This is a genomic window from Pseudomonas sp. MF06569 (assembly GCF_059862735.1).
This window is the reverse complement of record NZ_JCBCUZ010000018.1, coordinates 56,541-103,202: the sequence shown is the minus strand read 5'-3', so window position 1 is coordinate 103,202 and position 46,662 is coordinate 56,541. Positions and strand designations below refer to the sequence as shown.

The following is a 46,662-nucleotide window of genomic DNA, read 5'->3' as shown; positions in this document are numbered from 1 at the left end:
GAATACACGATCCAGCGTTCTGACGGCCAGGATGCCAAGGGCCCGGCGAACGCCAACTTATTGGCATCGGTCATTTGCACACCGATATTGCTCGCGCCGCTGCGGGTGGGGCTGACTTTGAAAGTGTCGCCCGCCGCGACCGCACCGTCCTTCGGGAGCTGAAGGGTAAAACCGTCAATCACCTGCTTGTCACCGAGCTTGAACGGGCCCTTGGCATCCTGGCCGTCAGAACGCTGGATCGTGTATTCGGTAGCACTGGTGAACGTCACCTTGTAGTCGTAAGCCGTCAGCTGGCTGCTGTCGCTGATGCTCACGTTCAGGTTGCTTGAGCCGACGCTGTTGCCCGTCGCCGCCAGGCTGCGCTGGGTGAAGGCCTTTTCGCTATTGATGTTAGTGAACAGCGACGAACCAAACTCGCCGTTGGCATCCAGGCCCTGGCCCAACTGTTGGTTGATGGCATCGGCCACCACTATTGCCGTGCGCCCCAAATCGTTGATCGCCGGTGCAAGCACATCGTCGCGATAGCGCAGCAGGCCGCCGATCTTGCCGCCGCTGAGCACCGAGGTCACATCGGAACTGGACTGCTGGTAATTGATCTGGATGCTGTACTGGCTTTTATCGACCTGGCCCGGCACCGCCGAAAGGGTATTGGAGGTGGAGCCTTGCACCAGCGCCTGCCCGGTGCCCAGGGTAATGTCGTAAACGTTGTCGTGTTCCTGAACTGTAACGCCCACCAGCTCGTTGAGCGTGCGCACCGCTTCGTTGCGCGCATCCAGCAGGTTGTTCGGCGTATTGCCACCGGTGGTGGCCTGGGCGATCTGCTTGTTCAGCGAAGCAATGGTTGCCGTGTGCTGGTTGACCATCGAGGTCAGGGTATCCAGCTGGCTGTTGATGCCTTCGTTCTGCTGATTGAGCTGGGACGAAATCGAGTTAAAACGGTTGCTCAGGGTTTGCGCGCTGGTCAGCAGCAACTGGCGCGCGGACACATCACCAGGGGCCGCGGCGGAGGTCTGCAGCGAACTGAAAAAGCTGCTGAGTGCGGCCGAAACCCCGGTGTTTTTATCCGACAGCAGCTTGTCGACCGTGCCGATCTGATCCAGATACGCCTGGGCATCGCCATTGAGCGAGGTGGTGGTTTGCAACTGGGCGTCGAGGTAGGCGTTGTAGACGCGGCGCACGTCGGCCAGGGTGGTGCCGGTGCCGATAAACACCCCGCCCACCTGTTGCGAGGCGCCACTGCCCTGGACAATTTGCTGACGCGAATAGCCCGAGGTATTGGCGTTGGCAATGTTGTTGCCCACGGTGGCCAATGCGCCCTGGCTGGCGTTCAGCCCCGACATCCCGATGTTGATCAAACTCGCCATGGTTCAAACCTTATAAATTCGTGAGAGAACCCGTCGAGGCGTAGCTCTGGTAGGTTTTCATTTGCTTGGCTATCTGAGAAATCTTGCTCGCGTATTCAGGGTCGGTTGCGTAACCGGCCTTCTGCAACTCACGTACAAACTGCTCCGGTTTATCGGCCGCATTGAGCACTTCTTTATAACGATTGTTGCTCTGCAACAGCGTGACCAGATCGTGGAAGCTGTCCTGATAGGAATCGTAGGAGCGGAAGTCCGCCGTCTCCTTGACCATCTGCCCGCCCTTGAACTCACTGGTGATGGCCCGCGCTTGCGCACCCTGCCAGTTGCCGGTGGCCTTGATGCCGAACAGGTTATGGCTGCTGCTGCCGTCCTGCTGGCGCATCACCGACTTGCCCCAGCCGGTTTCCAGTGCCGCTTGCGCCACCAGATACAGCGGATCGACACCAATGCGGTCGGCAGCCTGCTGCGCCATCGGCAACATCGTCGCGACGAACGCATCGGGGGAGCTGAACACCTGCTTGGCCGGGGCCAGTGGCGGCTGCGCCACGGCACGACCGTAAATCTGCATCCGCCCTTGCGCGCCACTGGCGCTGAGCATCGGTTGGCGACCGCCCTTGAGCACCGCGTCCAGCCCCGGCGAGGTGCGGCCCGGCACGGCGCCCGTATTGAGCGTTGAGCGCGCCGGGTCGGCCGAAGGTACGATCCCGGCCAACAAGCGGTCGGTCAGCTTGGTGGGCAACGCCAGGCGCCGCTGATTGAGCATGGCCATGTCATTTTTGTGCCCGCCGGCCGCCGCATCCGGCGCGAGGGTGACCCGCGAAGCCCACAACGGACGCTGGCCACTGCTACGAACAAACGGGCTGTCGCCGGTGGCGGTGGCCGTCGGGGTTTTGACTTCGGCGGTCAGTGCCGTGGTCGCCGCAGCCTCCCCCGGCACGGCGGATTTGTTTTTCGACATCTGGCGCATCAACACGTCAGCCAGACCGATACCGCCGCCCTGGCGGGACAAGGTCACCGACAGTTGCTGGTCGTACATTTCCTGATACTGCTTGGCCGCGGGGGTATTGAGGGGGTTGTCCTTGCCCAGCACTTCATTGGCCGAGCGCATGGACTTGAGCATTTCATTCAGGAACAGCGACTCGAATTCCTGCGCCACCTTGCGCATGTTGGCATCGCTTTCACGGTCGCCGACCTTCAGGTTGTTCAGCCGATTAAGGTCGGTAAACGCTCCCGAATCGCTGCCACTGACCACCCCGCTCTTACGCATGTCCATGATGTCGGCCTCAGATCACGATCAGGTCGGCTTGCAAGGCGCCGGCCTGTTTCAGTGCTTCGAGAATCGCCATCAAGTCCCCTGGCGCCGCGCCGACCTGGTTCACCGCCCGTACGATCTCGTCCAGGGTGGTGCCCGGGCCGAACTTGAACATCGGCTTGGCTTCCTGCTGGGCATTGAGGCGCGAGCGCGGCACCACAGCGGTTTCGCCGTTGGACAGCGGCCCGGGCTGGCTGACAATTGGGTCTTCGGTAATGGTGACGGTCAGGCTGCCATGGGTCACGGCGGCAGGCGATACCTTGACGTTCTGGCCGATCACGATAGTGCCAGTGCGCGAGTTGATGATGACCTTGGCCACCGCCTGCCCCGGATCGACTTCGAGGTTTTCCAGGATCGACAGGTAATCAACCCGCTGGCTTGGGTCCAGCGGCGCGGTCACACGGATCGAGCCGCCATCAATCGCCTGCGCCACACCCGGGCCGAGCAGGTCGTTGATCTTGTCCACTACGCGCTTGGCCGTGGTGAAGTCCGAACGGTTGAGGTTCAGGGTCAGGCTGTTGCCCTGGTTGAAGCCACTGGGCACCGCACGCTCCACCGAGGCCCCGCCCGGAATGCGCCCGGCCGACGGAACGTTGACGGTGATCTTCGAGCCGTCGCGGCCTTCTGCATCAAAACCGCCCACCACCAGGTTGCCCTGGGCGACCGCATACACGTTGCCATCGATCCCCTTGAGCGGCGTCAGCAACAGCGTACCGCCGCGCAGGCTTTTGGAGTTGCCGATGGATGAAACGGTGATGTCGATCACCTGCCCCGGCTTGGCAAATGCTGGCAAGTCGGCACTGATGGACACCGCTGCAACGTTTTTCAGCTGCACATTGCCCGAGCCTGGCGGCACCTTGATGCCGAACTGGGACAGCATGTTGTTGAAGGTTTGCAGTGTAAACGGGGTTTGCGTGGTCTGGTCGCCCGTGCCATTCAACCCGACCACCAGGCCGTAACCAATCAATTGGTTGGAGCGCACGCCAGAAATGCTGGCGATGTCTTTCAACCGCTCGGCGTGTACGCCCAGGGAGGTCGACAACAGCAACACGGCTGCCAGCAGATGCTTGAGGTTGGGCATGGTGAAGTTCATCACTAAAAGGGAAACAGCGGGCTAAGGAAGAATCGGTCAAACCAGCCTGGCTGACTCGCATCGGCAAACGAGCCGGTCCCCGAATAGGTAATGCGCGCATCGGCCACGCGGGTCGAAGACACGGTGTTGTCGGTGGAGATGTCATCGGCGCGCACCAGGCCAGCAATGCGCACCAGTTCGTCACCCGTGTTCAGGGTCATCCACTTCTCGCCGCGCACGGCGATGATGCCGTTGGGCAATACGTCGGCCACGGTCACAGTGACGGAGCCGGTGAGGCTGTTGCCCTGCCCGGCCTTGCTGTCGCCCTTGGTGGCTCGGCTGCCGCTGTAACCGGCATTGAGGCTCAGATCACCACTGCCCAGGGGGTTGTTGGTGGTCAGGCCGCTGCCAAACAACGAAGTCAGGCCAATACTGGTGTTGCTGTTTTTGCCGATGGCCGAGTTGGCGTTTTTGCTCGCCTGCGTCCGCTCGTTCAGGGTGATGGTAATGATGTCGCCAATGCGGAACGCCTTGCGGTCGCTGTACAGGTTCTGCTCGAAGCCAGCCTGGTAAATCGAACCGTTATTGGCCGCAGCCGGCAGCGGCGTGCGCGGCAGGACCGGCGCGTAGTACGGATCGTTGGCCCGCGGCGGCGGACTGACGCAACCGGCCACAAAGGTAATGGCGCCCAGTGCCAGAACAGAAAACAAGCGCTTCATGAGCTCTCCCGCTATTTCACGTAATTACAGGTTTTGCGTGACGAACGACAACATCTGGTCAGCCGTGGAGATCACTTTCGAGTTCATCTCGTAGGCGCGCTGGGTGGTGATCATGTTGACCATCTCTTCCACAGTGCTGACGTTCGAAGTCTCAAGCATGCTCTGCATGGTCAAACCGAAGCCGTTGAGGCCGGGGGTACCAATTTGCGGCGCGCCGCTGGACGCGGTTTCCAGGAACAGGTTACCGCCCTGGGACTGCAAACCGGCCGGGTTGATAAAGTCGGCGGTCTGCACGTTGCCGATCACCTGGGCGGCCGGGTTGCCGGCGATGGTCACCGACACGGTGCCGTCCTGGCCGACGGTGAAGGTCTGGGCATCGGCGGGCACCACAATCGCCGGTTCCAGGGCAAAGCCGCTGGCGGTGACGATCTGGCCGTTGGCGTCCAGGTGGAAAGTACCGTCACGGCTATAGGCCGTGGTCCCGTCGGGCTGCATGATCTGGAAGAAACCACGGCCATTGATTGCCATGTCCAGCGGCTGGTCGGTGGTCTGCAGGCTACCGGCGGAGAAGTTCTTCTGTGTGCCTACGATGCGCACCCCGGTCCCCACTTGCAGCCCCGACGGCAGTTCGCTGTCCTGGGTCGACTGGGCACCTGGCTGGCGCTTGATCTGGTAGAGCAAGTCCTGGAACTCGGCGCGATCACGTTTGAAACCGGTGGTCGAAACGTTGGCTAGGTTGTTGGAAATGGTGGTCAGGTTGGTGTCTTGTGCAGCCAAACCTGTTTTTGCAACCCACAGTGCCGGAAGCATGGTGCTCTCCTCGCGCGCCGGTTTTTCGGCGCTGCGTTCAAGTAATTAGCTGATGGACAAGACCCGAGTCATGGCCTGGTCGTCTTCTTTGGCGGTGTTCATCATCTTGATGTGCAGTTCGAACTGCTTGGACAGAGCCAGCACCGAGGTCATTTCATCGACGGCATTGACGTTGCTCGCCTCCAGAAACCCCGAGACCACCTGCACGTTGGCATCGGCTGGCGCCGGTTGGCCGTCGTTGGTGTGGATAAGGCCGTCCAGGCCCTTGCTCATGGTTTTCAGGTCTGGCTGGACCAGCTTGATGCGGTCCACTTGTGCCATCACCCGTGGGCCTTCGCCCTGGGCACGAATGCTGATGGTGCCGTCCTGGCCGACTTCGATCTGTTGCTGGGGCGGCACCGCGATCGGCCCGCCGTTGCCCATGATCGGCATCCCGTTGCCAGCACGCAGAATGCCCAGGGCATCCACATTCATGCTCGCGGTACGCACATAGGCTTCACTGCCGTCGGGTGCCTGCACGGCCAGCCAGCCATCGCCGGACACGGCCACATCCAGATCCCGCCCTGTTTCAACCAGAGCGCCGGGAGTGAAGTCGGTCGCGGGGCGTTCGCTCAAGGCAAAGGCACGCGCAGGAAAGCTGTCACCGAACACCGGCATCGAACGGGCCTGTTCCAGGTCACGCTGAAAACCGTTGGTCGAGATGTTCGCCAAATTGTTGGCATGGGCCTTTTGCGCCAGAGCGTTCTGACTGGCGCCGGTCATTGCCACATATAGGTACTTGTCCACAGTCTTTCCTCTGTCTGACGGACGCTTGCCGCCCACCGCTGTACTCCCGTGGTTAAAGCAATTTGCGCACCAACTATTTTTTGACGCCGTGCGGCGCGGGTTTGCGAGGAGATGGGGTGCGATGCCGGGCAAGATCAGCGGGATGAAAACGGCGGAGTTATGCCGGTTGCGGCAATGCATGGCCAGAAACGTGTCGCTGACGACGCAAAACCCGCAAAGCCTTGCGCATCCCTTGCCCCCAACCTGCCTCTGACAACCCTGGCGCCGACAATTCACGCAAACGCTCGGTATTAACCAGTGCGCAAGAAGTTGCACACTTATTACAAGAACAAACTGGCGAACAGTTATCTGCCGACTAGAACACAAGAACCCGAACAGTACTGCGCAACTTCTTGCGCACTTTCATAAGTTTCGTTTATTTGTTTAAACACTTCAGCCCCCTTGCATTGGCAAACTTATATCAACAACCCAAAGAGCATTGATTTTATCGACATCAGACTTGATAGTTACAAGACGCCCGAACTTCAGCTGCGCTCGCGGGCATCTTAATAATCTCACTGATACTTCAAAGACACTTCGCAAACACCCATTGGCATTGCACTGGGCGCTGTTCTTTCAATAAGCCTGACAAGAGACAAGACCCACTCATGAACCGCTTGCATCTTTTGATATCAATCAGCGCCCTCTCGCTACAGGGCTGTGCCGACGTCTTGCCTGACCGACTCGGCGCGCCAATCGAGGGCTATAGCCATACCTCGGCGGCGATCAACCGGTTTTCGGTCAATGGCAATGGCGGACCCAATCTGGCGCCCTACGGATACGGCGGCGGCCAAATGTGCTGCGCCACGCTTCCCGTGAAATGGCACCCCGGCTTGACCGTGGTAGTCGAGTGGGAGAAAGACCCTGATCCGTATGCCTACGGAAGATGGCCTGAGCCGATGTTTTCTGATGGGTGGCGAAAACGTATGGATGAGCACGAAACCCACTACACCCGCCATCGCGCCGTTGTGGCTGTTGCGCCGTATGAAGAACTGGGGGCAATAGATGTGCATTTTCTGCCCTGTAATCAGGTGGCTGTATCAGCAGTTGCAGCTCTCCCCGGCCAGCCGGGTTACCCATTTAACTTCCCTCAAAAAATGCAGGAGCCTGCCACATGCCCGAAACCATGAAACCGCGCCCCAAAAGATCCACTGGCGAATTTCTCAGCCTGACCCCCGACTTCAAAATGGGCGGGCTTCTCCCGCAAACAGCGGGAGATGTGCTTTTCAATTATCGAAAGCAACAGCAAGCCTTCGACCCGTTCGAACAACAGGCGATGGACGCTGCTCATGCAGCCGGATGGGCTTACGCGGGCCGGCCCTGTATGCAGATTGTGACGATCACCCTTTGCTTTGACGGCACCAACAACCATGAACCGACGGACAGCCTGGCTTTACCTTCGACCACTACCAATGTGGCACGTCTGTTTCATGCGAGCTTGGGGGGCTCTGAACATGAAGCCGAGCAGAGAGAGGGTTTTTATCGTTATTACATGCAAGGCGTCGGCACCGAGTTCAAGGAAATAGGCGAATACAAACCTGATAGCCAAGGTTTGACGATGTCGACAGGCGGAGAGAACCGGATCAACTGGGGGCTGACCCGATTGATTGATGCGCTGAAAAGAGCCACTGACCAACCACGCCTTAAAAACTCTGATGCCTACGCCCTGGTACAAAAAATGGGCACCAGTCTCACCGAAGATATGCTCGCAGCATCGGTTTTCAAAAGCAGCTATACCCGCCGCAAGGAAGTGCTGGCCCAGCCCCTGGCCGAACTCAAAGCCCAGATCGACGCCGCCCATGCCGGCAAGACCATCCCGACCATCAAGGCCATACGCCTGTTCGTGTATGGCTTTTCGCGGGGCGCCGCCCAGGCGCGGGCATTTGCCAACTGGCTGGAAGCCCTGACCAAGGTTGAAGTGGAAGGCACCACTTGCTACCTGTTTGCCGGACTGCCGATCAAGATTGTGTTCATGGGGCTGTTCGACACTGTGGCCTCAGTGGGTATCCCCTATCTGGCGCCATTTGCCGCAGGCCATATGGGCTGGGCCGATGGCAGCCTGCGCCTGTCCGACTCCGAAGAATTTCTGGAGCGCTGCGTGCATATGGTTGCAGCCCACGAGCAGCGCAGTTGCTTCCCCCTGGACTCGATCCGGCGCCAGGCCAACCCCGACGATCCGGACTGCCTGTCCACCTATCGCAACGGCACCAAGGAATATATCTACCCCGGCATGCACTCCGACGTTGGCGGAGGTTACCCGCCCGGCGATCAGGGCAAAGCTGCAGCAGGTGGCCATGAGGTGTTATCGCAAATTGCCCTGCATCATATGTACAGCGAAGCGTACAAGGTTGGGGCACCATTGCAGGCCCCGCAGTCGGCACTAGGCGCTGAGTTGGAAGCACGATGGCCGTGGTTAGTTATGGCCGGTTCAACAGCCAGAGAATACGACGTCGACCCCACCCTGATCGAACGTTTCAACACCTGGCTCGACAATATGGACAACGGCCCGCTGGAAGAGGTCATGGCCCGCGAGGCCGGGGTGATTACCGGTTGGCGCATCAGCCGTTACGCCATGAACTGGATCAAGTGGACGAGTCTCAATCGGCGGGTGCTGCAAAACGGCCCCGCGAGCGATATGAACGGTGACGAAGTCGACGCGTTCGAGGCCCTGCACGCCATGCAGCTCGAAGAAGATGCCGCCATGCGCGCCGGCTCTAAAGCGCCGGTCTGGTCCGACGCCGAACTGGCGTCGCAAAAAAAACATCAAGCCACAAAAGAGGCTTATGAAAAGCGCACCGGCACCCAACCTGCCGCCTCGTTCAACACCAGCAAAGTGTTCGAGCCCAACCTGGATTACCGGCAGTTGAGCAACGCCATGGCCGATTTTCGGCGCGACTACGTGCCGGAGTGGAACCTGACCTTGAGCGAGATGATCAGCTTTGGCACCCTCGCCAACACCTTGGTGGGCGGGCTGGTGTATATGACCAACGGCCAGGATGAGGCCGAGCACTATGCCAAGCTGCGCCAGGCCGGTGAAGAAAATTACGCCCTGCTGTTTGGCGCCAACGGCAAGCCGGTGAACGACAAAGCCTGGGCGATCGTGGGCCTGTTTGACGAGCATGTGCATGATTCCCGCGCCTGGTTCATGAACGCGGCCTTGAACGAGCGGGAGGTGTTCAGCGACTACTTTCGGTACCGCGGGATCTTCTTCGACACTCAATCCAACAACGAACTGTCGCTGCTGGTGAACGTTGGGCGCGTGGTGGGCGTGGCCCTGGCGGTGGCCAGTGTCGGCCTGACGATCAGGCGCCAGAACCCGCGTTATCTGGTGGGGCTGATTCTGCCAAGCCTGGGTACCCCGGTGCTTCGCGGCAAGGTGGAGTTCCCGTTTATCAGTGCGTTTGACACCGTGACCCGCCTGTCACTGCCGATGATCGAAAACATAGAAACCGTATGCGCCTTTACCAAAAACACCGGCGACGCAGTGAAAGCGGCCCAGGCGCTGCCCATGCCACCTGCACTGACCGAAAAAACCGCCACTACGGATAATTTGATTTCGATCCTCAAGGCCGCGCAAGCACTTGAAGCCAACAACCTGCTGGAACAAGCGCTGCAAACACAAACGCCCCAGGCTGAGCCAACCAAGGGCTGGCTGGATCAGGCAAAGGGCGTGGCGGGAAGTTTCAAGGGCTAGTTACCGAGCACTCCCCAAGGCGACACCTCACACACTAGCCCGGCTTGATGATGTCGTACTCACGCAGCTTGTTGGCGATGGTGGTGTGGGAGACCCCCAGTCGCTTGCCCAGCAATCGGCTGCTGGGGTGCTCGGAATACAGTTGTTCCAGCACCGCCTTTTCGAAACGGCCGACAATATGGTCCAAACCGCCTTCCAGCGAGAACTCGCCCAGCGGCTGGCGCACGCCGTAGTCCGGTAGGCGAATATGCTCGGCCTTGACCACGCCGCCATCACACAGCGAAACCGCCTGGAACAGCACGTTCTCCAATTGACGCACATTGCCGGGCCAGTGGTAGTGGCTCAAGCGGTCCATTGCGGCAGGCGCCAGGCGCGGCAGCGAACAACCGATCTGCCGGCTGGCCTGATCCAGAAAGTGCTCGACCAGAGGCTCCAGCCCGTCAAGGCAATCGCGCAGCGGCGGAATATGCAGGGACAGCACGTTGAGCCGGTGGTAGAGGTCCTGGCGAAACTCCCCGCGGGCGCACAGCTCGGACAGGTCGACCTGGGTGGCGCACATGACCCGCACATCCAGATACACCTCTTCATCACTGCCCACACGTCGAAAGCAGCCATCCTGCAAAAAGCGCAGCAGCTTGACCTGCAAGCGCGGACTCATTTCGCCTACGCCATCAAGAAACAACGTACCGCCTGCTGTCAGCTCAAGCAGGCCGAGCTTGCCTTCGGCCCGTGCGCCTTCAAATGCCCCCGGCCCATACCCGAACAGCTCGGTTTCAGCCATCGACTCGGGCAGCCCGGCACAGTTGAGCGCCATCAGTGGCGACTGGCCACGGGGGCTGGCCAGGTGGCAGGCGCGCGCCAGCAGTTCTTTGCCGGTGCCGGTTTCGCCTTCTATTAATAGAGGCGCGTCCAGTGGTGCCATGCGCCGGGCTTCACGCACCACGGCAGCCATGACTTTGGAGCTTTGGAAAATACTGTCGAAGCCTCGCAACTCCTGTTTGCGCACGTTGTAGATTTGCTCGCCCACGCGGTCGGCACGGTGCAGGGTCAAGACGGCACCGGCCATCGCTTCGCTTTCATCGTGCTCCAGTTGCAAGGGAGCAATGTCAGCCAGGTACACAAGTCCCTTGATCTTGACCCGCAAGCCGTTGATCCGCGACTTGTTGACCCGCACCAGCTCGGGCAGGTCGAAGTCTTCAGCATAACGGGACAGGGAAATGCCCGGCACCTCGTCGACCCGCACCCCCAGCAACTGCGCAGCCGCACGGTTGGCGGCGACGATGCAGCCTCCCATGTCAATGGACAGCACCGGAAACTCCAGGGCCCCGAGCAAGGCATTGAGCTCCATATGCCTGCGCTCACTGGGCATCAAACCTACGCGCTTGACTCCGAACACTCCGGCGATGGTTTCAAACTTCGGACGCAGGGCCTGGAACTGCAGGTTGATCAGATTGGGGCAGTACAGATAAATCGCGTTGCCCTGATCGCCCCCGACCTCCCCCCGCTTCACGTTGATGCCGTAGGCGACCAACAGGTTAAGGATGTCGCGAAGGATGCCAATCCGGTTTTGGCAGTGGACTTTGATACGCATGGGGATGGCTCGGCAGTTCCTGAAAATGAAGATCAAAGGTGGGAGCGGGCTTGCTCGCGATTCAGGCACCGCGATCTGGCTGGCACACCCCATCGCTGCAATCGCGAGCAAGCCCGCTCCCACATTGGGGGATATTTAATGCGTTGGCAGGCATTTCATCGTCACGATTTTGTGACAGTTATGCTGCTTAAAACTGAGCAATGACAGCCAAACCCTCACATCGTAACGAATACTTTACGAATAATCGCCATCATCCCAGCATTACTGGCTTTAGGCTAGCTGCACGGAGCAATCACTTGGGGTATCACTAAGGCATCGCAACAACACCGAATAATAAAAACGATTTCCTTGCGGAGAGCCCCATGAAGCAAACGAAATACGTCGCCCGTGAGCCGGATGCCAATGGCTTTATCGACTACACACCTGCCGAACACGCGGTGTGGAATACGCTGATCACCCGTCAGCTCAAACTGCTGGAAGGCCGCGCCTGCCCAGAGTACATGCAAGGCATCGAAAAGCTGGGCCTGCCCCACGATCGCATCCCGCAACTGAGCGAAATCAATCAGGTACTGGGTGCCACCACTGGCTGGCAAGTTGCCCGCGTTCCCGCACTGATCCCCTTCCAGACCTTCTTTGAATTGCTGGCCAATAAGCAGTTCCCGGTAGCGACCTTCATTCGCACCCCTGAAGAGCTGGATTACCTGCAAGAACCGGACATTTTCCACGAGATCTTCGGCCACTGCCCGCTGCTCACCAACCCGTGGTTTGCCGAATTCACCCACACCTACGGCAAGCTGGGGCTGCAAGCGAGCAAGGAACAACGGGTGTATCTGGCCCGCCTGTACTGGATGACCATCGAGTTTGGCCTGGTGGACACCCCGGAAGGCAAACGCATTTATGGCGGCGGGATTCTTTCGTCGCCCAAAGAAACGGTTTACAGCCTGTCGTCAGAACCGGAACATCAGGCCTTCGATCCGCTGGAAGCCATGCGCACGCCGTATCGCATCGATATTTTGCAGCCGCTGTATTTTGTCCTGCCGGACTTGAAGCGTCTGTTTGATCTGGCCCATGAAGACATCATGGGGATGGTCGAAAAAGGCATGACAATGGGCCTGCATGCGCCCAAGTTTGCGCCTAAACCGAAAGCGGCATAACACGTCTATTTACATATCAATAAAAACTGAATTCAGGAATCCACCATGAACGCACTGAACCAAGCCCACTGCGAAGCCTGCCGCGCCGATGCTCCACAGGTCAGCGACGAAGAACTGCCGGTACTGATCAAGCAAATTCCGGATTGGAACATCGAAGTTCGCGACGGCATCATGCAGCTGGAAAAGGTCTTTCTGTTCAAGAACTTCAAGTTCGCACTGGCCTTCACCAATGCCGTGGGCGAAATCGCAGAAGCCGAAGGCCATCACCCTGGCCTGCTGACCGAGTGGGGCTCAGTGACCGTGACCTGGTGGAGCCACTCGATCAAGGGCCTGCACCGCAACGATTTCATCATGGCCGCACGCACTGACGAAGTCGCCAAAACCGCTGAAGGCCGAAAATAATGCACTTCGACGCCATAGGTCGGGTACCGGGCGACCCGATTCTCGGTTTGATGGACGCCTATCAGCAAGACAGCAACCCGGACAAGTTCGACCTGGGCGTGGGCGTCTACAAGGACGCCAATGGCCTGACGCCGATCTTGCAGTCGGTCAAGAAAGCCGAACAGCGCCTGGTCGACCAGCAACTGACCAAAACCTATATCGGCGGTCATGGCGACAGCCGTTTTGGGCAACTGATCAGCGAACTGGTACTGGGCGAGGGTTCGCCGCTGCTGGCGGGCAAACGTGCGGGAGCCACCCAAACCCCGGGCGGCACCGGTGCGCTGCGCCTGAGCGCCGACTTTATCGCGCAATGCCTGCCGGGCCGGGGCATCTGGCTGAGCGATCCGACATGGCCGATCCATGAAACCATCTTTGCCGCTGCCGGGCTGAAGATCAGCCACTACCCGTATGTGGGCCGCGACAACAAGCTCAACGTCGCGGCGATGCTTCAGGCACTGGAACACGCGCCAAAAGGCGATGTGGTTCTGCTTCACGCCTGCTGCCACAACCCGACCGGTTTCGACCTGTCCCAGGCTGACTGGCTGCAGGTGCTGGAGGTGGTACGCCGTCGCGAACTGCTGCCGCTGATCGACTTCGCTTACCAGGGCTTCGGTGACGGCCTGCAGGAAGATGCCTGGTCAACTCGCCTGTTCGTCAGCGAATTGCCGGAAGTGCTGATCACCAGCTCATGCTCGAAGAACTTCGGCCTTTACCGCGAGCGGGTTGGCGCCTTGATCGTGTGTGCCAATGATGCCGAAAAGCTGACGGATATCCGCAGCCAGCTGGCCTACCTGGCGCGCAACCTGTGGTCCAACCCGCCGGATCATGGTGCGGCGGTGGTCGCGACCATCCTCGGCGATGCAGCGCTTAAAAACCTGTGGATCGACGAAGTGGAAGCCATGCGCAGCCGCATCGCGCACTTGCGCAGCGGGCTTGTGGAAGCACTGGGGCCATTCGGGCTGGCCGAACACTTCGCTCACATCACTGAGCAACGCGGGATGTTTTCCTACACCGGCCTGACTCAGGAACAAGTCCAGTTGTTGCGCGAGAAGCACAGCGTCTACATGGTCGGTTCTGGCCGCGCCAACATGGCCGGCGTCGACGGCACCCGCCTGAGCTTGCTGGCCAAGGCGATTGCGCAGGTTTGTACCCGTTGATTCTGTACTGATCCTGTACCTGTAGTCGCTGCCGAAGGCTGCGAAGGGTTGCGGAGCAACCCGTTGTCTCGAGCTCACCGCAGCCTTCACGCAGACCTCACGCAGCCTTCGGCAGCGACTACAGGGTTCTTACGCCGCCAGATGAAATTTCGATACAATTCCCCCCAGACGCAATAAAAAGACAAATTGTCACACTCTGTCCTGTATCCTTAGCAAGCTACTTAAAACACACCTTGCGAGGAGCGCGACGATGCACGAGATCCCAAACCTCCCCTTCCCAAGCCTGCACGAAACCGAGCAGCCAGTCCCGCAACACACCAGTGGCGAAATAAGCGCTCTGGATGAGGCCTCAGAAAGCCTCCAGGCCGACAGCGAAGACTGACGGCTCACAATCAGACGGTGCGAAAAGCATCTTGTTTTTCATACCGTCTGACACAATCGCTCCACCCCCCCTATTCCGGATTCAAGCGTGACTGACACTTTCAGCGAAACCCAAGCCAGCGTCCTGATCGGCACCGCCGAAAAAATGATCGACCTCTGGGAGCGTCTCAGCCCCGAGAAGCAAGCAACCTTGCTCAAGCGTTTCGGCACCCAGGAAAACGCCTTGGCCGCTTTAATCGCGACACAATTGGTTGCACCATTGTAATCTGCGTCAACCGCACCCCGCAGGACCCCTACCCCATGCCCGAAACACAGCGTCCTATGGCGATCACCCTGCAAGTGGTCTCCATCGTTCTGTTCACCTTTATTGGCTATTTGAATATCGGCATTCCGCTGGCCGTGTTGCCCGGATACGTACACAACCACCTGGGCTATGGCACCGTCATCGCCGGGCTGGTGATCAGTGTGCAATATCTGGCCACGTTGCTGAGCCGCCCCTACGCCAGCCGCATCATCGATAACCTGGGCAGCAAGCGCGCCGTGATGTACGGCCTGGCGGGCTGCGGCCTGAGCGGCGTCTTCATGTTGGCTTCCAGCTGGCTGACCGCGATGCCGGCGCTTAGCCTTGCCAGCCTGCTGGTCGGACGCCTGGTATTGGGCAGCGCCGAAAGCCTGGTGGGCTCAGGCTCCATCGGCTGGGGCATTGGCCGGGTCGGCGCGGCCAACACTGCCAAGGTGATTTCCTGGAACGGCATCGCCAGTTACGGCGCCATTGCCATTGGTGCGCCATTAGGCGTGGTGATGGTCGGGCACTTGGGCATGTGGAGCATGGGCGTAAGCATTATATTGCTGGCGCTGGTGGGCTTGCTGCTGGCATGGCCCAAGCGGGCAGCACCCATCGTCAGCGGTGTGCGACTGCCGTTCCTGCATGTCCTGGGGCGCGTGTTCCCCCACGGGGCCGGGCTGGCATTGGGCTCGATCGGCTTTGGCACCATTGCGACCTTCATCACCCTTTACTATGCAACCAACAACTGGGAAAACGCAGTGCTGTGCCTGAGCCTGTTCGGTGCCAGCTTTATCGGTGCACGCTTGGTGTTCGGCAATTTTATCAACAGGATCGGCGGTTTTCGGGTGGCGATTGCCTGCCTGAGCGTCGAGACCCTGGGCCTGCTGTTGCTGTGGCTGGCACCGAACCCGCAACTGGCACTGGCGGGCGCGGCCCTGAGCGGTTTCGGCTTCTCGCTGGTGTTCCCGGCGCTGGGGGTTGAAGCCGTCAACCTGGTCCCCGCCTCCAGCCGCGGTGCGGCCGTGGGCGCGTACTCGCTGTTCATCGATCTGTCACTGGGCATTACCGGCCCGCTGGTGGGCGCCGTGGCGGCAGGATTTGGCTTTGCTTCGATCTTCTTGTTCGCGGCACTGGCAGCGTTCAGTGGGTTGCTGCTGAGTGTTTATCTGTATCGCCAGGCTCAGAGAGCCCGAGCCTGACCCCTTCAGAAATCTACTTTGCCCCGCCCTGCCTTGATGCTGCCACGCTTGGTCTTTGATTCCAGGCGACGCTTCTTCGAACCCAGGGTGGGCTTGGTCGGACGGCGCTTTTTCTCCACCTTGGTCGCACTGACGATCAACTCCACCAGACGCTCCAGCGCATCCGCCCGGTTTTGCTCCTGGGTGCGGTATTGCTGAGCCTTGATGATCAGCACGCCATCACTGGTGATCCGACTGTCGCGCAGCGCCAGCAGCCGCTCCTTGTAAAACGGCGGCAACGACGAGTTGGGTATATCGAAGCGCAAATGCATGGCGCTCGACACCTTGTTGACGTTCTGCCCGCCCGCACCCTGGGCGCGAATTGCCGTCAGCTCGATCTCGGCATCGGGGATGTGCACGTTATTGGAAATCACCAGCATCAAAAATGGGTCCGTCTTCGGGGCGTGCAGGATACCCCACAAACAACAAACCCGGCGCAATGGCCGGGTTTGTCGGATTAACCGCTCAGCTTATTTGGCAGAGCTGTAAGCCGCAGCCGATGCCTGCACCGCGCGCTTGTTCTTGATCAGGTAGCACACCCACATAAAGACCACCCACACCGGAATCGCATACACCGACACGCGAATCCCCGGGATCAACAACATGATCACCAGAATGAACGCTACAAATGCCAGGCAGATGTAGTTGCCGTAGGGATACCACAAGGCCTTGAACAGCGGGACTTGCGCCGTTTTGTCCATGTGCTGGCGGAACTTGACGTGGGAGAAGCTGATCATCGCCCAGTTGATTACCAAGGTGGCCACTACCAGGGACATCAGCAGTTCCAGCGCATCGTGTGGCATCAGGTAGTTGAGCAGGACCGCAATCACCGTGACCGCAGCCGAAGCCAGGATCGAGTTGACCGGCACACCGCGCTTGTCGATTTTGGCCAGCACTTTGGGTGCGTCACCCTGCTGCGCCATGCCCAACAGCATGCGGCTGTTGCAGTAGGTGCCGCTGTTGTACACCGACAACGCTGCAGTCAGGACCACAAAGTTGAGGATATGGGCCGCCGTGTTGCTGCCCAGCATCGAGAACACTTGCACGAACGGGCTGCTGCTGTAGCTGTCGCCACCGGCGTTGAGGGTTTCAAGCAACGAGTCCCACGGGGTCAACGACAGCAGAACCACCAGGGCACCGATGTAGAAAATCAGGATGCGGTAGATCACCTGATTGATCGCCTTGGGGATCACGGTGCGCGGCTTGTCGGCTTCTGCTGCGGTGAAACCGAGCATTTCCAGACCGCCGAAAGAGAACATGATAAAGGCCATGGCCATGATCAGACCGGTCGTCCCGTTCGGGAAGAAGCCACCGTGTTCCCACAAGTTGCTGACCGATGCCTGAGGACCGCCGCTGCCGCTCACCAGCAGGTAGCTGCCCAGGGCGATCATGCCGACGATCGCCACGACCTTGATGATCGCGAACCAGAACTCGGCCTCGCCGAACACTTTGACGTTGGTCAGGTTGATGAGGTTGATCAGGACGAAGAAGGCTGCTGCCGAGGCCCAGGTCGGGATTTCCGGCCACCAGTAGTGCACGTACTTGCCGACGGCAGTCAGTTCCGACATGCCCACCAGAATGTAGAGCACCCAGCAGTTCCAGCCCGACATGAAGCCGGCAAAACCACCCCAGTACTTATGGGCAAAGTGACTGAAAGAACCGGCGACCGGTTCTTCGACGATCATTTCGCCGAGCTGGCGCATGATCATGAAGGCAATAAAGCCGCAGATCGCATAGCCCAGAATCATCGATGGACCGGCTGACTTCAGCACCCCGGCCGAACCGAGGAACAGGCCAGTACCAATCGCGCCACCGAGGGCGATCAGCTGAATATGACGATTTTTCAGGCCGCGTTTAAGCTCGCCCGAATGCGAGGTATTTCCACTCATTGAAAAGGTCCCACACAAGGTTTGATGTGATTCAGTGCGTTGTAGCTTGAGCACCAGAGGCAGTGATCGAAGGGTCTACAACACAAATCAAACCCCAGCGCAGGCGCCAGGAATCCAAGGTTGTTTCACGAGTCATGCGTCACCTGTTTGTTTTTATCTGTGACGGAATCGAACCCGCAACGCTTGTGGCATTGCGGAATTTTCAAGGCGTGCAGCCTTGGCAAAATGCGCGGGTACGCAATTGAGTCACAGTTAAAACGCGGCGCATTGTACACCCGCACGTAGGCAAGATCCCATCACACAGCCGATAGCAAGACGAAACAAGCCGCAATCTATGTAGGAAGTGTCCTAAATCTATAAAACTCGGCAAATTTTCATTACAGCGAGGTGATTTCAGCGGTTTAAGGGCGGTAAGTGGCTGAATTCGTATGGATTTGTTGACGAGCTGTAACGATTATTTTCCACCTAATTTATTGCCTGCTGCACCTGCCGAAGGCGTTTTTCAGGCATAAAAAAACGCCAACCCCGAGGGGCTGGCGTTTTTTGTACAGCGCTTAACGCTTACTGCGGCTTGCGACGGCCAAAGCCTGGACGCTGGCCGGAACCGGTCGGAGCGCCACGACGCTTGCCCGACGGTGCATCGTCAACCAACTTGGGGCCTGAACGGCTTGGCTTGGTTGGACGCTTGTTGACTTCGCTCGGACGCTCGGCAACCGGTGCACCACGACCCGCAGGTACGCGGTCAGTGCGACCTGCCGGCTTGCGTGCCGGACGAGCAGCCTCATCGCGGGCAGGACGCGCCGGGCGCTCGCCTTCGATGTGTGGCTGACGGGCTGGACGCGGAGCCAACGGGGCACCTTCGGCCGGACGCAGAACGCGGGCAACACGATCACCACGAGCCACAGGGCGCGAGGATTTACGCTGCATACGCTCCAGCTTGTCTTTGCTCTTGGCGTTCATCTGCGGCATGGCAACCGGCGTGAGGCCAACTTCCGCACTGAGGATATCGACCTCAAACTGGCTCATTTCGCGCCAGCGACCCATCGGCAGGTCGGAGTTGAGGAACACAGGACCGAAACGCACGCGCTTCAGGCGGCTGACCACCAGGCCCTGGGATTCCCACAGGCGACGTACTTCACGGTTACGGCCTTCCATCACTACGCAATGGTACCAATGGTTGAAACCTTCGCCGCCCGGAGCCTGCTTGATGTCGGTGAAACGCGCAGGGCCGTCTTCCAGCACAACGCCAGCCTTGAGGCGCTCGATCATCTCGTCATCCACTTCGCCACGTACACGTACCGCGTATTCACGGTCCATTTCGTAGGAAGGGTGCATCAGGCGGTTGGCCAGCTCACCGTCGGTGGTGAACATCAGCAAGCCGGTGGTGTTGATGTCCAGACGGCCGATGTTGATCCAGCGGCCTTCTTTTGGACGCGGCAGTTTGTCAAACACGGTCGGACGGCCTTCAGGGTCGTCACGGGTGCAGATTTCGCCGTCGGGTTTGTTGTACATGATCACGCGGCGAACCGATTCGGCTGCCTCTTCACGCTTGATCACCTTGCCATCGATGGAGATGGCGTCGTGCAGGTCTACGCGCAGACCCAGGGTTGCATCCTTGCCATTGACCTTGATACGGCCCTGGCTGATCCAACTCTCTACGTCGCGACGCGAGCCAACGCCAATACGGGCGAGGACTTTTTGCAGTTTTTCGCCTGCTGGGCCAATTTCCTGGCTGTCTTTAGGGTCTAGATCACTCATCTGGGCACCTCCCGGTGTGTCAATTCAGGCGAACGCCTGAAGTGTTAAAAATGGGCCTTGGGGCTCTATCGAGCGCCAAAGGGTCGCGAATCATACGCTGATGTTGGCCATTGCGCATCAAAGGCTAGTCACGAAGTGGCTGACTTACTTCTTTTTCCGCCGACCGGTGGCCTCGAACGCCAGCAAACGCAGCGCCGACTCCGCCAGCACTGCACGCTTTTCGTCTTTGCCGAGTTTCTTCCAGGCCTTGATTTCACGCTTGGTGCGCCCGCAACCGATGCAGATGTCATCGGTAAATTTGCAGACGCCGATGCAGGGGTCTTTGGGTGAAGTCATGGTTAAACCTCAAGTACTTTTTGTGGGAGCGGGCTTGCTCGCGATTGCATCGCCGCGGTGGCACCGCTACACCGCGCCGCCCGAATCGCGAGCAAGCCCGCTCCCACAGGGGTTATGCGTCAATCTTGCTGCTCGCGGCGCTCCTGCTCGATGGCTTCAGCCAGTGCCTGGGCCTCAAGTTCTTCATCGATCAAGGCCGATCGCTGCTCAAGGGCCGCAACGGCAGCGCGCAATCGCTCGCGGGCCAGCTCGGCCGCAGAGGGTTGCGGCGGTTGTGGTTGCAGCTCTACCTCGACCTCTACTGCTACCTCTACCGCCACCTCTACCTCTACTTCCGGCTCCGGAACATCGACGGGCACAGCGTCGCGCAGCAAGTCGTCAAAGTCGGTCTTGAGACCTTCTTCCATCGAGTCCAGTTCCGTCAGCAGGGTACGGAAGCTGGTTTCATCCTTGGGCTCTTCCGGCTCGGCGCTTTCGTCGGCCAGGGCCTGAAGGTGCGCAGGCACCGGAGCGTCGTCGAAATCGAGGATCGGATCAGGCTCAAGCTCGCGCAACTCGGCCAGCGGCGGCAGTTCGTCGAGGCTCTTGAGGTTGAAGTGATCGAGAAAACCCTTGGTGGTTGCGAACATCGCAGGCTTGCCCGGCACGTCGCGATAGCCCACTACGCGGATCCACTCTCGCTCAAGCAGGGTTTTGACGATGTGGCTGTTGACCGCCACACCCCGCACGTCTTCAATCTCGCCCCGCGTGATGGGCTGGCGATAGGCAATCAGCGCCATGGTTTCAAGCATGGCTCGCGAGTAGCGCTGCGGGCGCTCTTCCCACAAACGCCCGACCCACGGCGAGTACTTTTCGCGAATCTGCAGGCGATAGCCCGAGGCAACTTCCTTGAGTTCAAACGCACGGCCATCGCAGGATTTGCGCAGCAGTTCCAGGGCCTTCCTGAATACAGGCGGTTCCGGACGCTCACCTTCTTCAAACAGTTCAAACAGGCGCTCAAGGCTTTGTGGCTTTCCCGAGGCCAACAGAAAGGCCTCAAGCAAGGAGGCAAGCTCGCGGGGTTCAGTCAAATTCATGGTTTCAGCTCTTTATTCGGCTCTTGCCCGCACATGGATCGGCGCGAAGGGTTCATTTTGCACCAGCTCGACCAGCGACTCCTTGACCAGTTCAAGCACGGCCATAAACGTCACGACCACGCCCAACTTGCCCTCTTCGGCAGTAAACAGCTCGACAAAAGGCACAAAGCCACCGCCCTTGAGGCGTTCGAGCACGTCGCTCATGCGTTCGCGGGTCGACAGGGCCTCACGGCTGACCTGATGGCTTTCAAACATGTCGGTTCGGCGCAACACTTCAGCCATGGACATCAGCAACTCTTCCAGCGCCACATCCGGCACCAGCTTGCGTGCCCGGGCTTCAGGGGCATCGAGTTTGGGCACAAACACCTCGCGCCCTACCCGGCTCAACCCTTCAATCCCTTCAGCGGCAGCCTTGAAACGCTCGTATTGCTGCAAACGGCGAATCAGTTCGGCACGGGGGTCGCCCTCGTCCTCTTCGATTTCGACCGAGCGAGGCAACAGCATGCGGGACTTGATCTCGGCCAGCATGGCGGCCATCACCAGGTACTCGGCGGCCAACTCCAGGCGTACGGTTTTCATCAGCTCGACATAACCCATGTACTGGCGGGTGATTTCTGCCACCGGAATGTCGAGGATGTCGATGTTTTGCTTGCGGATCAGGTACAGCAGCAGGTCGAGCGGGCCTTCAAAGGCATCGAGGAACACCTCCAGCGCATCCGGAGGGATGTACAGGTCTTGCGGCATTTCGATGACCGCCTGGCCATAGACCATAGCGAGCGACAGTTCTTGCTGGACACCGGCCTGGGCCTCTACCGCCTCAGGAGCTTGAACGTCAGACATCAGGCCTCGACCATAAACGGTTCAGGATCGCCGCAACCCACACGGACAATCTCGGGATCACCGCTGTCGACCAGGCTGATCACGGTCGAGGCCTTGTTGCCGCCAAAACCGCCATCGATAATCAGGTCGACCTGTTTTTCCAGGGCATTGCGAATCTCGTACGGATCTTCCATCGGCTCACTTTCGCCCGGCAAAATCAGCGTCACGCTCATCAGCGGCTCGCCCAGCTCTTCAAGCAGCGCCAGCGCAATCGGGTGGCTCGGTACGCGCAGGCCGATAGTACGGCGCTTGGGATGCAGCAGCAGGCGCGGCACTTCGCGGGTGGCGTTGAGAATGAAGGTGTAAGGCCCCGGCGTGTGGGCCTTGAGCAAACGGAACGTGCCGGTATCGACCTTGGCGAACAGCCCCAGCTGGGAAAGATCGCAGCACATCAGGGTGAAGTTGTGCTTGTCGTCCAGGTTACGCAGGCGCTTGATCCGCTCGATCGCACCCTTGTCGCCCATCTGGCAACCCACGGCATAGGACGAATCGGTGGGATAAATCACCACCCCACCCTTTTTGATGATCTCGACGGCCTGCTTGATCAGGCGCGCTTGAGGGTTTTCCGGATGAATCTGGAAAAATTGACTCACAGTGTTTACCTGTTCAGACGTTAGCAGTGGGCTGTTCATATTTGAATCGACACCACAATGGCGGCAGATCTTCCGGGACCGGGCGGTACTCGCCAATCTCGGACCAACCTCCCGGACCATGAAAATCACTGCCGGCACTGACCAGCAGACCGAACTCACGCGCAAGGATCGCCAGGCTGCCTACCTGATCGGCTGGCTGATACCCGTTGACCACTTCAATAGCGTGACCCCCAGCTTGAATATAGTCGCCAATCAGACGTCGGCGCTTGCTGCGGGTGAAATCGTAGTGCGACGGGTGCGCCAGGCTTACCCAGGCCCCGGCTGCACGCAGGGTGGCGACCGTGTCTTCAAGGGTCGGCCAATGCAGTTTGACGTCGCCCAGCTTGCCCGCCCCCAGCCACTTGCGAAAGGCTTCGGCGCGATCCTTGACGTACCCGGCCTCGACCAGAAAATCGGCAAAGTGCGGACGGGCCGGGGCATTACCGCTGTCACCCAGCCCTTGCTGGATGGCCCGCGCGCCTTCAAGCGCGCCGGGCATGCCCTTGAGCGCCAGTTTGCGACTGATCTCCTCGGCCCGCAGCCAGCGGCCCTCATGCAGTTTGGCAATGGCCTCGACCAACGCTGGGGCATTGACATCAAAACCGTAGCCGAGCACATGAATCGTGGCCCCGCCCCAGGTACACGACAATTCGACGCCGTTGATCAAGGTCATGTTCAGCGCCTGCGCCGCTGTGCGGGCTTCGTCCAGACCTTCAAGTGTGTCGTGATCGGTCAGGGCCAGGACTCGCACACCTTTCTCGAACGCACGCGCGACCAGTACCGCAGGCGCCAGGGCGCCATCGGAAGCTGTGCTATGGCAATGCAAGTCAATTTCCACGGGGATTTAATAACCTCTAGCTGACACTTTCGCTGTCATTGATGTTTGTTATTATGCCGCCACATCCTGCTTCTGGCTGCCACTGTGAAACAATTCATCGACTTCATCCCGCTGCTACTGTTTTTCATCGTTTACAAAACCGACCCACGCGTCATCGAAATCGGCGGGCACAGCCTGTCGGTCGGGGGTATCTACAGCGCTACGGCGATGCTGATTGCCAGTTCGCTGGTGGTGTACGGCATTCTGTTTTTTAAACAGCGCAAACTCGAAAAAAGCCAATGGCTGACCCTGATAGCCTGCCTGGTGTTCGGCAGCCTGACCCTCGCCTTCCACAGCGAAACCTTCCTCAAGTGGAAAGCGCCGGTGGTGAACTGGCTGTTTGCACTGGTGTTTGCCGGTAGCCATTTTATCGGCGACAAACTGCTGATCAAACGCATGATGGGTCATGTACTGACCCTGCCCGACGCGGTATGGACACGCCTGAACCTGGCCTGGATCGCATTCTTCCTGTTTTGCGGCGCGGCCAACCTCTACGTTGCGTTCACCTATCAAAGCTTCTGGGTCGACTTTAAAGTGTTCGGCAGCCTGGGCATGACCGTGCTGTTCCTGATCGGCCAAGGCATTTACCTGTCGCGCCATCTGCATGACACCGATCCAACCACCCCCAAGACCAAGGACTGACATGCTCTACGCCATCATTGCAACAGACGTCGCCAACTCGCTTGAAGCTCGCCTGGCTGCCCGCCCTGCGCACCTTGAGCGCTTGCAACAGCTTAACGCGCAAGGTCGCATGGTGCTGGCCGGCCCTCATCCGGCCATCGACAGCAATGATCCGGGCGCTGCCGGCTTCAGCGGCAGCCTGATCGTGGCCGAGTTCGAATCCCTGACCATCGCCCAGGCCTGGGCCGAGGCTGATCCCTTCGTTGCTGCTGGCGTGTATGCCAGCGTTATCGTCAAGCCGTTCAAGCAAGTCCTGCCGTAACCCGCCTCCCTGGGGTATCTTTGCCGGTAGCCGACGTAGACAACGTCGGCACTGGTTAAATCGAGTAAGTCATGAGCGACCTGTTACTGATAGATGATGACGAGGAGCTGTGTGAGCTTCTCGTCAGTTGGCTGAGCCAGGAAGGCTTCCAGGTTCGCGCTTGCCATGACGGTTCAAGCGCCCGCAAGGCGTTGAACGAGTCCAGCCCCGATGCCGTGGTACTGGATGTCATGCTTCCAGATGGCAGTGGCCTTGAGCTGCTCAAGCAACTGCGCAACGATCATCCGGACTTGCCGGTGCTGATGCTGTCAGCCCGTGGCGAACCCCTGGACCGCATTCTGGGGCTCGAGCTGGGCGCCGATGACTACCTGGCCAAACCCTGCGACCCCCGGGAACTGACTGCCCGCCTGCGCGCCGTATTGCGCCGCAGCCACCCGGCAGCGGTATCCAGCCAGATGGAGCTGGGGGATTTGTGCTTCAGCCCCATGCGCGGCGTGGTCACGATCGACCAGCGCGACATCACGCTGACCGTGTCTGAAAGCCGGATTCTTGAAGCCTTGCTGCGTCAACCGGGCGAGCCGCTGGACAAGCAGGAACTGGCGCAGATTGCCCTGGGCCGCAAGCTGACCCTGTACGACCGCAGCCTGGACATGCACATCAGCAACCTTCGCAAGAAGATTGGCCCCCACCCCGACGGCAGCCCCCGTATTGTGGCGCTGCGCAGCCGTGGTTACTTTTACAGCGCATAACCCCTTTTTGCCGGGAGCGTGTGTAAATACCCCGCAAAACCGTCTTTACCAAAGCTTTACGCAGGGCTGACAGCGCTTGACCTTGATCTCCCTAAACTGGGCGCATCCGGATTCACCGGAACGTAATCGAAGGAGACACACCATGCGTAAGACTCTAATTGCTTTGATGTTTGCTGCAGCACTGCCAACCGTCGCAATGGCCATGCCTGGTGGCGACGGCTCAATGGGCCCACGTCACGGTGGCGAGCACCACGGTCGCGGCGAAGCCCCTTACAGCCAACTGGACCTGAGCCGCGAACAGCGCCAGCAGATTGGCAAGTTGATGGGCGAGCAAATGCATGACCGCAAGCAGTTGGTCGAGAAGTACCTGGAAAAACTTCCAGCCGCTGATCAAAAAGCACTGAAAGACGAGATCAAGGCCAAGCACGACAAGACCCAGAGCGATATCCGTGCCTTGCTCAAGCCTGATCAGCAAAAACGCTTCGACGAGATGCAACAGAAACGCGCCGAGCGTCAGGCTGAGTGGAAGCAGTTCAAGGAATGGAAAGCACAACAAGCTCCTAAAGCGCAATAATCCACGCGCACATGAAGCCCAACGGCCTTTGGCCGTTGGGCTTTACTCGTTTTAATCCATTACCCGCGAGGAATTACCGTGCGATCACTGTTTTGGCGCATTCTTGCCAGCTTTTGGCTGGCGATTGCCTTGGTCGCAGGGCTTTCGATCCTGATGGGGCACATGCTCAATCAGGACGCGTGGATTCTTTCCCGCCATCCAGGGATCGCCAACCTGGCGCAACAATGGACTGAGCGCTACGAAACCCAAGGCGCCGACGCCGCCCAAGACTTCCTCGAAAAGCGCAAACGTCGCTATCACATCGACGTGCAGGTACTTAACGAAAGTGGCGACCCCGTGGTTCGCGGCACGTTCCCTCGCCGGGCAGCGGCCTGGGAAGCTCGCCAGCATCCGGGCGAAGAGCAGTTGCCCTGGCGCCGCCTGACGGTCGAATACACCAGCCCAAAAACCGCCGAAACCTACCTGCTGATTTATCGCATTCCACACCCGGAACTGGATGCCTGGCATCGCCAGAGCCTGATCTGGCCGCTGAGTGCCCTGGGGATTGCCCTGGTGGTACTGACCCTGTTCAGCCTGATGGTCACCCTCTCCATCACCCGGCCGCTGAGCCGCCTGCGGGTTGCAGTGCATGATCTGGGGCAAACCACCTATCAACAGAACAGCCTGGCGCGACTGGCCTCGCGCCGCGATGAATTTGGCGTACTGGCCACCGATTTCAACCGCATGGGCGCCCGCCTGCAGAGTTTGATCGGCAGTCAGCGCCAGTTGCTGCGCGACGTGTCCCACGAGCTGCGCTCGCCACTGGCCCGCCTTAAAATCGCCCTGGCACTGGCTGAGCGCGCCGGACCTGAGGAGCGGGAAAAACTGTGGCCACGGCTGACCCGCGAATGCGATCGGCTCGAATCGTTGATCAGTGAAATTCTCACCCTGGCCCGGGTTGATGCCGACCAGGCCAGCGCAGAGCACGTGGAGCTCAATGCCCTGCTCGGCGCGGTGCAAAAGGATGCGTCGATGGCGGCCCCCGAGCAAGCGGTGCAATTGCTTGCCGAGCCGGATTTGAGCCTCAATGGCTGGCCAACCATGATCGAGCGGGCGGTGGATAACCTGCTGCGCAATGCGCAACGTTTCAACCCGCCCGGTCAGCCGATCGAGTTGAGTGCGGCGCGCGAGGGCGAGCACATCACTATCAAGGTACGCGACCACGGGCCCGGGGTCGCCGAGGAGCACTTGGCACAACTGGGCGAACCGTTCTTCCGCGCGCCTGGCCAGACGGCCGCCGGGCACGGGCTGGGACTGGCCATTGCACGCCGTGCTGCGGAACGTCATGGCGGGCGCCTGGTGCTGGGCAATCATCCGGATGGCGGGTTTATTGCCACGCTGGAGTTGCCGCTGGAGCCCAACGGCAATCTGTAAATCTGATGCGGCGTTTGCGCTGCTGTTGTGGGAGCGGGCTTGCTCGCGATTCCGGCGCCGCGGTGGCACCGCTACACCGCGCCGCCCGAATCGCGAGCAAGCCCGCTCCCACAGGTTTATAGATCCGGGATTACTTGACCGACCACGCCTTCACGAACTCGGCGCTATCCACTTTCGGCGCGGTACGCAGTTCGTTCTGCGCGGTCCCCAGATACAAGAACGCTACCACTTCCTCGCCCTCGCCCAGCCCCAGTCCCTTGGCCACATGTGGCGCATAGGACAATTCACCGGTACGCCATACCGCACCAATGCCCTGGGCATAAGCTGCCAGTTCAATGGCATGGGCTGCACAGCCTGCCGTAATCAGTTGCTCGGATTTCGGTACTTTGAAGTGATCCTGCAAACGGGCAATCACCACAACGACCAACGGTGCGCGCAAAGGCATGGCGCGGGCCTTGTCCAATGCCGCTTGTGTCACCTCGCCGCCCTGGGCCTGCACGGCCTCGGCAAGTATTTCACCCAGCTGGTTGCGCGCTTCGCCTTCAACCGTCAAAAAACGGTAAGGACGCAACTGCCCGTGGTCCGGCGCACGCAAGGCGGCCGCAAACAGTACTTCACGTTGCTCGGCCGTCGGCGCCGGATCAAGCAAGCGCGGGGCAGAAACACGGTTGAGCAAAGCGTCGAGAGCCTCCATTGGCCACCTCCTGAAGAAAATGTGCGGCTATTCTAACGGTATCTCCCGAGGGCCTGGCAGTTTACATAGCCCAGACCACAGGTAGAATGGCGCCCCTCTTTCATCCCCGAGCTGACTTCATGGCGTTGCCGACCTTACGCATCATCGGTTTTATTATCGGCATCTTCCTGATTACGCTCGCGATCAGCATGGCTGTGCCCATGTTGACCCTGGTGATTTACGACCACCTGGGCGACTTGCCATCTTTCCTGTGGGCCAGCCTGATTACCTTTATTGCAGGTTTGGCGCTGGTGATACCCGGGCGCCCCGAGCAGGTTCACCTGCGTCCACGGGACATGTACCTGCTGACGGTGTCCAGCTGGGTCATCGTGTGCATCTTCGCCGCACTGCCATTTTTGCTGACGCAGCACATCAGCTACACCGACTCATTTTTCGAAAGCATGTCCGGCATTACCGCCACCGGCTCCACGGTCCTGAGCGGGCTGGACACCATGTCCCCCGGCATTCTGATGTGGCGCTCAATGCTGCACTGGCTGGGTGGCATTGGCTTTATCGGCATGGCGGTAGCGATTTTGCCCCTGCTGCGAATCGGTGGCATGCGCCTGTTCCAGACCGAATCGTCTGACCGATCCGAAAAGGTCATGCCCCGCTCGCACATGGTGGCGCGACTGATTGTGGCCGCTTATGTCGGCATCACCATCATCGGCAGCCTGGCGTTCTGGTGGGCAGGCATGAGTGTGTTTGACGCGATCAACCACGCCATGTCGGCCATTTCCACCGGCGGGTTCTCGACCTCCGACCAGTCGCTGGCCAAGTGGTCACAACCGGCAGTGCACTGGGTGGCCATCGCCGTGATGATCATGGGCAGCTTGCCGTTTACCCTGTATGTCGCCACCTTGCGCGGCCATCGCAAGGCGCTGATCAAGGACCAGCAGGTTCAAGGCTTGCTGGGCCTGCTGCTGGTGACCTGGATCGTACTCAGCGCCTGGCTGTGGTGGACCACCAACATGCCTTACTGGGACGCCTTCCGCCATGTGGCGCTCAACGTGACGTCGGTTGTTACAACCACAGGTTTCGCTCTGGGCGACTACAGCCTGTGGGGCAATTTCTCGCTTATGCTGTTCTTCTATCTGGGCTTTATTGGCGGATGTTCGGGCTCGACTGCTGGCGGAATCAAGATTTTCCGTTTTCAAGTCGCCTACATCCTGCTCAAGGCCAACCTTAATCAGCTGATCCACCCTCGTGCAGTGATCAAGCAAAAGTACAACGGCCACCGCCTCGACGAAGAAATCGTACGCTCGATTTTGACCTTTTCGTTCTTCTTTGCCATCACCATTTGCGTGATCGCCCTGGCCCTTTCGCTGCTGGGGCTGGACTGGATGACCGCCCTCACCGGCGCCGCCAGTACAGTGTCCGGCGTTGGACCGGGACTGGGCGAAACCATTGGCCCCTCCGGCAACTTCGCCAGCCTGCCGGATGCAGCCAAGTGGATTCTGTCCCTGGGCATGTTGCTAGGTCGCCTGGAGATCATTACCGTGTTCGTACTGTGCATTCCGGCATTCTGGCGGCACTGATCCACACATGAGGTCGCCATGGACCAAATCCTGTCACTGCGTCATTACCGCCAAGAGGTGATTGCTCACAGCCATGAGCACGCGCAGGTGGTGATCAGTCTGTCCGGCAAACTCGATTTCGAAGTGGACGGACGCGCCAGCCTGTTACGTCAGCAGCATCTGATCATTATTCCCGCAGGCGCTCACCACACCTGCGGCAGCCCGCAAGGCAGCCACTGCCTGGTGCTCGACGTTCCGGGGCAAAACTGGCTCGGGCAAACCCTGGGCGAGCACGCCGATGCCAGCCGTCGCTTGCTCGACACGACCGGTCACCTGGTCCTGGACCCCAGGCAACACCAATTGGTGAGCTGGCTGGCCAGCAGTCCTGTGAGTGATCCGCTGATTGCCCGCCAAGGTGCAATTCTGCTGCTGGCCAGCTTGAACCCGCTCGCGCCTGAGCAGGCACAAGCCCGCCGCCTGCCTTATGCCGCGATGGATGCCTACATCGCACAAAACGCCGCCTACCCGCTTCAGGTTGCAGATCTGGCGCAGATTGCCGGTCTTTCCTGCGCCCGTTTGCACAGTCGCTTTGTCAGCGAGAGCGGGCAAACGCCCATGGACTACATTCGCCAACGCCGCCTGTACAGCGGCTTGACGCTGTTACGCCACAGCACCCTGCCCATTGGCGAAGTCGCCAGCCGCGTCGGTTACAGTTCACAAAGCGCTTTTGCAGCCGCCATGCTCCGGGAATTCGGAGCCTCGCCTTCGGTGCTGCGCCGCGAGTCTGGCGACAACTGACGCCAGTCTCACGACAGACAGCCCGCCGCCCCGCCCCTTAAACTGAACGCCTTGCCCGTATTGATTTAAGGATTGCAATGACTCCGCGTACCGCTTTGGGTGCCCTGCATATCGGTGCCTTGCTGTTTGGCCTGACGGGCGTATTCGGCAAGCTGGCGGCCGCTTCGGCTGCAATCATCGTCTTTGGCCGCGCCGCCTTTGCGGTTCTGGCCCTTGTCTGCTTCGCCGGTCTGGCCAAACGCAGCTGGTACACGCTGACCCTGCGCGATGCCCGCAACCTGCTGTTGAGCGGCTTACTGCTGGCCGGGCACTGGGTGAGTTTTTTTATCTCGGTCAAGATCGCCGGGGTGGCGATTGCCACCCTGGGCTTTGCCAGTTTTCCGGCATTCACGGTGATTCTCGAAGGGCTGATTTTTCGCGAACGCATTCGGCTCAACGAAATCATTCTGGTGGTACTGGTCAGCGTCGGACTGATCCTCGTCACCCCGAGCTTCGACCTGGCCAGCCAGGCGACCGAAGGGCTGCTGTGGTCGATCGCCTCGGGCCTGCTGTTCTCCCTGCTGTCACTGAACAACAGGGCCAACTCGGGCCGGGTGCCCGCCGTGCAGGCGGCGATGTGGCAAAACGCGGTGGTCGCCTTGTGCCTGCTGCCATTTGCCGCCCCGCAGCTAAGCGATGTCCGCCCGCTGGACTGGCTGTGGATCTGCCTGCTGGGCGTGCTGTGCACGGGCGTGGCTCACAGCCTGTTCGTCGCCAGCCTCGCCGTGATCAAGGCGCGCACTGCCGCCGTGGTCTTTGCCCTGGAGCCGGTCTATGGCATCACCCTGGCCTGGCTGTTGTTCCACGAAACACCTTCGCTGCGCATGCTACTGGGCGGGCTGCTGATTATTGTCGCGATCGTGGTGTCGAGCCGCATGGCCGGCGGCCCTGCTCCAGGCAAGCCCGCGCTGGATGCCGCTGCTCACTGAGCCCGGTCGTTGTGCCCAAGGTCGCGCTGCGGGTCGATCTGGTCGCGAACCCGCTGCTTGAGCACCTTAGCCTCGGGAAAACCGCCATCGGCCTTGCGCTCCCAGATTTGCACGCCGTCACAGGTGATGCGAAACACCCCGCCAGTGCCAGGCTCCAGCGCGACCCGTCCAAGGTCTTCGGCAAACGTACTGAGCAACTCTTGGGCCAGCCAGGCAGCACGCAGCAGCCACTGGCATTGGGTGCAGTAGGTGATGACAATTTCGGGTTTGTTCGACGGCATGATTTCAAAGGCTCTTGTAGGAAAGGCGCCGCTATAATAGCCGCCTTTGTCGCTTGCCCAGAGATTCATGATGCGCCGCCTGCTGAGCTGTTTACTCCTGTGTTTATGTCCCCTGGTGCTGTTTGCCGCCGAAGCGGGCAAGCCCAAAATCGGCCTGGTGCTGTCCGGAGGGGCGGCCCGCGGTCTGGCCCACGTCGGCGTACTCAAGGCCCTTGAAGAGCAAGGCATCCAGATCGATGCCATCGCGGGGACCAGCATGGGAGCTGTGATCGGCGGCCTGTATGCCTCGGGCTACAAGATCGATGAGCTGGAAAAGCTCGCGCTGGGTATCGACTGGCAAGAAGCCCTGTCAGATGCCCCGGCCCGCGAAGACGTACCGTTCCGGCGCAAGCAGGACGACCGTGACTTTCTGGTCAAACAGCAACTCAGTTTCCGTGATGATGGCAGTCTGGGTCTGCCATTGGGCGTGATTCAGGGCCAGAACCTGGCGTTACTGCTCGAAAGCCTGCTGGCCCACAGCAGCGACATCCGTGATTTCGACAAGCTGCCGATCCCGTTCCGCGCCGTCGCCACTGATATCGTCAATGGTGAAAAGGTGGTGTTTCGCAAAGGCCATCTACCCCAGGTGATCCGCGCCAGCATGTCGATACCGGCGGTGTTCGCCCCGGTAGAGATCAACGGTCAACTGCTGGTTGACGGTGGCATGGTCGACAATATTCCCGTGGATGTGGCCCGCGAGATGGGCGTGGACATGGTCATCGTGGTGGATATCGGCACCCCGCTTCGCGGGCGCAAACAACTCAATACCGTGTTCGACATCCTCAATCAGTCCATCACCCTGATGACCCGCAGCAACTCCGAGATACAGCTTGCGTCACTCAAGCCCGATGACATCCTGATCCAGCCCGCACTGGCCAGTTATGGCGCCACTGATTTTGGTCGCTCGCAAGACATCATCAACGCCGGCTACCGCGCCACGCAGATTCTCGAAAAACGCCTGGCCAGCTTGCGCCATGACTCCAGCACGCAGTTGGCCGAGGCCCGTTCAGCCGAAGAGCGCACCCCGGTCATTACCGCGATCAAGATCGAAAACGACTCTAAAATCGGCGACTCGGTGATCCGCTATTACATTCGCCAGCCCATTGGCGAACCGCTGGACCTGGGCCGCCTGCAACGGGACATGGGCACGCTGTACGGGCTGGACTACTTCGATCAGGTGCAATACCGCGTGGTGCACAAGGGCAAGGATCGCACCTTGGTGATCAGCGCCCGCGGCAAACGCAGCGGTACCGACTATCTGCGCCTGGGACTGAACCTGTCTGACGATATGCGCGGCGACAGCGCATTCAATATCGGCGCCAGTTACCGCATCAACGGCATCAATACCCTGGGCGCAGAGTGGCTGACGCGGGTGCAGATTGGCGACAAGCAAGAGCTGTACAGCGAGTTTTACCAGCCGCTGGATGCGGGATCGCGCTACTTCGTTGCGCCCTACATCAACGCCCAGTCACAAAACGTGGAAGCCATCCTCGACAACGACCCCATTGCCGAATACCGACTTGAGCGTTACGGCTTTGGCCTCAATTTTGGTCGTCAAATCGGCAACAGCGGCGAGATCCGTCTGGGAGTGGGCGAGGCATGGGGCAAGGCCGACGTGCGAATTGGGGAACGTGACTTGCCAAGTACCAGCTTCAACGAAGGCTTCTACGACCTGAAGTACTCCTTCGACTCTCTGGATAACGTGTACTTCCCCCACTCGGGTGAAGACATCAGCCTGAGCGTGCGCCAATTCGAACCGGGGCTTGGCTCGGATGAGCGTTATCGTCAGTGGGAGTTCAATCTGGACAAGGCCCTGAGTTCAGGGCCCGACACCTGGATTCTGGGCGGGCGCTACGGGCGCACGCTGGACAAGGCCAATGTGGTGACCTCCAGCTTCCTGCTGGGCGGAGCACGGCAATTGTCCGGGTTCAGGGAGGACGGGATCTCGGGGCAGAACATCAGCCTGATGCGGGCCGTGTACTATCGTCGCCTCACACCGCGCTCGTATTTGCCGTTTGATTTCCCGCTGTATGCCGGTGCCTCGCTGGAGCGTGGGCGCGCCTGGAACAACGACAACGAGTTCGACAGCGGCTATATCAATGCGGCGAGTATTTTTATCGGCTTCGACACACCGCTGGGCCCGCTGAACTTCAGCTATGGCTTTAACGATGATGACCAAAAGGCGTTGTATCTAAACCTGGGGCAGACGTTCTGAAAGCCCGCCCACAGTGAGCTGTAAACAGCACAGAACTTGCGGGAACCGGGCTTGCCCGCGATTGCATCGCGAGCAAGCCCGCTCCCACCGGTCTACATCAGTTCTTCTCGAGGTTATCCAGAATGCGCTTGTGGACGCGCAGGCAAATGCGCTGCTCTTCTTCATCGATGCCCACAAACAGCTCCTGGCGCAACGCCGTGGCGATGGCTTCGATCTGCTCGATCAACGGACGGGCGGAATCACTCAGGACGATTTTCTTGGCGCGACGGTCTTCAACCACCGAGTGACGCTGAACCAGGCCCTGGGCTTCAAGGCTGTCGAGCAAACGAGCAAGGGTCGGACCTTCAACGCCAACGCTTTGGGCCAGTTCGCGCTGAGTCGGCGCTTCGTCAAAGCGGGCCAGATGCAAGAGCACCAGCCAACGCGCCTGGGACAACCCCAGACCGGCAAGACGACGATCCAGCTCGGCACGCCAGCCACGAGACATTTGGGCCAGTTGCATACCAAAACGGTGCTGATCGGTTAACGGCATAAAAAACTCGATGATTAGACTGAAAATAGAGTGAAGCTAATTATTAGTCAGCTAAGCATGCCGCTTGCTCATAGGCAAGAGGTGCAAGTCAATCATTCGTTACAAAATCAGCAACATGGTCACATTTCAAACTCAGATTGCAGCGCCGCACGTACGCAATACAGCACACCTTCCGGTACACGGCCCTTGAACTGCTCGGCGATGCTGGCCACGCTCGGCAATTCACCTTCACCATCCAGGAAGGCATCCTGCACTTCTTCCATCAGGTCTTCAGGCAAGTCCAGCGCCTGTTCCAGCGAAAGCTCCTGACGACCAATGGCCTCGGCCAGCATTGTGTAAACATTCTTTTCAGAACACTGCAATTGCCCGCTGATCTGCAACGGAGTCATGCCGGCCCGGGCCAGGCTGATCAGCTCGTGACGGATATCGGCCACCACTTTTGGCGTTTCGGCCTGCCCGCCCAGCACTTCGAGGAACGCCTCGCCGTAACGCTCCAGCTTGCGCGCGCCCACACCGCTGACCGTTGCCATCTCGGACAAGGAAGTCGGCTGGCTGCGCAACATTTCGAGCAGGGTTGAGTCGGGGAAGATGACGTAAGGCGGCACGCCGTGTTCTTCCGCCAACTTGCGCCGCAACGCACGCAGGGCTTCCCACTGCTCGCGCTCTTCGCCGCGCACCAATTGACTGGCAGGGCTGGCAGAACTGCTCTTGACCGAAGTTTGCGGCTTGAGCTCGCGACGCAGTTCCAGGGTCACTTCGCCACGCAGCAACGGGCGACAGGTGTCGCTCAACCGCAAGCCGCCATAGCCTTCGATATCAATGTCGGCCAGGCCACGGGCTACCAGCTGGCGGAACAGCGTGCGCCATTCGCCTTCGCTGCGGTCTTTGCCAACACCGAATACGGACAGGTGTTGATGACCCATGCTGCGGGTTTTTTCGTTTTCTCGACCCAGCAACACGTCAATCAAATGCCCGGTGCCATAACGCTGGCCCGTACGATAAATCGTCGAAAGCGCCTGACGTGCAGGCTCGGTGGCATCCCAGGTTTGAACGCCATCCATGCAGTTATCGCAATGCCCGCAAGGCTGCGGCATGTCTTCATCAAAATACGCGAGCAGGGTCTGACGACGGCAGCGGGTTTCTTCGCACAACGACAGCATGGCATCGAGCTTGTGGTGCTCCAGACGCTTGTGTCGCTCATCGCCCTCGGAGTTTTGCAGCATTTGCTTGAGCATCACCACGTCTTGCAGACCGTAGGCCATCCAGGCGTCAGCCGGCAGGCCATCACGCCCTGCCCGACCGGTTTCCTGGTAATAAGCTTCAAGGGACTTGGGCAAATCGAGGTGCGCGACAAAACGTACGTTGGATTTATCGATCCCCATGCCAAACGCGATGGTCGCCACCATGATCAGCCCCTCCTCGTTGAGGAAGCGCTTCTGGTTGGCGGCCCGGGTATCACTCGGCAAACCGGCGTGATACGGCAAGGCCGGGAAGCCCTGCTCGCACAGAAACTTCGCCACTTCATCGACCTTTTTGCGCGACAGGCAATACACGATGCCCGCGTCGCTGCGTCGCTCCGAGAGGAACGCCAGCAACTGCTTGCGCGGCTGCTCTTTAGGCACGATGCGATAAAAAATGTTGGGCCGGTCAAAGCTCGACAGAAAGCGTTCGGCGTTCTGCAAATGCAGGCGGGTAACGATTTCTTCGCGGGTGCGTTTGTCTGCCGTGGCGGTCAGGGCGATACGCGGCACATTGGGGAACACTTCGGCCAACTGGCCCAGTTGCAGGTATTCCGGACGGAAATCGTGGCCCCACTGCGATACGCAGTGGGCTTCGTCGATGGCAAACAGGGCAATGTCCAGGCTCTGCAAAAACGCCATCATGCGCGGCTGTACCAGACGCTCGGGCGCCAGGTAGAGCATTTTGACCTCACCGCGCTTGATGCGGTTGGCCAGATCACGCTGCTGTTCGGCGCTGAGGGTCGAGTTCAGGGCCGCAGCCGCCACCCCGAGTTCTTCAAGGGTTGCCACCTGATCGTCCATCAGGGCGATCAACGGCGAAACCACCACGGCCAGGCCATCACGCAACAATGCCGGTACCTGGAAGCACAGGGATTTGCCGCCGCCGGTAGGCATCAGCACCAAGGCGTCACCGCCACTGGCCACGCGCTCAATGATGTCACCCTGACGACCACGGAAACTGTCGTAGCCGAAGATGTCTTTGAGTACGCGTTGAGCCTGTTCGAGCATAGAAACTCCAGAAATCGCCGAAACACCCCTGCGCCAGCGCGATCCGGCACGGCCGCAAACCTTGAAAAGGTTCGGGCACTGGCCACCGGCGCGCTACATTTGACGCAGGGCATCACAAAACGCGGCAGTATACCCGAGCACTCCCCCGCTGCGGGTTGTGTAATTGCAACACCGATAACCGGGAACTGATGGCAAATGTGCCCTGCGACTGGCTTGGAAGCTCAAGAAAGCCTAGAATTCACTATCGTTTATTTACTAGGTAGCACTTAATGTCCTTCGCTGAGCAACTAACCCGCCTGCAAGCCTTCCTCGACGCCGACGAGCTGCATGACGAGGCGCTGGACTACGTGGCCACCCACGGCTATCTGACTGCCCTGTCCATTTGCTCCGAAGAAGTGCCTGAGCGTGAGTGGATCGACGCAATCTTCTCCGAAGCCCCACATTACAAAGACGACGCCCAGCGCGCCGAAATCGAAGGCACGCTGATCCAGCTCAAGGCTCACATCGCCCGCCAACTGGCGTCCGATGAAGAGTTCGAACTGCCATGCGACCTGGACCTGGGCGACGAGCCGGATGATTCCGACCTGCGCGGCTGGTGTGTAGGCTTCATGGAAGGCGTATTCATGCGCGAAGCCGCCTGGTTCGAAACCGCTGAAGAAGAAGTCAGCGAAATGCTGCTGCCAATCATGGTGGGTTCGGGCCTGTTCGATGATCAGCCTGAGTTCGAAGACATCGCCAAGGATGCCAACCTGATGGACGACATGATCGTCCAGATCCCGGAAGCGCTGACTGCCCTGTACCTGCTGTGCCAGGCGCCGGACGAAAAGCCTGCGATCCTCAAGCCACGTCACCACTGATTCAGTGACACCTCCCGATTTCGGCAACCGTTCGCGGTTGCTGCGCCACGTTCTGTTTGCCATCGGCTGGCTGAGCGTGGCGTTGGGAGTGATCGGCATCTTCCTCCCTGTCCTGCCCACAACGCCCTTTCTGCTACTGGCTGCCGCGTGCTTTGCCCGCAGCTCGCCGCGCTTTTATCACTGGCTGGTCGAACACCCTCGACTCGGGCCGTGGATCCGCGACTACCTGGATGGCAACGGCATCCCGCTCAAAGGCAAGGTCTACGCCATTGGCCTGATGTGGTTGAGTATCGGCGTGTCGTGTTATCTGGTGCCTTTACCCTGGGCACGTGGGTTCATGCTGACCAGCGCGGTGCTGGTGAGCATTTACATCCTGCGTCAAAAAACCCTCGAAAAACCCTGAAACCTTTGTAGCAGCGGGCTTGCTCGCGATCGCATCAACCCGGTTTCCCTGACATACCCCCCGCCTGCATCGCAAGCAAGCCCGCTCCCACACGTTACGACTTGTCCCCGTGATTTTTCAGATAGGTTTCAGCGCCCATTGCTTCGATCTGCCCTTCGATCAACGCCTCGAACGGGCGCAGCAACGACGCAAACGACGTGGGCGGCTCCAGGATTTCCAGCGCCTGCACGATGGCTTCCAGGGTCGACAAGGCGCCCGGCCCCGGCGCTTTGCGCAGTCGGTAGCGCGACACCGCACCTTCGGGCAGCGTGACCCGTGGCAACTGTGCCAGCAAAGGGTTGAGGTGCAACAACTTGCGGGCCTTGCGCCACGTTCCGTCCGGCACTACCAGCAGTAATGGCAGGCTTTCGCCTGGCGCAGTGCTCGCCTGGAGCAACTGTGCATCATCCCCCGGGAACAACAACCGCGCCTGATACCCCGGCGGATTGAGCAACCTGTCCAGATCCTCAAACACTTCGCCCACCAGCAACTCGGCATTGATCAAACCCAGCGCTGCCAGCCGTGCAGTGTTCAACGCATGATTGACCTCGCTCGGATGCTGTAACAGCAACACACGGGTGCGACTGTCCAGGCATGGAATCAAGTTGCACAAACAGTGCGATTGCGGGCGCAAGCAGCGAGGGCATTGGGCGCGTGACATGGGAATAAAGCTCTCGTTCAAGGTTGATTAAGCTGTGCTTTGAGCAAGTCGCGGAAGGTTTGAATCAGCGGCTCTCGGCTGCGACCACGGCGCACGATCATCGAAAACGGCGCCTGATAGCCAAAGGTCGCGGGGAGCAGCACCCGCAAGTCGCCCTTCTCTACCCAGGGCTCTGCGTAGTGCTCGGGCAAATAACCAATGTAAGCCCCCGAAAGCACCAGGATCAGCTGTGCTTCCATGCTGTCGACCGTCGCCGCGCTGTGCTTGAAGCCGTGACGCGCCAGTTCGGCCTGGCTCCAATAGCCGCGCCCCACCATCCTCTGCTGAGTAATCACCGGCTCGGGAATGCGCCGCTCGCTGAACAGGGGGTGCCGTGTGCTGCAGTACAGCCAGTGCTGCTCACGATAAAGGGGCTGGTAGACCAGCCCGCTCATGCGCGTAGAAAACGCACCGATGGCCAGATCAAGGCGGTTATCTTGCACGCCAAGCTGCAATTCGTAGGGGCTCATCACCGACAAATGCAGATGCACCGCCGGGTGCTCCTGGCTATAGGCGCCAATGGCCTCGGCAAAGGGCAAGGCCTTGTCGCTGACCGTGGAGTCGATAACCCCCAGGTTCAGAGTGCCGCGCAACTCACCCTTGAGTGCTGCGGCGTACTGTTCAAAACCTTCCAGTTCACCCAACAGGCGCAGAGTTTCCTGGTGAAACAGCTCGCCCTTGCTGGTAAGGCTGAACCCGCCGCGCCCGCGATGGCACAGCACAAGGCCCAGACTGGCTTCGAGTTGGCTCATATAGGTGCTGATGGCCGAGGTCGAGAGGTTTAGCGCCTGTTGCGCATTGGCAAACCCCTGGTGCCTGACCACGCTGGCAAATATTCGTAATAGTTTCAGATCGGGTAACGCGCTGGCCATCAATCACTCACTTGCCACGGCGGGAGCGGGCTTGCTCGCCATACAGGCGACATTGAGAGCCAGAGTCTACCGCCATTAGTTTAGAAAAACCTGAACTAAGTATTTGCCCACAGCGATTCTTCCCGCCTCCCGCCTTTCGCAGAATCGAACGCCATAACCACAACAAACGACGAGGCCTTACCCGTGGACAAAATTCTTCATCAACCACTGGGCGGCAATGAAATGCCGCGCTTCGCCGGCATCGCCACCATGCTGCGCCTGCCCCACCTGCCATCGGCCAAGGGCCTGGACGCGGCCTTTGTCGGCGTGCCCCTGGATATCGGCACCTCGCTGCGCCCCGGCACCCGTTTCGGCCCTCGGGAAATCCGCGCTGAATCGGTGATGATCCGCCCTTACAACATGGCCACCGGCGCCGCGCCGTTCGACTCGCTGTCCGTGGCCGATATTGGCGATGTGGCAATCAACACCTTCAATCTGCTTGATGCGGTGCGCATCATCGAAGCGTCTTACGACGAAATCCTTGAGCACGATGTCATCCCCCTGACCCTGGGTGGCGACCACACCATTAGCCTGCCGATTTTGCGGGCGATGCACAAAAAACACGGCAAGGTCGGGCTGGTGCATATCGATGCCCACGCCGATGTGAACGACCATATGTTCGGCGAGAAAATCGCCCACGGCACGACCTTCCGCCGCGCCGTTGAAGAAGGCCTGCTGGACTGTGACCGCGTGGTTCAGATCGGCCTGCGCGCCCAGGGCTATACCGCCGAAGACTTCAACTGGAGCCGCAACCAGGGCTTTCGCGTGGTGCAGGCCGAAGAGTGCTGGCACAAGTCCCTGGAGCCCCTGATGGCACAGGTACGCGAAAAAGTCGGCAACGGCCCGGTCTACCTCAGCTTTGATATCGACGGCATCGACCCGGCCTGGGCTCCCGGCACCGGCACTCCGGAAATCGGCGGCCTGACCACCATTCAGGCGATTGAAATCATCCGCGGCTGCCAAGGCCTCGACCTGGTCGGCTGCGACCTGGTAGAAGTCTCGCCACCCTACGACACCACCGGCAACACCTCGTTACTGGGCGCCAACCTGCTGTACGAAATGCTCTGCGTGCTGCCCGGCGTTGTACATCGATAAGGACATCCTTGCGGTGCCATCAAGCCTTGCGCTTTACGGCACCAAGCCACCGTGCCTGCTGCATCCATAAAAAAAATAATCGGAGATTCGCCATCATGGCTTTAGATCTACTGGTCGTCCTTATCTACGCTGCGGCAATGCTGGTGCTGGGTTACTACGGCATGCGCAAGGCCAAGACCCACGAAGACTATCTGGTCGCAGGCCGCAACCTGGGCCCGACCCTCTACATGGGCACCATGGCCGCGACGGTACTGGGCGGGGCTTCTACCGTCGGCACCGTGCGCCTGGGGTATGTGCACGGGATTTCAGGTTTCTGGCTGTGTGCCGCACTGGGTTGCGGGATCATCGCGCTGAACCTGTTCCTGGCCAAGCCGTTGCTCAAGCTGAAAATATTCACCGTGACCCAGGTACTGGAGAAGCGCTACAACCCGATGGCCCGCCAGGCCAGCGCGGTGATCATGCTGGCCTACGCGCTGATGATTGGCGTGACCTCGATTCTGGCCATTGGCACCGTACTGGAAGTCCTGTTCGATCTTCCTTTCTGGATTTCCGTACTGCTGGGCGGCGGCGTGGTGGTGATTTACTCGACCATTGGCGGCATGTGGTCGCTGACCCTGACAGATATCGTGCAATTTGCGATCAAGACCATCGGCCTGATGTTCGTGCTGCTGCCGATCTGCCTGTACCGCGTCGGCGGCTGGGACGAGCTGGTCAGCAAGCTACCCGCATCGAACTTCAGCTTCACCAGCATCGGCTGGGACACGATCATCACTTACTTCATGATCTACTTCTTCGGCATCCTGATCGGCCAGGACATCTGGCAGCGTGTGTTTACCGCCAAAACGGCCCGGGTGGCGAAGTACGCGGGGACATTCGCAGGCCTGTATTGCATCCTCTACGGCCTGACGTGCGCGCTGATCGGCATGGCCGCCCACGTGCTGCTACCGGACCTGGACAACGTCAACAACGCTTTCGCCGCCATCGTGAAAGTCTCGCTGCCAGACGGTATTCGCGGCCTGGTGATCGCTGCGGCCCTGGCGGCCATGATGTCGACCGCCAGCGCTGGCTTGCTGGCAGCCTCCACCGTACTGACCGAGGATCTGCTGCCAAGGCTGCGTGGCGGCAAGCAATCGAGCCTCAATATCAACCGCTTGTTTACCTTGCTGACAGGCTTTGCCGTACTGGGCATCGCCCTGGTGGTTTCTGATGTCATCAGCGCCCTCACCCTGGCTTACAACCTGCTGGTCGGCGGCATGCTGGTGCCATTGATCGGGGCGATTTTCTGGAAGCGGGCCACCACTGCGGGCGCCATCACCAGCATGAGCCTGGGGTTTGTCACGGCACTGGGGTTCATGCTCAAGGATGGCCTGGAAGCCAACACGCCCATTTATTACAGCCTGGGCGTGGCGCTGATCAGCTTTGTTGTGGTTAGCCTGATGGATCGACGCCCTGCTTCGGTGGTGAGCGCCGCCTGATAAACCCTTTGTTCGACGGGTGCGACGTGACAGGTCGTACCCGTTTTCCTCTTTCATACACCCCCGAATACCAATACCCCGCCCATACATCGCCTTATCTCTGCCAGCCCATCAATGAGTCCAACTACGCTTGAAAAGCGGCCACATGGGATGTCGCCGCACACCTTCAAGCAACGTGCAACTCACTAAATGGACTTAACACATGACCTACTCAAACAACTGTCTGGCCACCGCTGTCATGGCTTGCACCCTGGCGCTAACCGGCGTCAACGCTCAAGCCGACGTCACCACATTGACATTCGAAGTCGTCAATAACACTTCGGGAGCACTCAAGCTCAACCGTTCAAGCTGGGAGCTTTCACTGGCCGCCCCCGGCTTCTTTGATGTGGACCCCTATGGCGAGCATTCCTTTGAAGCGAACTATCAGACCAACTTCGGGTACCCGCGAAAAACCCCTGCAACACTGCGCGAAGTCATTTCATATGCCAATGGCGATCGGGAATGCACCTTTACCACGGCGCTGAGAGTTACCCAGTCATTCGGCGTATTCAAGCCGGCACTGAGCGCTACGCGATCAGCCAGCGCAACCTCTACAGGCATGGACGATGTGAAATGTGAAGCGCGGGTAACGGAGAAAACAGACGAAGCGCCACTCAATTACAGCGTGCGCTTCACCATGGGCTGAAAAACCCTGGAGGGAGGGGGCAGTTCACACTGCCCTTTTGTTTTTTGCAGCACACAACCCTTTCGCCGATCAAGGACCGAAAGAAACACGACCAGCGCGCTGGTCTAACGTGCAATCAGGCCTTAGCGGCGACGTTGTGGACGGCGACGCGTGTCATCGACAGGAATCGGCACAGGCTGCAGTGGCGGCTCGATCAGGCCAAGCGCAACACCAACGTCATGAAGCCAGGTTTGCAGTTTGTCTTTCATATATCCCCCTTGGGGTCACTCTGGCGACGGGAATTCTGTGGTCGCTTCACACAGATAATAGTCCTAAGTCCTACTCAATGCTTGCCTAAGGTCAATGAACTTTAGGCTAATTTCCTACATATCTGACTCAAGGCAGCACCTTGAGTTGCGGCGACACAGCCCCATTTGGCAACGGCGCCGTCTGCTGCAGCTCAATCCACGCATTCAAGTTGGCGCCCATCATGCCTTTTCGCCACATCAACCATGTTGTGGCGCTGGCAAAAGGTTGTTTCAAGGCATGTATCCTGACATTTTCTCGCCCCGGCAAGCTGGCCAGCATCGACCCTGGCATCAGCGCCACCCCTGAACCCGCCGCCACACACGCCAGCATCCCTTGATAGGACTCGATCTCCATCACCCGCCCCAAGGAGGCACGGTCGCTGGCGTACCAGGCTTCAAGCCGGGCGCGATATGAACAGCCCTGACGAAAGGTAAAGACTTCCCTGCCTTGTACGTCCCGGGCACGGCCAATCGGTGGATGGTCCAGATCGCTGATAAGCACCAGGCTCTCTTCACAGAACTCCACACCGTCCAGCCCGGCCAACTCAAGCGGGCCATCCACCAGCGCGGCATCCAGACGCCCCGTCAGCAGCCCTTCGAGTAACTCGCCGCTGGGGCCCGACTGAACGTGCAAACTCACTGCCGGATACGTGCGGTGATAGTGCGCCAGCAGACCCGGCAAGTGGATCGCCGCCGTGCTGTACATCGTCCCCAGCGTGAACTTGCCCGAAGGCACGCCCCCCTGAACGGCGCTCAGGGCTTCATCGTGAAGGGCAAATAGCCGTGCGGTGTAGTCCAGCAACACTTGCCCCGCAGGAGACAACTGCAGGCGCTGGCGCTCACGCACGAACAGCTCGACGCCCATCTGCTCCTCAAGCTGCTTGAGCCGAGTCGACAGATTTGAAGGCACACGATGCAGGCGCTCAGCCGCACGGGTGATCGATCCTTCCTGGGCCACAGCCTGAAAAATCCGCAGCTGGCTGAATTCCACACCATTCTCCAAAACTGAATAAGTCACTCACTATTATTCATTTTTAAGGAAAGTCAAACAGCACTAGCCTGACGGTCATTGCCTTCACCCAGGAACCTGCAGCATGTCGCCCCTGATCCGCTTACTCGCCAGCTTTATCGCGCTCATGATGGCCATGGGCATTGGACGCTTCTCCCTGACCCCGCAACTGCCTCACTTGATTGGTGAAGGACAGATCGACCTGACCGGCGCCGGGCTGATTGCTGCCGCCAACTACCTTGGCTATCTGCTCGGTGCACTGGATGCCATGCGCGCCCGGCGCCCGGAGCAGGTGCGCGGCCGTTTGCACACTGGCCTGTGGCTGTGTGTCCTGCTGACTCTGGTTTCGTACTGGGCCTACGGTTTTTGGCCGCACCTGCTCTTGCGGTTTGGTTCCGGTATCGCCAGTGCCTGGGTGATGGTCATGATTACCGCGCTTAGTCAGCACATAGCTCTCACTGAGAATCGGCCACGCCTTGGCGCCCTGGTGTTTGCCGGACCCGGTCTTGGTGTGATGCTCACCGGCTTGTTGGCACTGGCAGCCAATGTAACCGGACAAAACTCGGCCACCCTCTGGATGATCTATGCCGTGGCGGCGCTGCTGATGCTGCTGGCGATTTGGCCCGCCCTGCCACAACCGGCTTCGACTGCCGCACAAACCCACACCTCAGCACCTGACAGCCGCCAACCCGGAATCGCACGACTGGGGGCGATTTATGGGCTGTATGGCCTGGGGTACATCATTCCTGCGACGTTTTTGTCACAGATGGCAAACGCACGGTTTCACGGCCAATGGCAAGCCGATCTGTTCTGGCCTGCCTTCGGGCTATGCGCCGCGATTGGCGTGGTACTGATCAGTTTTCGTCGTCATCGCCCTGCCACCACCCGTTATTGGCTGATGGGCGCGCTGTGGGTTCAGGCCTTTGGCGTACTTGCGTGCCTGATACCGAGCAGCGCGGGCCTGGCCCTGGGTGTGATCCTGTGCGGCACGCCGTTTCTGGCCTGCATGTCGCTGGTCATGCAGCGCTCACGGGATCTGGCGCCCCGCGCCACCGCCCGAAACGCAGCCCTGTTGACCGCCTGCTTTGCCGTGGGCCAGCTGTCCGGGCCATTGCTGGCAGCCCTCAGCAGCCATTTCAGCGGTGGACTGCAACCGGCGCTGATCATTGCCGCCAGCGGGCTGTTGCTTGCTGGTGTGCTTGCCTGGAAGTCGATCAGTGCCCCAGCAGAGCGCGCACTTTGCGGCGCACCCACTGCTCAGCGCTGACAAACGTGATGCCGCACAGCACCAGAATCGCGCCCACCACAAAGTTGACGCTCAGGGGCTCGTGAAGCACCAGCACACCGAAGGTCACGCCAAACAGGGGCGTCATGAATGAGAACACCGCCAGATTGGAAGCCATATAGCGCTTGAGCAGCCAGAACCACACCAGGTAGCTGAAGAACGACACAACCAAACCCTGAAACAACACGCTGGCCACTGCGACGGTGGTCAGGCTGACATGGGTGATCTGGCCGCTGGCCGCTGCAATTACCAACAATCCGAAAAAACCTACGACAAGCTGGTAGAACAGGGTCAGGGTGACTGGCGCTTCCGACAACCGGGAGCCGCGCACCACCACCGTGGTCGCCCCCCAGGCCATGCCTGCCAGAATCCCGTAGACATCGCCCAGCAGCATGTTGCGGTCCATGTCGGCAAACGAAATCCCCCCGGCAAAAGAAAAGGCTATCCCGGCAAATGCGAGAATGATCCCCAGCCATTGCAACGGTCGTAAACGCTCGCTGGGCAACAGCCAGTTGATTCCGAGGGCGGTAAAAATGGGCGCGGTATAGAGGAATACCGACATATGTGCAGCGCTGGTCAGTTGCAGCCCTTCGGCAATGAAGAAGAACTCAAGGCCGAAGAGGCTACCGGCAAGTAAGCCGCCACGCCAGGTGGCGGGCACCTGGCTCCAGCCACCCTTCCAGCAGATCAACAGACCCACCAGCAGCGCCGAAATACCTGAGCGCAAGGCCGCTTGCATCACGGGGGCGATGTCGGGTGCGGCAATTTTGATGATGACTTGCTGCACGCCCCAGATCAGGCATAAGCCCAGCATGACCTGCAGTGCGAATGCATCCGTTGCACGCCGCGTAACACTCATAGTCCACCCGAAAAAAAGCCACGCCCGCACAAATGCAGAACAGCACAGTGTTTAACGTGCAAGAAAATAGAGTCAGGACGCCAGCTTGCGGGCCGTCCAGTAACCCGACAATGAAGCAAGACAGGTCAACAACCCGCCCCACGCCATGTCCATCAAAGCCAACTGGGCAGACCAGCCTTGCAGCGTCGCCCAGTTGGTCATGTCGTAAGTGCCATAGGCGACCAGCCCGAAGAACGCGCCGGCCAATGCAGCTCTGCGCGCACTGGCCCGGGCAAGGGCCGGCAGCACGACAAAGAACACCACGCCCAGCACGTACATCAGATAGAACACGATGGCCGGGCCCCACTTGGGCTGCGCCAGCATCAACGAGCCCAGCAGCTCTTTATAGGTAGAGCTCATGAGCACGCCGAGCCACAGGCCGTCGAGCACCAGAAAAGCCAGTAACGCACCGATATACGCCCACACTGCCTTGCTCATCTCGCCAGCCTCCCTGCGTCAGTTCAGATCAATTCGATGCGGTCCGGGTGGATCGCAATCTTGCCTTCCTTGTACAGCGCGCCA

49 protein-coding genes (1 of these 49 cut by a window edge) are annotated in these 46,662 nt (G+C 59.6%); 23 read left to right on the top strand and 26 right to left on the bottom strand.

What is annotated here, in order from left to right; genetic code table 11:
- The 6 genes from flgK to AC19YQ_RS16755 all read right to left on the bottom strand — a co-directional run.
- Nucleotides 1–1,364, bottom strand: a 1,364-nt coding sequence (gene flgK, locus AC19YQ_RS16780; protein ID WP_500595521.1) for a flagellar hook-associated protein FlgK, incomplete at its 3' end; no start/stop codon positions are given.
- 10 nt (nt 1,365–1,374) lie between these two features.
- Complete coding sequence (gene flgJ / locus AC19YQ_RS16775) at nt 1,375–2,634, bottom strand: flagellar assembly peptidoglycan hydrolase FlgJ (protein WP_500595520.1); 1,260 nt, start codon at nt 2,632–2,634, stop codon at nt 1,375–1,377.
- Between the two features lie 10 nt (nt 2,635–2,644).
- Nucleotides 2,645–3,754 carry a flagellar basal body P-ring protein FlgI gene (locus tag AC19YQ_RS16770; protein WP_133075988.1) on the bottom strand — a complete coding sequence of 370 codons (1,110 nt, stop codon included), beginning with the start codon at nt 3,752–3,754 and terminating at the stop codon, nt 2,645–2,647.
- 14 nt (nt 3,755–3,768) lie between these two features.
- Nucleotides 3,769–4,464 (bottom strand): flagellar basal body L-ring protein FlgH, encoded by a 696-nt coding sequence (gene flgH / locus AC19YQ_RS16765; protein ID WP_133075987.1) that lies wholly within the window; start codon nt 4,462–4,464, stop codon nt 3,769–3,771.
- A 24-nt stretch (nt 4,465–4,488) separates the two neighbouring features.
- Nucleotides 4,489–5,274: a flagellar basal-body rod protein FlgG gene (gene flgG, locus AC19YQ_RS16760; protein ID WP_133075986.1), complete on the bottom strand. Its 786-nt coding sequence runs from the start codon at nt 5,272–5,274 to the stop codon at nt 4,489–4,491.
- 45 nt (nt 5,275–5,319) lie between these two features.
- Nucleotides 5,320–6,060 carry a flagellar basal body rod protein FlgF gene (locus AC19YQ_RS16755; protein ID WP_019828794.1) on the bottom strand — a complete coding sequence of 247 codons (741 nt, stop codon included), beginning with the start codon at nt 6,058–6,060 and terminating at the stop codon, nt 5,320–5,322.
- 647 nt (nt 6,061–6,707) lie between these two features.
- Here AC19YQ_RS16755 and tli1a point away from each other — a divergent pair.
- Both tli1a and AC19YQ_RS16745 read left to right on the top strand, forming a co-directional pair.
- On the top strand, nt 6,708–7,229 hold the full coding sequence (gene tli1a / locus AC19YQ_RS16750; protein ID WP_500595519.1) for a Tli1a family immunity protein: 522 nt from the start codon (nt 6,708–6,710) through the stop codon (nt 7,227–7,229).
- Nucleotides 7,214–9,793, top strand: a complete 2,580-nt coding sequence (locus tag AC19YQ_RS16745) for a T6SS phospholipase effector Tle1-like catalytic domain-containing protein (RefSeq protein ID WP_500595518.1) — start codon at nt 7,214–7,216, stop codon at nt 9,791–9,793. Before tli1a ends, AC19YQ_RS16745 begins: the two co-directional genes overlap by 16 nt.
- A 34-nt stretch (nt 9,794–9,827) precedes the next feature.
- Here AC19YQ_RS16745 and AC19YQ_RS16740 read toward each other — a convergent pair whose 3' ends face one another.
- Nucleotides 9,828–11,384, bottom strand: coding sequence for a sigma-54-dependent transcriptional regulator (locus AC19YQ_RS16740; RefSeq protein ID WP_133079024.1), 1,557 nt, complete (start codon nt 11,382–11,384; stop codon nt 9,828–9,830).
- A 362-nt stretch (nt 11,385–11,746) separates the two neighbouring features.
- On the opposite strand from AC19YQ_RS16740, the gene phhA reads away from it, so the two are divergent.
- From phhA to AC19YQ_RS16710, 6 genes are all read left to right on the top strand, one after another.
- A complete protein-coding gene (gene phhA / locus AC19YQ_RS16735) occupies nt 11,747–12,538 on the top strand; it encodes a phenylalanine 4-monooxygenase (RefSeq protein WP_133079023.1) in 792 nt (263 codons plus the stop codon).
- A gap of 45 nt (nt 12,539–12,583) precedes the next feature.
- A complete protein-coding gene (locus tag AC19YQ_RS16730) occupies nt 12,584–12,940 on the top strand; it encodes a 4a-hydroxytetrahydrobiopterin dehydratase (protein WP_048360736.1) in 357 nt (118 codons plus the stop codon).
- Nucleotides 12,940–14,136: an amino acid aminotransferase gene (locus AC19YQ_RS16725; RefSeq protein ID WP_500595516.1), complete on the top strand. Its 1,197-nt coding sequence runs from the start codon at nt 12,940–12,942 to the stop codon at nt 14,134–14,136. Before AC19YQ_RS16730 ends, AC19YQ_RS16725 begins: the two co-directional genes overlap by 1 nt.
- A 250-nt stretch (nt 14,137–14,386) precedes the next feature.
- On the top strand, nt 14,387–14,518 hold the full coding sequence (locus tag AC19YQ_RS16720; protein ID WP_257623040.1) for a hypothetical protein: 132 nt from the start codon (nt 14,387–14,389) through the stop codon (nt 14,516–14,518).
- 87 nt (nt 14,519–14,605) lie between these two features.
- Complete coding sequence (locus AC19YQ_RS16715; RefSeq protein WP_019828784.1) at nt 14,606–14,782, top strand: hypothetical protein; 177 nt, start codon at nt 14,606–14,608, stop codon at nt 14,780–14,782.
- 35 nt (nt 14,783–14,817) lie between these two features.
- Nucleotides 14,818–16,002: an MFS transporter gene (locus AC19YQ_RS16710; protein WP_219262959.1), complete on the top strand. Its 1,185-nt coding sequence runs from the start codon at nt 14,818–14,820 to the stop codon at nt 16,000–16,002.
- A 5-nt stretch (nt 16,003–16,007) separates the two neighbouring features.
- Here the strand turns inward: AC19YQ_RS16710 and arfB are convergent, their stop codons facing one another.
- From arfB to AC19YQ_RS16670, 8 genes are all read right to left on the bottom strand, one after another.
- Nucleotides 16,008–16,421, bottom strand: coding sequence for an alternative ribosome rescue aminoacyl-tRNA hydrolase ArfB (gene arfB / locus AC19YQ_RS16705; protein ID WP_019828782.1), 414 nt, complete (start codon nt 16,419–16,421; stop codon nt 16,008–16,010).
- A gap of 90 nt (nt 16,422–16,511) precedes the next feature.
- The gene (locus tag AC19YQ_RS16700) at nt 16,512–17,930 is read right to left on the bottom strand and encodes an amino acid permease (protein ID WP_133079020.1); all 1,419 of its coding nucleotides are present in this window, start codon (nt 17,928–17,930) and stop codon (nt 16,512–16,514) included.
- A gap of 561 nt (nt 17,931–18,491) precedes the next feature.
- Nucleotides 18,492–19,688 (bottom strand): 23S rRNA pseudouridine(2605) synthase RluB, encoded by a 1,197-nt coding sequence (rluB, locus tag AC19YQ_RS16695; protein ID WP_326397623.1) that lies wholly within the window; start codon nt 19,686–19,688, stop codon nt 18,492–18,494.
- A 144-nt stretch (nt 19,689–19,832) separates the two neighbouring features.
- Nucleotides 19,833–20,024 (bottom strand): DUF1289 domain-containing protein, encoded by a 192-nt coding sequence (locus AC19YQ_RS16690; RefSeq protein WP_133079018.1) that lies wholly within the window; start codon nt 20,022–20,024, stop codon nt 19,833–19,835.
- A 119-nt stretch (nt 20,025–20,143) separates the two neighbouring features.
- Nucleotides 20,144–21,100 carry an SMC-Scp complex subunit ScpB gene (gene scpB, locus AC19YQ_RS16685; protein WP_500595515.1) on the bottom strand — a complete coding sequence of 319 codons (957 nt, stop codon included), beginning with the start codon at nt 21,098–21,100 and terminating at the stop codon, nt 20,144–20,146.
- Between the two features lie 12 nt (nt 21,101–21,112).
- Nucleotides 21,113–21,940 (bottom strand): segregation/condensation protein A, encoded by an 828-nt coding sequence (locus tag AC19YQ_RS16680; RefSeq protein ID WP_133079016.1) that lies wholly within the window; start codon nt 21,938–21,940, stop codon nt 21,113–21,115.
- Nucleotides 21,940–22,572, bottom strand: coding sequence for an L-threonylcarbamoyladenylate synthase (locus AC19YQ_RS16675; protein ID WP_133079015.1), 633 nt, complete (start codon nt 22,570–22,572; stop codon nt 21,940–21,942). Before AC19YQ_RS16675 ends, AC19YQ_RS16680 begins: the two co-directional genes overlap by 1 nt.
- Nucleotides 22,573–22,585: 13 nt before the next feature.
- Entirely contained in the window at nt 22,586–23,449 is an 864-nt protein-coding gene (locus AC19YQ_RS16670; protein ID WP_133079014.1) for a PHP domain-containing protein, read from the bottom strand.
- Between the two features lie 84 nt (nt 23,450–23,533).
- Between AC19YQ_RS16670 and AC19YQ_RS16665 the strand changes: the two genes are divergently transcribed.
- The 5 genes from AC19YQ_RS16665 (at nt 23,534) to AC19YQ_RS16645 (ending at nt 27,167) form a co-directional block, all read left to right on the top strand.
- Complete coding sequence (locus AC19YQ_RS16665; protein ID WP_500595514.1) at nt 23,534–24,130, top strand: septation protein A; 597 nt, start codon at nt 23,534–23,536, stop codon at nt 24,128–24,130.
- Between the two features lies 1 nt (nt 24,131).
- The gene (locus tag AC19YQ_RS16660; protein WP_133079012.1) at nt 24,132–24,431 is read left to right on the top strand and encodes a YciI family protein; all 300 of its coding nucleotides are present in this window, start codon (nt 24,132–24,134) and stop codon (nt 24,429–24,431) included.
- Nucleotides 24,432–24,502: 71 nt separating this feature from the next.
- Nucleotides 24,503–25,180, top strand: coding sequence for a response regulator transcription factor (locus tag AC19YQ_RS16655; RefSeq protein ID WP_019828766.1), 678 nt, complete (start codon nt 24,503–24,505; stop codon nt 25,178–25,180).
- A 142-nt stretch (nt 25,181–25,322) separates the two neighbouring features.
- Complete coding sequence (locus AC19YQ_RS16650; RefSeq protein ID WP_326397621.1) at nt 25,323–25,754, top strand: Spy/CpxP family protein refolding chaperone; 432 nt, start codon at nt 25,323–25,325, stop codon at nt 25,752–25,754.
- A gap of 78 nt (nt 25,755–25,832) precedes the next feature.
- Nucleotides 25,833–27,167 (top strand): HAMP domain-containing sensor histidine kinase, encoded by a 1,335-nt coding sequence (locus AC19YQ_RS16645; protein ID WP_133079009.1) that lies wholly within the window; start codon nt 25,833–25,835, stop codon nt 27,165–27,167.
- Between the two features lie 130 nt (nt 27,168–27,297).
- Here the strand turns inward: AC19YQ_RS16645 and AC19YQ_RS16640 are convergent, their stop codons facing one another.
- Nucleotides 27,298–27,861, bottom strand: coding sequence for a nitroreductase family protein (locus AC19YQ_RS16640; RefSeq protein WP_500595513.1), 564 nt, complete (start codon nt 27,859–27,861; stop codon nt 27,298–27,300).
- Nucleotides 27,862–27,980: 119 nt separating this feature from the next.
- On the opposite strand from AC19YQ_RS16640, the gene AC19YQ_RS16635 reads away from it, so the two are divergent.
- The 3 genes from AC19YQ_RS16635 to AC19YQ_RS16625 all read left to right on the top strand — a co-directional run bounded on the left by AC19YQ_RS16635 (nt 27,981) and on the right by AC19YQ_RS16625 (nt 31,180).
- Complete coding sequence (locus AC19YQ_RS16635) at nt 27,981–29,435, top strand: TrkH family potassium uptake protein (protein ID WP_326397619.1); 1,455 nt, start codon at nt 27,981–27,983, stop codon at nt 29,433–29,435.
- 18 nt (nt 29,436–29,453) lie between these two features.
- Nucleotides 29,454–30,212, top strand: coding sequence for a helix-turn-helix transcriptional regulator (locus tag AC19YQ_RS16630; RefSeq protein WP_500595512.1), 759 nt, complete (start codon nt 29,454–29,456; stop codon nt 30,210–30,212).
- 77 nt (nt 30,213–30,289) lie between these two features.
- Nucleotides 30,290–31,180: a DMT family transporter gene (locus tag AC19YQ_RS16625; RefSeq protein WP_133079005.1), complete on the top strand. Its 891-nt coding sequence runs from the start codon at nt 30,290–30,292 to the stop codon at nt 31,178–31,180.
- Here AC19YQ_RS16625 and AC19YQ_RS16620 read toward each other — a convergent pair.
- Entirely contained in the window at nt 31,174–31,461 is a 288-nt protein-coding gene (locus AC19YQ_RS16620; protein WP_339476964.1) for an Rdx family protein, read from the bottom strand. The two genes, AC19YQ_RS16625 and AC19YQ_RS16620, sit on opposite strands and share 7 nt — an antisense overlap.
- 70 nt (nt 31,462–31,531) lie before the next feature.
- Between AC19YQ_RS16620 and AC19YQ_RS16615 the strand changes: the two genes are divergently transcribed.
- Entirely contained in the window at nt 31,532–33,715 is a 2,184-nt protein-coding gene (locus AC19YQ_RS16615; protein WP_500595522.1) for a patatin-like phospholipase family protein, read from the top strand.
- 97 nt (nt 33,716–33,812) lie between these two features.
- Here the strand turns inward: AC19YQ_RS16615 and AC19YQ_RS16610 are convergent, their stop codons facing one another.
- Together AC19YQ_RS16610 and recQ are read right to left on the bottom strand one after the other, a co-directional pair.
- Nucleotides 33,813–34,247: a MarR family transcriptional regulator gene (locus tag AC19YQ_RS16610; protein ID WP_133079003.1), complete on the bottom strand. Its 435-nt coding sequence runs from the start codon at nt 34,245–34,247 to the stop codon at nt 33,813–33,815.
- 119 nt (nt 34,248–34,366) lie between these two features.
- Nucleotides 34,367–36,496 carry a DNA helicase RecQ gene (gene recQ / locus AC19YQ_RS16605; RefSeq protein ID WP_326397617.1) on the bottom strand — a complete coding sequence of 710 codons (2,130 nt, stop codon included), beginning with the start codon at nt 36,494–36,496 and terminating at the stop codon, nt 34,367–34,369.
- Nucleotides 36,497–36,765: 269 nt separating this feature from the next.
- Here recQ and AC19YQ_RS16600 point away from each other — a divergent pair, with 269 nt between their 5' ends.
- Nucleotides 36,766–37,353 (top strand): UPF0149 family protein, encoded by a 588-nt coding sequence (locus AC19YQ_RS16600; protein ID WP_095002653.1) that lies wholly within the window; start codon nt 36,766–36,768, stop codon nt 37,351–37,353.
- 4 nt (nt 37,354–37,357) lie between these two features.
- A complete protein-coding gene (locus AC19YQ_RS16595; protein WP_219262953.1) occupies nt 37,358–37,756 on the top strand; it encodes a YbaN family protein in 399 nt (132 codons plus the stop codon).
- A gap of 94 nt (nt 37,757–37,850) precedes the next feature.
- Here the strand turns inward: AC19YQ_RS16595 and AC19YQ_RS16590 are convergent, their stop codons facing one another.
- Nucleotides 37,851–38,456, bottom strand: a complete 606-nt coding sequence (locus tag AC19YQ_RS16590) for a tRNA-uridine aminocarboxypropyltransferase (protein ID WP_500595511.1) — start codon at nt 38,454–38,456, stop codon at nt 37,851–37,853.
- 17 nt (nt 38,457–38,473) lie between these two features.
- Nucleotides 38,474–39,367 carry a LysR family transcriptional regulator gene (locus AC19YQ_RS16585; protein WP_219262951.1) on the bottom strand — a complete coding sequence of 298 codons (894 nt, stop codon included), beginning with the start codon at nt 39,365–39,367 and terminating at the stop codon, nt 38,474–38,476.
- 183 nt (nt 39,368–39,550) lie between these two features.
- On the opposite strand from AC19YQ_RS16585, the gene speB reads away from it, so the two are divergent.
- The 3 genes from speB (at nt 39,551) to AC19YQ_RS16570 (ending at nt 42,661) form a co-directional block, all read left to right on the top strand.
- Nucleotides 39,551–40,501 (top strand): agmatinase, encoded by a 951-nt coding sequence (gene speB / locus AC19YQ_RS16580; protein ID WP_500595510.1) that lies wholly within the window; start codon nt 39,551–39,553, stop codon nt 40,499–40,501.
- 95 nt (nt 40,502–40,596) lie between these two features.
- Nucleotides 40,597–41,976, top strand: coding sequence for a sodium:solute symporter family protein (locus AC19YQ_RS16575; RefSeq protein WP_219262948.1), 1,380 nt, complete (start codon nt 40,597–40,599; stop codon nt 41,974–41,976).
- Between the two features lie 202 nt (nt 41,977–42,178).
- The gene (locus AC19YQ_RS16570) at nt 42,179–42,661 is read left to right on the top strand and encodes a hypothetical protein (RefSeq protein WP_500595509.1); all 483 of its coding nucleotides are present in this window, start codon (nt 42,179–42,181) and stop codon (nt 42,659–42,661) included.
- A gap of 122 nt (nt 42,662–42,783) precedes the next feature.
- On the opposite strand, the gene AC19YQ_RS16565 is transcribed toward AC19YQ_RS16570, so the two are convergent.
- Nucleotides 42,784–42,909, bottom strand: coding sequence for a PA1414 family protein (locus AC19YQ_RS16565; RefSeq protein ID WP_019828748.1), 126 nt, complete (start codon nt 42,907–42,909; stop codon nt 42,784–42,786).
- A 127-nt stretch (nt 42,910–43,036) separates the two neighbouring features.
- A complete protein-coding gene (ptrR, locus tag AC19YQ_RS16560) occupies nt 43,037–43,939 on the bottom strand; it encodes a putrescine utilization regulator PtrR (protein ID WP_500595507.1) in 903 nt (300 codons plus the stop codon).
- A gap of 103 nt (nt 43,940–44,042) precedes the next feature.
- On the opposite strand from ptrR, the gene AC19YQ_RS16555 reads away from it, so the two are divergent.
- Nucleotides 44,043–45,224, top strand: coding sequence for an MFS transporter (locus AC19YQ_RS16555; RefSeq protein WP_500595506.1), 1,182 nt, complete (start codon nt 44,043–44,045; stop codon nt 45,222–45,224).
- Here AC19YQ_RS16555 and AC19YQ_RS16550 read toward each other — a convergent pair.
- From AC19YQ_RS16550 to AC19YQ_RS16540, 3 genes are all read right to left on the bottom strand, one after another.
- A complete protein-coding gene (locus AC19YQ_RS16550) occupies nt 45,172–46,101 on the bottom strand; it encodes a DMT family transporter (protein WP_133078994.1) in 930 nt (309 codons plus the stop codon). The two genes, AC19YQ_RS16555 and AC19YQ_RS16550, sit on opposite strands and share 53 nt — an antisense overlap.
- Before the next feature lie 72 nt (nt 46,102–46,173).
- On the bottom strand, nt 46,174–46,578 hold the full coding sequence (locus tag AC19YQ_RS16545) for a DUF2177 family protein (RefSeq protein WP_133078993.1): 405 nt from the start codon (nt 46,576–46,578) through the stop codon (nt 46,174–46,176).
- Nucleotides 46,579–46,601: 23 nt separating this feature from the next.
- A protein-coding gene (locus AC19YQ_RS16540) for a CvfB family protein (protein ID WP_219262941.1) crosses the window boundary here: on the bottom strand, nt 46,602–46,662 show its 3' end. 776 nt of this gene lie beyond the right edge of the window; the window shows 61 of its 837 coding nt (coding positions 777–837); the start codon falls outside the window, past its right edge; its stop codon occupies nt 46,602–46,604.

What these genes read in the sequence shown, in the direction of transcription:
- flgJ (WP_500595520.1), bottom strand. Translation starts at nt 2,634, where the DNA reads ATGGACATGCGTAAGAGCGGGGTGGTCAGTGGCAGCGATTCGGGAGCG.
- AC19YQ_RS16770 (WP_133075988.1), bottom strand. Translation starts at nt 3,754, where the DNA reads ATGCCCAACCTCAAGCATCTGCTGGCAGCCGTGTTGCTGTTGTCGACC.
- flgH (WP_133075987.1), bottom strand. Translation starts at nt 4,464, where the DNA reads ATGAAGCGCTTGTTTTCTGTTCTGGCACTGGGCGCCATTACCTTTGTG.
- flgG (WP_133075986.1), bottom strand. Translation starts at nt 5,274, where the DNA reads ATGCTTCCGGCACTGTGGGTTGCAAAAACAGGTTTGGCTGCACAAGAC.
- tli1a (WP_500595519.1), top strand. Translation starts at nt 6,708, where the DNA reads ATGAACCGCTTGCATCTTTTGATATCAATCAGCGCCCTCTCGCTACAG.
- AC19YQ_RS16745 (WP_500595518.1), top strand. Translation starts at nt 7,214, where the DNA reads ATGCCCGAAACCATGAAACCGCGCCCCAAAAGATCCACTGGCGAATTT.
- AC19YQ_RS16740 (WP_133079024.1), bottom strand. Translation starts at nt 11,384, where the DNA reads ATGCGTATCAAAGTCCACTGCCAAAACCGGATTGGCATCCTTCGCGAC.
- phhA (WP_133079023.1), top strand. Translation starts at nt 11,747, where the DNA reads ATGAAGCAAACGAAATACGTCGCCCGTGAGCCGGATGCCAATGGCTTT.
- AC19YQ_RS16730 (WP_048360736.1), top strand. Translation starts at nt 12,584, where the DNA reads ATGAACGCACTGAACCAAGCCCACTGCGAAGCCTGCCGCGCCGATGCT.
- AC19YQ_RS16725 (WP_500595516.1), top strand. Translation starts at nt 12,940, where the DNA reads ATGCACTTCGACGCCATAGGTCGGGTACCGGGCGACCCGATTCTCGGT.
- AC19YQ_RS16720 (WP_257623040.1), top strand. Translation starts at nt 14,387, where the DNA reads ATGCACGAGATCCCAAACCTCCCCTTCCCAAGCCTGCACGAAACCGAG.
- AC19YQ_RS16710 (WP_219262959.1), top strand. Translation starts at nt 14,818, where the DNA reads ATGCCCGAAACACAGCGTCCTATGGCGATCACCCTGCAAGTGGTCTCC.
- arfB (WP_019828782.1), bottom strand. Translation starts at nt 16,421, where the DNA reads ATGCTGGTGATTTCCAATAACGTGCACATCCCCGATGCCGAGATCGAG.
- AC19YQ_RS16700 (WP_133079020.1), bottom strand. Translation starts at nt 17,930, where the DNA reads ATGAGTGGAAATACCTCGCATTCGGGCGAGCTTAAACGCGGCCTGAAA.
- rluB (WP_326397623.1), bottom strand. Translation starts at nt 19,688, where the DNA reads ATGAGTGATCTAGACCCTAAAGACAGCCAGGAAATTGGCCCAGCAGGC.
- AC19YQ_RS16690 (WP_133079018.1), bottom strand. Translation starts at nt 20,024, where the DNA reads ATGACTTCACCCAAAGACCCCTGCATCGGCGTCTGCAAATTTACCGAT.
- scpB (WP_500595515.1), bottom strand. Translation starts at nt 21,100, where the DNA reads ATGAATTTGACTGAACCCCGCGAGCTTGCCTCCTTGCTTGAGGCCTTT.
- AC19YQ_RS16680 (WP_133079016.1), bottom strand. Translation starts at nt 21,940, where the DNA reads ATGTCTGACGTTCAAGCTCCTGAGGCGGTAGAGGCCCAGGCCGGTGTC.
- AC19YQ_RS16660 (WP_133079012.1), top strand. Translation starts at nt 24,132, where the DNA reads ATGCTCTACGCCATCATTGCAACAGACGTCGCCAACTCGCTTGAAGCT.
- AC19YQ_RS16655 (WP_019828766.1), top strand. Translation starts at nt 24,503, where the DNA reads ATGAGCGACCTGTTACTGATAGATGATGACGAGGAGCTGTGTGAGCTT.
- AC19YQ_RS16650 (WP_326397621.1), top strand. Translation starts at nt 25,323, where the DNA reads ATGCGTAAGACTCTAATTGCTTTGATGTTTGCTGCAGCACTGCCAACC.
- AC19YQ_RS16640 (WP_500595513.1), bottom strand. Translation starts at nt 27,861, where the DNA reads ATGGAGGCTCTCGACGCTTTGCTCAACCGTGTTTCTGCCCCGCGCTTG.
- AC19YQ_RS16635 (WP_326397619.1), top strand. Translation starts at nt 27,981, where the DNA reads ATGGCGTTGCCGACCTTACGCATCATCGGTTTTATTATCGGCATCTTC.
- AC19YQ_RS16630 (WP_500595512.1), top strand. Translation starts at nt 29,454, where the DNA reads ATGGACCAAATCCTGTCACTGCGTCATTACCGCCAAGAGGTGATTGCT.
- AC19YQ_RS16625 (WP_133079005.1), top strand. Translation starts at nt 30,290, where the DNA reads ATGACTCCGCGTACCGCTTTGGGTGCCCTGCATATCGGTGCCTTGCTG.
- AC19YQ_RS16620 (WP_339476964.1), bottom strand. Translation starts at nt 31,461, where the DNA reads ATGCCGTCGAACAAACCCGAAATTGTCATCACCTACTGCACCCAATGC.
- AC19YQ_RS16615 (WP_500595522.1), top strand. Translation starts at nt 31,532, where the DNA reads ATGCGCCGCCTGCTGAGCTGTTTACTCCTGTGTTTATGTCCCCTGGTG.
- AC19YQ_RS16610 (WP_133079003.1), bottom strand. Translation starts at nt 34,247, where the DNA reads ATGCCGTTAACCGATCAGCACCGTTTTGGTATGCAACTGGCCCAAATG.
- recQ (WP_326397617.1), bottom strand. Translation starts at nt 36,496, where the DNA reads ATGCTCGAACAGGCTCAACGCGTACTCAAAGACATCTTCGGCTACGAC.
- AC19YQ_RS16600 (WP_095002653.1), top strand. Translation starts at nt 36,766, where the DNA reads ATGTCCTTCGCTGAGCAACTAACCCGCCTGCAAGCCTTCCTCGACGCC.
- AC19YQ_RS16590 (WP_500595511.1), bottom strand. Translation starts at nt 38,456, where the DNA reads ATGTCACGCGCCCAATGCCCTCGCTGCTTGCGCCCGCAATCGCACTGT.
- AC19YQ_RS16585 (WP_219262951.1), bottom strand. Translation starts at nt 39,367, where the DNA reads ATGGCCAGCGCGTTACCCGATCTGAAACTATTACGAATATTTGCCAGC.
- AC19YQ_RS16575 (WP_219262948.1), top strand. Translation starts at nt 40,597, where the DNA reads ATGGCTTTAGATCTACTGGTCGTCCTTATCTACGCTGCGGCAATGCTG.
- AC19YQ_RS16570 (WP_500595509.1), top strand. Translation starts at nt 42,179, where the DNA reads ATGACCTACTCAAACAACTGTCTGGCCACCGCTGTCATGGCTTGCACC.
- AC19YQ_RS16565 (WP_019828748.1), bottom strand. Translation starts at nt 42,909, where the DNA reads ATGAAAGACAAACTGCAAACCTGGCTTCATGACGTTGGTGTTGCGCTT.
- AC19YQ_RS16555 (WP_500595506.1), top strand. Translation starts at nt 44,043, where the DNA reads ATGTCGCCCCTGATCCGCTTACTCGCCAGCTTTATCGCGCTCATGATG.
- AC19YQ_RS16550 (WP_133078994.1), bottom strand. Translation starts at nt 46,101, where the DNA reads ATGAGTGTTACGCGGCGTGCAACGGATGCATTCGCACTGCAGGTCATG.
- AC19YQ_RS16545 (WP_133078993.1), bottom strand. Translation starts at nt 46,578, where the DNA reads ATGAGCAAGGCAGTGTGGGCGTATATCGGTGCGTTACTGGCTTTTCTG.